Below are 56,497 nucleotides of genomic sequence, written 5' to 3' on the forward strand. Positions count from 1 at the left end.
CGACGATGCCGAGGACTTCGCCCTCGTGGAGCGTCAACGAGTTGTCGTCGACGGCTTTGACCGCCCCTTCGGCGGTCTTGAAGTGCGTACTGAGGCCGTCGACTTCGAGGAGCGGCGGCGTCATTCGACCACCTCGTCGTAGTCCCCGCCGTAGAGGAGAACTTCACGCAGCCCCATACCGAGGAGATTGAACCCCAACACGGCGATGGCAATGGCGATAGTCGGGAAGACGATTGGCCACGGCGTTACGAGGATGTACTCCTGTGCGGCGTTGGCCATCGCTCCCCACGACGGTTTCGGTGGCTGGATGCCGAGGCCGAGGAAACTCAGCGTCGCCACGTCGATGAGCGCGTACGCCACGTCAGTCGTCCCGAGGACGACAATTGGCGGGACGGCATTCGGGAGGATGTGCTTCAGCATGACGCGCTTGCTGTCGTAGCCGAGGCCCTCGGCGGCCTGCACGTAGGTCTCTTCCCGAATCGACAGCGCGGACGACCGGACCGTCCGCGACATCATCGGGATGTAGACGATGCCGATGGCCAGCATCGCGTTCCAGATGTTGATGCCGAACGTGGTGACGATGACCATCGCTAGCAGGAGCGGTGGGATCGACACCAGCACGTCGAGTCCGCGCATCACCGTCTCGTCGACCCGACCCTTGTAGTAGCCGGCGATGAGGCCGAGACTCACCCCGATGAGCGTTTCGAGGGTGACGACCACCAGCGCGATGGCGAGGGCGTACCGCGTCCCGAAGATGATTCGAGAGAGGATGTCCCGCCCGGTGTTGTCCGTTCCCAGCGGGTGGTCTGCGCTGGGGGGTGCGAGAGTGCTGTCGAGGTCCTGTGCGCTCGGATCGTACGGCGCGAGGAACGGGGCGAAGATGGCCACGAACACGAGCCCGAGGACTATCAGGAAGCCTGCGGTGGCCAGGTGGTTCGACCGGATGATACGCCAGCCTCTGGCGGCGCCGGCGAGGACACGCGAGCGTCCGGTCTTTCTGGACGCCGAGAAGTCCGCCGATTCCTGACTCATCGTCCAGCCTCCGTGAACTGCGAGTCGACTGTGGTGCTCCAGTGGCTCATGTCAGTTCTGCCCTCCGATGACGACCCGTGGGTCGATCTTGGTGTATAGTACGTCGACGACGATGTTCGAGACGACGAACACCACCGCCGTGATTATGGTCCCCGCCAACACGACGGGGGCGTCCTGTGCTTCGACGGCGTGAATAATCAAGCGGCCGAGTCCGCCCATTCCGAACACGTACTCGACCACCATCGAGTAGACGATGAGGAAGCCGATCCACAGCCCCGACACCGTCAGGACGGGTGCGAGAGCGTTGATTGCCGCGTGTTTGATGACGATTTTCCGCTTCGGCAGCCCCATCGCGGTACAGGTTTCCATGTAATCTTTCTCCAGTACGTCCCGCATTCCTGCGCGCATCATCCGGAACATGAGCGCGCCGATCATCGCTCCGAGCAGGAGCGAGGGAACGAAGATGTGACTGAGCCGCCCGACGACACCGGTTCCGGCGCCGCCGGAGGGCAACACGTTCAGGTGGAACGAGAAGACGAGAATCGCCAGCACGCCGCTGACGAACACCGGGACGCTGACGCCGACGATGGCGCCGACGGTCAGCACCAGGTCCAGCTTCGAGCCGTGTTTGTAGCCCGCGAGGATGCCCGTCGGGATGGACAGGATCGTCGCCAGCACCATACTCAGCCCGACGATCTGTGCCGTGATCGCCCAGCGGTCGGCGATGAGCGTCGCCACGGGGCGCTGCTGGGCGAACGAGTAGCCCAGATCACCGGTAAGGATGTCTTTCAGCCACAGTCCGTACTGCACGTACCACGGTTCGTTGAGGTTGTACTGCTCGATAACCGTGCGACGCATCTCCTCGGTGACGACGCCGCCGGACAGCAGTATGTCGGCCGGCGACCCCGGGGCGAGTTGCAACAGGGCGAAGACGAGGAACGTTACCGCCCAGACGATGAACACGCCGAACCCGAGGCGTTTGAGCAGGTATCCAACCGTTTGTCCCGATACCATTGTCAGTCCGCGATATACATGTCACGCAGGAACGTGCTGAAGTACGTGACGAACGCCGGAATCTGGCCCGCGTAACCCTCGAACTTCGTGTTGAACGCCTTCGTGGTGTCCGGGTGGAAGATCCAGACGCCGGGGGCTTCGTCGACGACGATTTGGTTGACCTGCTTGGCGTACTGGGCGCGCTGCTCGGTGTCGAGTGTCGTCTTGAACTGCTGGAGGAGTTGGTCCACCTTCTCGTTCTGGTAGCCGAACCAGTTGTTGCTCGGTGGGAGCTGTTCGGAGTCGAACAGCGGTCGGATGATCGCGTCCGGCGAGGGGAAGTCGGAAGCCCACAGCGTCATCTGCAGTCCGGGCCGTTTGCTGAAGTCCTCCTCGCCCCAGATGGTGTCGACGTACGTCGACTGCGACACCTTCTTGACGTTCACTTTGATACCGACTTCGCTGAGGTACTGCTGGATGGCGATGGCTGGCTTCTGGCGCACCGTGTCCTTCGGCGTCATCAGCGTCGTCTCGAACCGAGGACTCCCGGTGAAGCCGGCGTCGTCGAGCATCGACTTCGCCTTCTCCGGGTCGTACGGGAAGCCGTTGTACTCTAGATCCTCGGGCTTGACGTGCCCCATCATCCCTTCCGGGAGCATGCTGTAGGCGTGGGAGCCGTACTTGCCGACGGTGCTCTCGGTGATGGCCTTCGTGTCGATCGCGTAACTCGCCGCCCGTCGCACGTCGGTGTTGCTGAACGGCCCCTCCATGCAGTTGAACACGAGATGGCTCGTCTGGAAGGACGTCACCGTGTGGAGTTCGACGTTGTCGATCTGATCGAGGACCGACAGCTGGTCGATGGGAATGTCGTTCGTCCCGCCGTAGTTTCCGTTTTTCATCCCGGTGATACGCGAGGTTCCGTTGGGGACGATTTGGAACGTCGCCTCGTCGAGGTATGGGAGTTCGCCGTCCCAGTAGTCGTCGTGGCGGGTGATTCGCACGTAGTTTCCGCTCTTCCACTGGTCGAGTTTGAACGGTCCGGCACCGACGGGCTCCTGCGCGAGGTCCGTCCCTTTCTCATCGATTTGGGATTTCGGTGCGACGGACCACGCCGTCGTCGCCGGGACGTATTTGAAGGATGCGTCCGGCTCGGCCATGTTTACCCGGACGGTGTACTCGTCGACCTTCTCGAAGTTGTCGACGGCGCCGAACATCCACGCGAGCGGGGACTTCGCCTCGTCCCGGAGGGTGAGCTTCGCGCTCGCGATGACGTCGTCTGCGGTCATTTCGCTTCCGTCGTGGAAGGTCACACCTTCACGAAGTTCGTACACGTACGTCGTGTCGTCCGTGGCTTCCCAGCTCTTGGCGAGCGCCGGCTGAAGCTCCATATCCGGTTCGCTGTACTCGAGCAGGCTGTCCCAAATCTGTGTCGTGAGGTTGTTGGTGACTGTGTCGTAGGACTGCCAGTACGAGAGGTTCGTGGGCGACCCACCGAGCGCGAACGTCATGCTCCCGCCATGCTTGCCGTCCCCTGACCCGCCGTTTCCGGATTCGGAGCCACCGCTATCGCCGCCGGTACAACCGGCCAGTACCGACGTACCGGCTGCTACCGACATCGCTTTCAGAACTTGTCGCCGCCGCTGGGCTGATTCCTCGGGACCTTTGTCAGGCATTGTCATATTCCAACATCAATTGTCGAAATATATAGCTTGGGGTGGGGGATAAATTTCGCATACATGATTTGATATCACGATATACACAACCATCTTGAAGCCTTATCGGACATTAGTTAAAAATGATCGAACATAAAAGACGAATGTTGGAAAATTATTGATAGGAGAGAACTAGTCTTTCCTCTGTCAAATATTTAAATTTGTTGGCGGAATCGCCCTCTCCCTTCGGCCCCCTTCTTTATACCGGGGCAAAAATTTTTGTGCAATCGTTGTAATTTCCGGCTGTTATGAAGACGTTGGCTAGAGAAGAGTCGGGTGTCTTCGAATTCGGCAGGGACATGGAGCCGGCTCTTCACGTCGAGCAGGGAGAATCGTTCAAGATAGAAGTTTGGGATTCGTTCAAAGAGGAGTTGTTCGAACACGGCATGGGCGAGTTCGACGAGTCGGACGTGCCGACGATGAACACGCCGCCGCCGGGATTCGACGCCAATCCCGTGAGCGGGCCGGTGTACGTCGAGGGCGTCGAAGCCGGAGACACCCTCGCCGTCCACGTCGAGGAGATCGTGCCAGAACGGGGGTACACCACGACCCTCGAGGAGTCCGGCAACCTCGCCGGAAAGGAAGGGTGGGAAGACTGCAAGGTGAACCGCGCTCACGAAGTCACGCTCGAACCGGGACCCAGCGGGACGCCGGCCGACGGAACGGCACGGCTGGAACTCGACGGCCGCGAGTGGGAGTGGGAGCTCAACCCCCACATCGGGACGATTGCGACGGCACCGGGACGAACGGTGCAGGACCCGCTCACCACGCAGGGGCCGTGGGGCGGTAATATGGACGTCCGTGACCTCTGTGAAGGGAGTACCGTCTGTCTCAGCACGTTCACCGACGGCGGCCAACTGTTCGTCGGCGACGTCCACGCATCACAGAGCGACTCTGAGTACACCGGCTTCGCCGTCGAGACGCGAGCCGAGGTGACGCTGCGCGTGGAAGTCGTCGACCACGAGGTCCCTGGCGTCTTCCGTATCGAGAACGACGACTCGATCATCCACGTCGACTCCGCGAGAAACGCCAGCGACCCGCGGTTCGCCCTCGACAACTGTTTCGAAGCCATGATGAACGAACTGATAGACGAACACGGGTTCAGCGAGCGGGAGGCGTACATCCAGATGAGCGTCAATCCGAACGTCACCGTCCGGACCTACCAGTTCGTCCAGCCAGGCTACTTCACGTTCGGCGTCAAACTGGACAAGGAACTGCTGGAGCAAGTGTCCGAGTAGTTCGGACGGCGACAATCCTTCGGCCGACGCTCATTCGGACAGTTGCGGATACGACTGCGCGCCGCCCGTGGAGTTGCGACCAACCAGCGTCGCGACGGCCTGCGTCCGCCCCTCGTCGTCGAGTCGCGTCCGCTCCTCGTAGTGGAGGATCGTCAGACCGAGACAGGCGTGGAGCAGGTGGTTCGACGGGTAGCGGTAGCGGTCGCTCGACGGGCCGATGTCGATGTCGTCGCTCGACCGGAGGTGATGCTCGTAGACGAGGACGCCGTCGGGTGCCAGTGCTGCCGTGATGTCGGGGATTCGATCCAGCGCGGCGAAGAAACTCACCGTGATCACGTCGTACGCGTCGCGTTCGAACTCGAAGTCGTCGATGTCGGACCGAATCCAGTTCACGTCGACGCCCTCGCGGTCGGCCGCCTGTGCGGCCCGGTCGATGGCCTCGTCGGACACGTCGACGGCGTCCACGTCGTAGCCCTCCCCGGCCAGAAAGCGCGCGTTCCGGCCGGTGCCCGTGGCCACGTCGAGTGCCCGGCCCGTCGGCAGGGTGTCGATCCGCCGCCGGAGTTCGGGGATTGGGTCGTCCGGTAACTCGAACTCCTCGTCGGTGCTGTACTTCTCGTTCCAGCGTTCGCGGTCGTCGGTCACGAACGGACGAAGGGTCGCCGTCGGGTTAATACTGACAGCTGTAAGTCGGGTGACTCCGCCGATATCGACACACCCATTCCCGTCGGCGGAAAACGGGCAGGTGTGTCCCTCCATCGGTACCGCAATGCCGGGCTGTTCGTCCTCCTCGGGGTCCTTTTCGGCAGTTCGTTCGTGGCGATCAAGGCCGGACTCGACGCCCTGCCGCCGGTCTTCTTCGCAGCCCTCCGGTTCGACGTGGCGGCGCCCATCCTCCTCGTCTACGCGGCGTGGCGCCACGACGACTGGATTCCGCGGCACCGTGCCGACGTGGCCGGCCTCGTCGTCGGCGCCGTGACCATCGTCGCCGCCAACAACGGCCTCCTCTTTCTCGGCCAGCGGACGATCACGCCCGCCGCCGCGTCCGTGATGTACGGGCTCAACCCCATCCTCTCGCCGGCCTTCGCCTTCCTGTTGCTCGGTCAGCGCCTCGACGTGCGGGGTATCGTGGGCATCCTCCTCGGTCTCGTCGGCGTCGTCATCATCGTCCAGCCGTCACCCGAGACGATCACGTCCGGGTCGACCATCGGGCAGTTGTACGTCCTCGCCGCGGCGGCGGTCATCGCCGTCGGGAGTGTCCTCATGCGGCGAATCGACGCCACCATCGAAAGCATCCCGCTGACCGCGTGGGCGATGGCGCTCGGCGCCCTCCTCCTCCACACTTGGAGCCTCGCCATCGGCGAGAGCGCGGCCGGGACGGCGGTCACCCCCACGGTCGCACTTGCGGTCCTCGCCGTCGCCATCCCCTCCACCGCGGCCGCCTACCCCATCTACTTCACGCTCATCCGTCGGATCGGTCCCGTCCGCACGAACCTCGTCGCCTACGTCGTCCCCATCGTCGCCGCGCTCACGGGGTGGCTCCTTCTCGACGAACCGGTGACGCTCGCTACCGCCGCGGGCTTCTGTGTCGTCGTCGCCGGTGTCGCGCTCCTCGAACGCCGCATCGTCGCCACCGAACTGGCGCGATTCACGGGGTGACGAATCGAGCGCGACGGAGACGGCCGGATCTGGACTATTTTCCGGCACAAAATTGATAGAAGGATTTAATTTGTTCGATGACATATTATGGGTCGCTCGGAGTGGTATCGAGACCGATTCGTCTCCATCGATGCCGGCACGCAGAGCCGTTTCGTTTTCTCGTATCCGAGCAGCGTGCGACATGCCACCCTACGACCCCTCGCGTGGAACGGCCACGTCGGGGTGTCGTACGTCGACGCCGCGAAATCTGCTACATTCAACATTGTTTTTAATGATATACACGTGCTAGACACCGGGCCCCGTCACTCCGGAAGCGCGCCCCGCTTTTCGGGATCCCCGCCGACAACAGGTCTCTGCCGCGGGAGTCGGCGAGTCAGGGGGGCTCATCTCCCCTTTCGCGGCATCACTTCGGCCTGTCTTTCCCAGTGGTGGCTCTTTCGACGGCGAGAGCCGGTTCAAACATGGCGTTCGCTACTCGTGGGAGTTCACAGCAGAACGGCGGTTCAAATCCCGCCGTAGCTTCCGCTGCTCACGTTGTTCGCAGCAGAAAGCCGGTGGAGGGCTACCAAGAATTTCTCATCCAGCCCAGGGATAAAGGGAGGTGTCGGTGCGTGACGTGGTGCGATTCGTGCGGCTCAAAGAGCGACGAGTGCTACCGCTGTAGCGAGTGCGGCCACGACCTCGCCGGGAAAGGCAGTGCGCCCGGCCGCGGGCAAGGAGGTGACCGATGAGCGACGCCGAGTCCGCCGACGAGTCGACTATCCAGACCGGTGCCGCTGAACGCGCGGACCGCGCCGCTGACGTAACCGAGGTCAACTGGCACGACGTATGGGCCATCGCGAAGGCTGCGCCAGGCGAGCCGCTCTCGCCGACGCAGGCGTCGCTGTGTGTCCAAGTGAGCGACCAGTGCCCGCCCGAGACTGACGAGCCCGCACGCGAGTATCTCGGGCGCGCAGTCGAGAAGGGCCAGCTGAAGCCAGTCTCGAGTGTCGGTGGGGCCGACCTGTTCGTCACGGGGGAGAGTGCATGAGCGCCGACAACGTGCTCACCGAGGACGACCGGCAGCTCTTGGACCACATCGACGGCCAGATCGACGACGCCGATGACGCCACGGAGTTCGAGGAGATCGCTCGGGAGCTACGGGATACATTCGCCCGCCATCGCGCCGAGTTCCGCCAGTTCCAACACGAAGTGACCGACCGCCTTGAACGCCTCGAGGACGGTGTCGAGCGCGACACGGCCGAGGAGGACGTGCCCGTCATCGACCGCTACGCGCGGATGAGCGAAGCAGAACGCGAGGACGTACTCTCGACGGCTGAGCACATCGCGGTAACGCTACACGACAACTGGCGCGACATCGCGTGGAAGCTCGGGGACGCAAACAACCGCAAGGTCGGCGTCGACACGAAGACGAAGGCGAACGCGAAGTACAACCCGTCGCGGCTCAAGCACCGGCTGAAACAACACATGGATCGCGACCTGCAGTCCACGGAGATCTACCGCGGGCTGCAACGGCTCGCGAAGCTCAGCGGCGGCGAGGAACACGTCGACGCAGAGACCAGCCGCGTCCAGATCGCCGGCGGCCGCTACGAGTACCGCGAGCGCCGCACCGCGGACAACAAAGAGACGCGCCGTGTCCTCTGGAGGCGCACAGAATGACGCAAACCCTCTTACACTGTTGTAAGCGATGTACCCCGAAACCGTGTAAGAGAATTCGCGGTTTCGCCGGGAGGGACGGCAAACCGCCACCTCCGACGTATTCCCGGAAATAATTAGAGAAACGGTTGTTGATGCGCAAGGCGCATCAACGCTTACACTCTCTCTTTTCGTTAGTGTTGGCGCCGCGCCGCTTGTTTGCCAGAAGGAGGGAACGTGACTGACGGCGCGCCGGCTGAAAGTGCTTACAACAGTGTAAGAGAGTTTGAGTAGGGTCGACGACATCTGCGGTCTCCTTGAGGAGACCACCGACTACGTGGCTCGTGCAGCTGATCGCCGTGCCGACGTAACTGGTCTCGTCGCGTCCGACTCGATTCCATCGACGATCTCGGCTGATGGTTCTCTCAAACTACTTCCGGTCACAGACACAATGTATGCATATGAGCACGTCAATTCATGTCTCTGATGAGACAAAAGAGAAATTGGCGAGGCTGAAGCGTGAAGATGAGAGTTGGGACGAGTTTCTCGACCGACTAGCGAACGAGGGATCTGGGATGAAGGCCGGCGTCTGGAACGGTACCGACAAAGCCGAAAAGGCGCACGAGGCAATCAAGCGGTCTCGTGGAAATCGTTGAGTTCGTCGATAAACGATCGGCCTTAGTTACGTCCAGCATCTGTATTTACGAAGTTCTCGGCCGGTGAGATGGATCTCATCGGTGCACGTGAAAATGCCTCCGACGCTGACTTCGAGACAGAAGGCCTCAGAAAATTACTCTCTGTCCGAAAATTCGGTCCGTAGGAGTCCCTCAGAGTCTGGTGTCTGTGCGTGGCAGATCGCATGGCTACTTGCAACCAGTCCAATTTTACGAACGAGGAAGTGATCCGAGCAGTCCGAACTTAGCGCTATGAGATTGATTCTATCCCACCCCCGTCGAAAGAGGAGAGTGCTTAGGTGAGACGTCGAAGCAGGAGCAGTGCGATCAACGCCAGTGCGATGATTCCGACGAGGTAACGGGGGTCCTGCGTGAGTTCGTCCAATCTCGTGTTCCGTACCTGGTTTTCGACCGCCGGCCCATCCGAAGACGAGTCCATCGAGGCGGCTTCGTCGGATTGGTCGGTGCCGATGCTCCCGCTCTCTCCGTTACCGTCTCCGAGGACGGTCAGGCTCGTGGTTTCGGTCCCGACGGTGTAACTGTCGCCTCGCTCGTCGCCGAGCGCCGCCACCGTCAGGTCGAGACCGGTCGACCCCGTTCCGTCGGCCCTGAGCGTTACCCTGGCGATGGTCACGGTTCCGGTGTCCGCGGTATCCATCAGCGCCGCGACCATCGTCACCGACGAGCCGTCCGCCGCACGTTCCACTCGACTGGTTCTGTCCGACGGATTGCCCAGCAGTTCGACATCGGTGATGCTTGCTATACTCGGGTTCGTGAGCGCGACTGTGACATTGTACGCACCGACGCCGCTGTCGGCGTCGTTGACGACGACGTCGACCGTCGTGGTTTCGGAGACGCTGACGTCGTCGGCCGACGACAACCGCACTGTCGTGGCTCCTGCCGCACCGACCGTCGCGACAGCGACGACGAGCGTCACCAGGACGACGGCCGCGAGTCGCCGCCCGTGTACCGTCAGCAGGTCGCGAACTGTGTGTCCGTTCATGTATCGTGTGGTGGGTTCGTTCGGGGGTTCGAGCGCGAACGAGAGAGAAAGAGCGGAGCCGACCTAGTTGATCAGCTCGAAGAAGAGCGCCTGGACGTCGACGATGTTGACGCTGCCGTCGTTGTTGAAGTCGAACTTGTCCGGGTTGTTCTGGATCGCGTCGTCGTTCAGGTTGGCGAACATCGCCTGCACGTCGACGATGTTGAAGTTCCCGTCACCGTTGATGTCCTCGTACTGGGAGTCGCTATCGGGGTCGCTCACCGGGTTCACGAAGTTCCCGACGACGACTTCCGTGACGGTGAGCGACGCGCCGGTGGTGCCGGTGACGGCGTAGTTGTTGCCGTCCTCGTCACCGAGCGCGGCGACCGAGGTAGAGAGGTCGGCCGATCCGTCGTCCACTCCCTCGACAGTGATCGTCGCGACGGTCACGCTTCCGGTGTCGGCGGTGTTCATCAACGCGGCGTCGATGGTGACCGACGAGCCGTCCGGAGCGATAGTAACCTGGGAGGTCTGTTCCGCCGGGTTGCCCTGCAACTCGACGTCGGTGATCTCCGCGACGCTCGCGTCGTCCAGCGAGACCGTCGCCGTGTACGCGCCGACGCCACCGTTCGCGTCGTCGACCACGAGGTCGAACGTGGTCGTCTGGTCGACGGTGATCTCGCTACTGCTCGGCTGGATGCTCACCGACGTCGACTTCGCGGTGACGTCGAGCGACGCCCCGCTGGTGCCGGCCACCGTGTAGCTGGTGCCCTGTTCGTTGCCGAGCGCCGAAACCGACGGCGTGAGACCGGTCGAGCCGGCGGCTCCGCCCTGCACCGTAATCGTCGCGATGGCCACGCTCCCGGTGTCGGCGGTGTTCATCAACGCGGCGTCGATGGTGACCGACGAGCCGTCCGGAGCGATGGCCACGTTCGTCGTCTGTCCGGCCGGACTTCCCTTCAGGTCGACGTCGCTGATCTGGGCGATACTCGCGTCGTCCAGCGAGACCGTCGCGGAGTACGCGCCGACGCCGCCGTTCGCGTCGTCGACCACGAGGTCGAACGTGGTCGTGCCGCCGACGAACGTCTGGCTACTCGCCGGCTGTATGCTCACCGACGTCTCCATGTCGGGCGAGGGTTCCGCCTCGGAGACGGTGACGGTCTGTGTGGCCGTCGCCGTCTCGCTGTCGTTGTCGGTGACGGTGAGTTCGACCGTGTAGGTGCCCGCGCTGTCGTAGGTGTGCGAGGGCGTGGCGCCGGTCGCGTTCGACCCGTCGCCGAAGTCCCACTCGTAGCTCGCGATCGAACCGTCGGGGTCGCTCGACGCCGAAGCGTCGAAGCTCACCGACTCGCCGGTCGTCGGATCGGACGGCGAGTAGGTGAACGACGCGCTCGGCGCCGCGTTGTCGGGCGCCGTCTGGACGGTTATCGTCGTGGTCGTGGTGTCGGTTATCTGGCCGCTCGTGTTCGGATCGATACCGGAGCCCTCGGTGGTGACCGTGTAGTCGCCGGCAGTCGCGTCGCTTGGCACCTCCACGTCGTAGGTCACCTCGTACGTGCCGTTGGTGAGCCAGATGACTTCGAGCACGTTCGCGGTTCCGGAGGTCGGGTTCGGTGCGCCCCCGTCCGCGTCGGTGATCGAGCCTTGCCAGCCCGTCGGGAGGAAGGCCTGCATCCCCTGTCCGTTGATGTCGGACCCGGAGATGGTCGTCGTAATCGTCACCGTGTCACCGGGTGCTGCCGTCGTCGTCGACGGCGAATTCGATACCGAGACGCTCTGTGCCGCGGCCGTCCCCACCGGCGCGTAGCCGAACGCCGAGAGGACGACCGTCAGCGCGACGAGCGTCACAACCGTTTGTCTGATTCTAGTCTGAGTCGTTGTCATCGATGGTCTCTGTTGGTGTCGTGTTTCGTGTCGTTGGTCGTCTGGCTGTGCAGTCCACGTCGGAACGGTCCTCGGGTCGGTCACTCGCCCCCGCTCCCACCGAAACGACTGGCTCGTCACCGGGACGACCGGGCGTCACCGGACGAAGCCGAAGTGTATCGAACGGAACCGTATCCGGGCCGTCATCGGCCGTTCCGCGTCCCCCGACTGCGCCACTACTGGCGACGTGGGCGACCGACTGAATCGCCCGCGAACCGGCGACGGTGGGGACTGAGGTGGTCATGGCGCTGTGCTGTGGCCGATGCTCAGCTACTCCCCTCCGATTCGACGATTTCGATGGCGTTGACCTGCGGATTCTCGACCGTTCCCTGGTCGAAGGTCACCGTGATGTTCCCGTCCCCGTCGTCGGTAACGGTGAAGTTCTTCATCGTTCCCGTCTGATGGCCGACGTCGGCGACCGGGTCGTAGTTGGTCAGCACCTGCGTCCCCTCGATGGAGACGTTGAACTGCCGGTCGCCGGGGTCGCTGGTCCCAGAGAACTGGTTCCCGAGGTAGAGTCGCACCTTGACCTCCTGACCGCTGGTCACCGAGAATTCCCAGGTAGAGTTCCCGTAGCGCTCGCAGTCGTAGACCGCGTCGGGCGTCGACGAGGGAACGTCGGCAGTCGTCGACGTGATGGAGCCGTCGCAGTAGTTACCCGAGGACGACGGCGCGACCGAGACAAGGTACGGCGAACTCGTATCCGTCACGCCGGTCCAGTCGGGACCGTCGTCGATGGCAGAGAGCGCCGTACTCTCGCCCGCGTTCACGCGGTGCAGCACCTGCGCCTCCGTCGTCGCGCTCGAATTGTAGTCGAGGACGACCGTGTTCGAGGTTTCCCCAGTGTTCCCATCGCCGTCCTCGGCGGCGGCGACGAAGTAGTTCAGGTTCGACTCGGAGAGCGTCACCGACGTGGTTGCCTGGCCGTTCGAGTCGAGCGTGACGCTCTGGTAGCTCACCGCCTCGGCAGTGTCCGCCTCGAAGTCGTCGAGGTCGTAGCCGACGGACGGGGGTTCGCTGGCCTCGACGTGGATGAGCTGGACTGTCGCGTCCGCCGGCCCGCTGAGGGTCAGCGTCTGTGACGCCGACCCGACGGTCGCCGCCTCATGGGCGGGGAAGTCCGTCGACTGGAGGCCCACGCCGTCGACGCCGAGCGTCGGCGCGGCGGAGATAGTCGTGTCCCCGGTCGCCTGTGCGCCGCCGGCGCTCCCGTCGCCGAACAGGTCCGTCGCCTGGGTCGAGCCGTCGGCGTAGCCGAACGTGACGGCACTGCCGGAGAGTTCGAGACCGGAGACCGACCCCGCATCGCCTGTCGTGGACGCGCCCTTGATCGCCGTCGGGTCGATGTCGACCGAGAACGTGACCGTCTCGCCGGATTCGAAGTCGTCGAACTCGACGGCCATCGCGTCGTAGCCATCGGAGTCGTTCACGCCGTTGTGGGGCTGGCTGAACACGTCGCCGTCGGCCGTGCTGACGACGCCCGCGCCGTCGCCTGACTCGCTGTCGATCACGAGCCCCTTCGCCGTGGTGTCACCCGCTGTTCCCTCGGGATCGAACACCGCGTCCGGGATCAGGCTCTCGCTCAGGTCGATCGTCACCGACGAGAGCTGTTGGTCGCCGGTGTTCGTCACCTCGAAGGAGCCGCTGCCGAAGGTACTCGCGCCGAGTCCGCCGTTCTCGGTAACGGCGATCTCGGCGGATTTGGCGCCGCTACCGCCGCCACCGTTGCCGTCGAGTTGTTCGACCTTGATGGCGCTGATCTTGGCGTTGTCGTTGACGACGCTGAAGTCGACGTTCAGCGTGCCGTCGGTCACCTCGACCGTGTAAGTCTTCTCCGTCGCGGTGGCCGGACCGACCTCGGAGAAGATGTCGTACGACGTGACGACCGTCTGGCCCTCGATCGACGCGTCGAACAGCCGGTCGTTCTCGTTGGTGCCGTCGGACGGACCGGAGGAGTCCGGCGAGTCCGCCGATGCGACACCCTGGTAGATTTCGGCGAACTGCAGGGTGACCTCGTAGGTGCCGTTGTCAACCGGGATGTCGTAGCTGAACGAACCGCCGTAGCGTTCGGTCTGGTACAGCGTGTCGTCGTCCGTGCCGGCGACCTCACCGCTGAAGCTGTAGGTGCTTCCGGTGTCGAAGTTCGTGTCGGCCTGGTAGGTGGTGCCGTCACCGGCGGTGTACTGCGATCCACCGGCGTTGGTCGCGAACACGACCGTGCCGTTCTGGTCGGGTTCGTCGACGTACACCGCGAACTCTTCGGTGGCCGTCGCCGTGCCGTCGCTGGCCGTGACCGTCACCGTGTGCGTGCCGATAGTGCCGGATCCGGGCGCGAGGCTGACGGTGCCGCTGCCGTCACCGCCGTCCGTGATCGAGACGAAGCTCGGGCCGCTAACCGAGAGGCTCAGCGCGTCGCCGTCACCGTCGGACGCGTTCACCTCGACCGTCGTCGAGCCGCCCTCGGAGACCCCCTGGTCAGTGATGCTCTCGACCGTGGGCGCCGTGTTGTCGCCGCCGCCGCCCGCTTCGAGTTCCAGAACGACCACGTTCGAGGTGAGCCCCGCGTCCGCGTTCGGCTCGCCCTGAACCGCCGTGAAGTAGTTGAGGCCGGCGTTGTTGTCTCCGTCCGACGTGGTGTTCGTCAGCGTGACCGGGATGGTCGCCTCGCCGTTGGCGTCGAGCGTCGCCGTGTAGTACTCGACGTCCTCGGCGTCGTTGGCCTCGTAGGCCTCGATATCGTATCCCGGTTCGCCGTCACCGTCGGCGTCCGGGACGTTCGTGAGCGTCAGTTCGCCCTCCGCGCGGACGAGCGTAACCGTCTCGCCGGGCTGGCCGGTGACCGTAATGGTCTGGCTGGCCGACGTGACGGTCGCCGCGCTATGACGGGCGTCGAGGACGCCCGAATCGAGCGTGACGCCCTGAGCTCCGATGGTCGGCGCGGACGCCTCGTCCGCGGTGACGTTGGCGGTGGAGCCGCCAGCACTGCCGTCACCCATCAACTGCGTCGTCTGCGTTGTGCCGTCCTCGTAGGTAACCGTCACCGTCGAGCCGGCGAGTTCGAGCCCCGAGACGGGGCCGGCCTCCTGCGAGCCGACCGTCGCACCCTTGATGCTCGTCGGGTCGTTATCCGCCCAGAAGGTGGCCGTCTCGCCGGTGTTGAAGTCGCCGAACTCGACAGTCATCACGTCGTAGCCGTCCGAGTCGTTCACGCCGTTGTGCGGCTGCGAGAACGCGTCTCCCGTCCCCGGTTGAGTGAGGATGTTCGTACCGCCGTCGCTGACGATGTTGAGGCCCTCACCGGTCGGGTCGCCCGCTGTCCCCGCGGGGTCGAACACCATGTCCGGGTAGGACGCGCTACTCAGGTCGAACGACACCGCAGTGATGTTCTTCTCGTCGGTGTTCGTCACCTGATAGGAGCCCTGTCCGTAGGTCGTCGCTTCGAGCCCCGAGTCGGGCGTGATCTCGACGAGCGCCGACCCGGTTGCGCCGGTATCGCCGTCGCCAATGGTCGCGCCGGTCTGCCAGAGGTTGACGATCTGCTGGATCTTCTGGAAGTCGATGGTCTGCCCGCCCGTGTTGGGCACCTCGGTGCCGGTCTGCCACCAGTTGATGGCCGTCTGCACTTCGGCGAATTCGATCTGCGAGTCGTTGCCGGTCTCGTCCGCCTGCGCAACGGCCTCGTTGATCGTCACGTTACCGTCGCCGGCGTCGGTGTCCTGCACAGTCACGTTGACCGTGTCGGTGGACGTGTTCTGCCCGTCGGAGACGTCGACCTCGAACGTGTATGTCGTGTTACCGTTCACGTCCGGTGCGGTGAACGACACCTGCTCGGCGTCGAAGGTATCGAGGAGATCCGAGGGGGTGCCGGCCGTCTGTGTCCAGGTGTATCCGAGGTTGGCATCGTCGCCGTCCGGATCGGTGGACCCGCTGGCGTCGAGCGTGACCGTCGTTCCCTCGTCGACCGTCTGGTCCGCGCCCGCGTCGGCAACCGGTGGCTGGTTGTCCGGCGACGTGACGTACTCGACGTTCAGGTTCGTCCACGTCGCGTCGAAGGTCGACCCCGACTGGTAGGACGTCGAGATGACGCCGATGGCGAGGCCGGTGCCGTCGGACGAGTTCAGCCAGGACGCCGGAACGGCTCCGGTGCCGACCTCGCTCAACTGTCCTCCGTCGGTGGCGTACGCGGCGGTGACCGCAACCTCGTCCTGTCCGTTGTTCGGTGCCGGGTCAGTGGTCGGGTCGACCGTTAGCTGGAGGTCCGTGTTCGTGGCCGGGCCCGTGACGTTCGAATCGTCGGGTTGCGCGATATTCTGGAAGCTCCCGCCGGTCTCCTTGGCGAACTGGGTTCCGCCGGTGCCGCCGTTCGCGGAGACGATGAGCTTCGCGTAGTTGTCCTGGTCGCCGTTACCGATGTAGATCCCCATTCCCTGGTAGTTCGAAGGGTTCTCGGGGTAGCCGTTGACCGTCGTGGAGACCGTGAACGGCTCGTCCGGGGCGTCGACGCCGAACTGGAACGCGTACTGCTGGTCGTTGTTCACCGCGTCACCCGTCGGCACGTTCTCGACCGTCAGAACCTGCGCCGCGCCCCCGACCGTCATCTGGCCGGGGTCGTAGAGGTCCTGGTAGTCCGACCCGTTCGTCATCAGTCCCGTCCAGACCTGACTATTCGAGCCGAACAGGTTCGTCTCGGAGAACTCTCCCTGAACCGGGAGCGTCGTCGTCGTCCCGTCGTCCGGGTCGACGGCGAACGGGTCGGACGTGTCGGGCTGACCGTCGTTGTCGTCGTCCGGATCGTTGACGTTCGAGGTGCCGTCACCGTCGAAGTCGGCCGGCGTCGACGCGGCAGAACACGGGTCGGTGCCCGCGTCTATCTCGTCGGCGTTGTCGTAGCCGTCACCGTCCTCGTCCAGCGACGGGTCGTCGGCGCCGGAACACGTCTCGCCGGTGCCGCCGTCGTAGTCGTTCGGCTCGAACACCGTGATGTCGCCGCGAGCGGTCCAGACGGTCCCCGGGAAGGGCCCCTCGTCACCCTGTGCGGCGATGCCGAGCGCGCTCCCGGGCGTGAAGAAGTTGTTCTCCTGGTTCGTCACGCCCGTGCCGGTGGCGTTGAGTTCGACCCGCTCGACGTTGCTGCCGCCCTCGACGACCAGCAGGTCACCCTGCATCGCGCCGCCGAAGTTGGAGGCGGTGTACTCGTCGATGCCACCGGTCCACCCGAAGGTGTCGCCGATGGAGTTGTCCTCGGTGGGGTCCTGGTAGTCACACTCGATCGGATTCACCAGCGACGCGGGCACGGGGCTGTTCGACGAGTTGATGTCGAAGATGACGTTCCCGTTCTCGTCGTAGATGTCCGCGCCGGTCGGGTTGGCCCGGATGGGCGCGCCGTGTCCGCCGTAGCTTCCCTGCGTCGCGATGTGGAGTTGATCGCCGGTGCCGTAGCTCCCGTCCTCGTTGGGTGCGTTGGTACACACGCCCGAGGGCCCCTCGTTGACTGGCTGGCCGCCCCAGCCGCCGTTGGGGCCGTTGTCGATGACGTAGAGCTGGTCGTCCTCGGAGAGGATGAGGTCGTAGGGGTTCCGGTAGCCCGACGAGTACACCTGCACCGGGCCGTCGGCAATCCACTTGGCCTGGTTGATGCCGTCGTTCCCGCCGAACGGCAGGTCGTCGCCGTCCGTGGCGTCGTCGTTCTGGATCGTCGGGATGGCGTACAGGAAGTCGACGCTCGGGTAGTTGCTGTTGTAACTCTGGAGGTTCTTCTCCTGGTAGTTGTTGTCGATCTGTGCGAGGTCTATCGAGAGCGTCGCGCCCGAGAGCGCGTACTCCGGGGTGTGGCCGAAGTTATCGCCGGGGGCGCCCTTGTTGGTGTGGCCTCCTTGCGCGACGTACAACGTGTTCTCGTCGTCACTCAGGTCGAGGCCGTTCGTGGCGTGGTTCTCCTCGGAGCGCGGGAGGCCCAGCACCATCACCGTGTGGTCGACACTCGCCAGCGACCCGTCGCTGTTCCAGTCGAACGTCAACCGGGAGATAGCCCCCGAGTTCGTGTCGGTGTCGTCGTCGTCCGTCCCGACGTCGATGGTCGGGTCACTGGAGGAGACGTACACCACGGGTTGGGTGGCGGTCCCGCCGACCGTCAGCCCGGTCACTTGCCGGCTGGTTTCGCCAGCGACGTAGTTCCCGTTGTCGTCGTGGTTCGGGATATCCTTGATCGCGCCGATCTGCACCTGGTTGGTGACGCTGTAGGAGTTTTCGCCGTTCCGGGTGATGTTCAGCACGTAGATGTCGCCGTCCTGCTGGGCGACGTAGAGCCGGCCGTCGGGGCCGAACTCCAGTGCCGTGAGCGAGCCCTGTCCGAAGTTCTGCAGGTCGCTCGACCCGAAGCCGACCGGGGTGTCGCTCGTACCCTCGCCGGTCAGGTCGATCGTGAGCGGCGAGTTGGCGCCGCTGTGTGTAACTTCGAGCGTGGCCGCGTGTGCCTGCGCCTCGGTCGGCGAGTACGTCACCTGCAGATCGCTCGACTCACCGGGTGCGATCGTCGTGCTCCCGGAGAAGTTGTGCGAGAACTGTCCTGAATCCGTTCCCGTGATGGCGACATCACTGACGGTGATGTCCGGGTGCGAGGTGTTGCTCGCGTTCCCGAGGTTCGTCAGCGTCACCGTCTCGGTGGCGGTGTTGCCGGTGACGACGGTGCCAAAGTCCGCGCTCGACGGGGCACCGAGAGTGTCGGGTTCGGCTGACGTCGAGACGATTTCGATGGCGTTGATCTGCGGATTCTCGGTCACGTGACCGAAGTCGATGTCGATCGTTCCGTCGCTCGTGACGGTGAACGACTCCATCGCGGCCGTGTCGTCGCCGTAGGTCTCGACGATGTCGAAGTCGTCGAGGACGGTCTGGCCTTCGATGCTGACGTCGAAGACCCTATCACCGACGCTGTCGGTGCCACTGTATCCGTCGTAGAAGTACAGCCGCACCTCGACTTGCTGCCCGTCAGGCACGTCGAACTCGTACTGCATCTCCTCGCCGCCGCTCGGATCCCATCGCTCTGTCTCCCAGATTTGACTGGGTGTCCCGGCTGGGACCGAGCTGTGTATCGTACTCGGTTGGCCGTGGGAGGACGTCTGGTCCTCTCCGGCGACTTGGTAGTTCTGGAGCGTGTCCCACTGAGCACCGTCCACAGTGAAACTCCCGCCCGCGTTCGCGCGATACAATGGTGTCTCGGCGGCACTCGCGACATTGGTGCCGATGGCGACCGTGCCCGCGAACACTGATGTCACCATAAACACCGAAATAAGTACCGCTGTCAGTCGATTTCGATTGTCCGGCAAGTGCATTCACCTACTATGGGAAAGGACCACACACCCTCCGGACGTAGTTATTAGCTCAGTGATATGTGGTATCGATTCGGTGTGAATCGGAATCGTTTCGATACCGGCCAGTATCGGTTCGATATCCGGTTCCGCTCGCCCGGTATCGAACCAGTACGAGGACGAACCGGGCAGTATCGTTCGCGTATCGGCAGTTTTCCCATCAGTTCGTCTCTCGGCTCTACGTCACCCGATTAACAGCCACTTAGTGCCGTTCTGGTCGCTGGCGGCTGGCTCCAACACGGGACGAACCACGGCCTACTTCGTCAACACGTAGCCTACGGCGAGGAGGCTGAGACCGAACCCGACGCCCTGTACGAAGCCGACAGCTGGCACCAACGTCCGCACGGAGAACCAGCTGCCGAGAAACAGTCCGATTCCGAACGCGGACAAAGCCACGTACAGGACATTCGAGGTGCGAGACTGCTCGTCCGCCCCGTTCAGACGCTGCTGGATTTCGGATCCCTGGTCGGTGATTTCGATTCTATCCCATCCGTTCTCCGACCGAATCAGCCCCGCCCGTTCCATCAGCGGGAGGTGATTCTGGTAGAGGCCGGTGTATACGCTCTTACGCTGGTCGTAGGAGATTTCGCCGACCGACTGGTCGTTCTCCAGACTGGCGACCCGCTCCGCCAGCGTTCCGATGTCGATAGGCTCCTCCTGCTGGGTCAAGAGCTCGAGGACGAAGCGCCGTCGCTCGTTGCCGAGTACCTGATAGACGATGTCCGAGAGGGGCGAGTCCACCTCGGCACTCGCCCGTTCGGATCGAGTCATCGGTCGGGTCCCGGTCGGACGCATCCCGGCGACCACTCTGCGAATCGGCGAGCCGTCCGACTGCGCCCAGCGCTCGGCCACACGTCGAGTCGGCCGATTCGGCACCCGCTGTAGTGACCGGCGTCCGTGGATTCCCTTGGTTGATCCCCTGTCTCCCCAAACAGGCTCGACCGCCCCAATGGTCGTCCCAGCACCCCCCGTGATGGCACCTGATTCACGACGAGACTCTGCCACTGGCGAGTGTCGTCGTTCGTCGATATTGCCCCTTGTCGACCAATCATGCCAAATCATCAATATTTCTGAGGCCTGATTACCCTATCTACTACCCATCTCCGCATCGTCTGCAAATCGCTGCGTGAAACACGGTGTGCACACGGAGTGAGTGCGGGAGGCGGTGTTGCATACAGTGGTCTATTTGACAGAAATTGGTGATTACATCACACTGTGCACGTGACTATCTAGGTGATCGTTCGCGAGTTTTCCTACCAAGCTGTCATTTAATTGGACAATATTGATACCCTCGGAATGTGTGGGGGTTACACACATGGTTGACTCTCGGGAGTTAATGGAACTCGCTCTCACGCACGAGGGGGTTCTGAACTCTCTGCTCTCCGAACCGAAAACGAAACCTGAACTCGTAGCGGAATGTGATGTCTCACGAACGACAATCGACCGATGGGTCAATCAACTTCAGGCGACGATGCTCATGCACCGTCCGGGAAAGCGGTTCGAACTAACACTATTCGGACAAATATACGTATTGAAATTCAACCGCATTCGACAGCAGTTGTCTCACTTGGTCAAACTGCGCGAGCCGCTACAGCAGCTGTCGGACGAGATCGACATCGACCCCGAGGTGCTGGAAGGGGCGAACATTTCGTTCTACGAGGGATTGGCCCCAGAGCTCGCCGAGAAGCTGTTGACTCGCCCCGGCCGGGTTCGTCTGATCGCCCCGCGTATTACCTGTGTCTTCTCCGTCCTCTTCTTCCAAACCCCTGATCCGGACCTGGAATTCGAGATTCTCATTGCGGAAGAGGTGGCCTCTCAGCTCGACACCTACCTCACGAACCAACAACTGTCGTTGCTCTCGATAGCCTCCGTCCGCATCTACGAGATGTACGATTCATCCCCGTTCTGCCTCGCACTCGTCGAACGCGATGAAAGGCAAGTGGTGTACTTCATTTTCGAGGGATCACAGACCGGCGTGGGTGTCATCGAAAGCGGGGCCAAGGAAGCCCTCGCGTGGGGGGAAGAACTCTACGACGAATACCGCGACCGAGCCACCGAACACGAATGGCACTCTCCAAGCCAGCCGTTCGGAGCCCTTCCGAATCGGGAGCAGTGTATCATCCTCGTTGAATTGATGGCCGGAAACGTCCAACACGAAACCGACGTGATGCGGCGAGTAACTTCCGACGAGGCGGACAACTCGTGTCGTAGCGAGTCACTCTGTGCGTTGGACAAGGCGGATTACATCGAGTGGAACCGCGAAACGGGAGCCATTTCGACTGGGCCGAACTTCGACGACATTCGACCGATACTCGAGTTGATGATGAACAATCCCGAGAAATTCCCGTCAGATTGGTAGCGACGCGGACAGGGGCGAGCCCACCGAGATCCTCCAACACGTGCGAATCTCCGTTTCGATTCCCGAGGTAGATCCGCCACTGCTCGCTCCCATCCTCCGGTGCGAGCCCATGAATCCCGTAACTGGACTGTAGGTAGACCGTGTCAGGGGTAGACAACGGGAGCAGCGAGAACCGATCTGACGAAGTCCGGGCCCAGTGAGAAACCGGTCGGGAACGATCTCATCAAGTCGCTCGTGGAGATTCACTCGCCATCGGCCTCGATATCATTCAGTATCGACTCGATCCGATCGGTGAGGTCGACCGTCGTCGGCTGGGGATCCTTGGACAAGATGTGGTCGATGTGTCAAGCACGAGTACCCAGGGCAGCCAACGTCCCGGTTGCGGCGAGGATTGCCTCGCGATGCTCGGTGTCGTCGAGCGTCTCGGCGTGGCTGTTGATGACGTCGAGTTGGTTTCGGAGATTGTGGCGGAGGATTCGATTGAGGATCTCGAGTCGGGTGAGGAACTGTTGCAGATCGTAGTGCATCGTCGCAACCGACTCGTGCCCTATATTCAGCACGGTTTTGAGAAAATACCACCTACCAAGGATTCAACGACGCCGTTTATTCCGGAATCTCGTACCAGCAGAAGTCAGTCGCACCACACTCAGGACAGATTTCCGTCTCGGGAGTAACTGTCATTCCGCATTGACGGCATTCGACTGCAACGGTCGGCCCGGAATCACTGAGTAGTCGAGTAAGTACTGTCCGAATGCTCATCGTCGGGAATGGGGGTGCGAGTGAATTAGGTTTGGCGACGACACTCGTCACAGGTACTGTTCCACACAAAGTTTACACCAGACGATAGCGCTACAGCAAGTTGGAAGGGAACCTGTCACACGCTCTCTTCCTTCCCCTGATGACCGACGAGACTCCGAACCACGGGCGATGTCCGGAGTGTGATGAGGATATTTCTACCACACATATCTTGGTTGAATATGAGAAAGACGATGGGACGACTGGAATCTGGGCAGAGTGCCCGGTTTGCGATGATGTCGTAAGTCCGAGGTGAGTATTCAGGACGACGTTGCGACAGCAGAGTCAAGTGTTCTGCTCTATTATCCTGCCGAGAGGCTAATTAATGGAAATCTCTGAAGAACTCGAATGTCTGTTTTCAGCTTCGATTGCGGAACAGGACGGCTCGTATATCATCGATATCCCGGAACGAGAACTGCAACTGGGCGATCTCCAGCAGGGAAAAACGTACCGAGTGGCAATTGTCTCCTCTCCATCGAGAGATGAATCGGAGCCAACCGAACAAGCAGAGCCGGAGTCACAGCAAGAGCGCGAGCCGCCGGTACCACCTGTTGAGGAAGGAGAGACCCGGACAGTCGAGATTGAGGATATTGGCGACCAGGGCGACGGTCTCACTCGGGTTGAACGCGGCTTCGTCGTGATCATCCCGGATACCGAACAGGGGGAGCGAGTCAAGATTAAGATTACAGATGTGCGACAGAACGTTGCCTTCGCTGACGTAATCGAACGATTGAGCTACTACGAATAGTTCGCCGCATTCCGCTGCTGGAAGGGTGAAGGCGTGCTTTTTTGGCTCTGTTGAAACCCTCAACAGCTGGTAGGAACCGCGTGCTGAATACAGAGGATTGAATCATCGATGTACTCATTGCTTTGGTGATCGGCAGGAGGGCCAGTTTCGACGATAGAATCGACGGCTAGGGAAAGTTTGTTGTATTCCGTGAGTGGTGTTTACAATCCACGGATATAGAATATGGGTATGAGTCACGGTACTGCATTGCGGGTGTTATCGTGGAATGTCCAAGGTGCAGTTCCACCGAACGGAAGTATCGAGCGAATCCAGAATCAAGTAACATATCTTGAGGATAGCGCGGGTCTGCCGGATATTGTGTTGTTGAATGAGGTGACGACAATTCAGCGTGAGCGTTGGCGAGACTTCTTAACAGAAATTGGATATGGAGAGATCGTTGATACGTTAGAGTGGGCGGCAGAACTGCGTGAAAGCACTGTCCCACCCCATCAAGATTACAACCACGTGAACGGTAATCTGATAGCTGTCCACGAAACGAGTCCTGCAAGCGATCTTGAACGGATGCCTGCGAGCATCCGATATGGGCCATGGGAGGGTTCAGATTTGAAGGACTGGGATACAAACGTCCCTGAGAAGATCCTGAACGCCAACGTTTCACTCGGGGATACGACACTTGAGTTGTGGAATGTGCGGGCGGTGCCGGGCAGTATGCACGGCGAGGAGAAAATCAAGATTCTGGAAAATGCGTACAATCGAATCAGGAAAGGGAGCGGCATGCCCTGTATTTTGGCGGGCGATTTCAATAGTCCGAATCGAGAGTTGGCAGATGGGACGATCATTCCTTGGCGGTACGAGGACAAAGGGGAGATCGCCGAACGGTGGGTAGAGGCTGAAATGAATATTCTACGCGGGTTAGAGGACCAGGGGATGGTAGATGTATTCCGGGAACAACACGGTTACGGCGATTTGGATATTCTGGACGTGAGTCACGCTACCCAAACGGAGGAACCGTTAGCGGTGGCACCAGCGGAGGTTGAAGGAAAGCGATTTGACCATATGATAGCTTCAACCGACCTCAATCCACAGGAGTGTTGGTACGAACATGAGGGCTTCAGTTGTAGTGACCATGCCCCTCTCATTGCGGAGTTCAGTCCGTAATCTGGAATCTCTTCGGTGACCGACTCGCACCCTGTATTCAGCATGAATGCTGAAATCTATCACCGATCGAGGATTTCGAGAATGGCTCTAGGATAACATCTGTCCTTCGCCGACCAAACTGCCGTCGACGATCAATCAGACTGCGCGCCCAACGCCTCAACCCCACCATCCCCGAGCCACTGCTGAAACGCCGCGGGCGGCTGGGACAACTCAACATCTTCGGGCGGCCGCACTACCTCGAATAGCGTCTCGGAGTCGTCTTGCCGGGGTAGCATGACGATCGGATCACCGGGCTCCAGCCCAGCGGCTTCCAATTGCCCTTTCGGTAGTGTCGTCGTGGGCGTCCCACTCCGATCTTGGATAGTGTAGATCTGGGCGTGTTGGAGTAGGTAGTAAATCTCGGCCTAGGAGTGGCCATCGATCACCGCGCTCCACCCTCGCCGTTCGGGCGCCGCCTCACCACCACGGTCCGAATCCAGATCCTCGGTCGCCATACCCACTCGTCGCCGCTACGCCCACATAAGCAATCCTACGTGTGCAGACATGTCCACGCGTAGCCACGGGTGGCCACGTATAGCCTTCCTGACAGATTATGTAAGCGAGCGCACGGTAGGCGGATGTACCGCCCCAGCGGTCGGGGCGAGTACCCCTACCTCTACGGGAGGAAACAGTAGTGAAATCGGAAGACACAGACGCCGACGCGAGTCCGCGGTGGACTCGCGAGTGGCACAACGTGCGAGGACGCACCGATGAGTAAGGGCCGTGGCTGGCATGGTGACTCCGAGGGACATCGCGAGGCCGGAAAGCGGGCCCACGAGACTCTCCTGCAGACGACCGCTCGTCGTCTGAAAGAACGCCTCCCTATCTTCGGAGGTGGTAAATGAACTCGAACGGCGAGGTGGCCGTCAAGCGAGACGGCCACGTTCACGCGGTTGCGGCGCCGGAACTGTCCGGCCCGATCAGCGTCGACGTCGACGCCGAACACGTTCAACTACCCCCAGGGACGCACGTTTCTTTTCAGGATCTCGACGAGCCTGACCACGCCGGGACAGCCGACAATCTCACGGCCGAAACGGATGGTGGCGCCGTCCCGACGCGGTCCGAAATCGAGATGCGTGGCGGCCTTGCGCTCGGCGAAGAGGCATCGGCGTACTGCATGGCGTTCACCGTCCTGGGGTTGCTCGTCGCCGGCTACACGTGGGGCAACGGCCAGGCCATCGTCTCTCTCTTCGTGGCGCTGGCATCTGTCGCCCTCGGCTGGTTCGCGTCTGGATCGTTCTGGCGGTGGCGGGGGGCTGGCGAGTGACGACTGCCTCGAAGGATGCGAAACTCGTCGCGATCGCGGTGGCGATGGGCTTCGGGGCGCTGGTGTTCACGCTCATCGAAATCTTCGCCCCGGAGACGGGGCTGCTCGAGACGATGGCACCGGCGATGCTCCCGATTTCGATCGTCATGATCGCGGACTTGGTTGGCTTCGCCGACAGTCCGACGCTCGGCGATCCGGAGGAGGTCCCAGAATGACCCACTCGACCGGCATCGCCGTCTCCGAGGCCTTTGCCGAGTACCTCGATGAACTCCGGCGGACGGCCCACTTCCCGCGCTGTGCATCGCTTCGCACCCAAGGCTCGCCCGGCCTGAATCCGGGCTTCACCCTTTCATGAACACTAACAGACTGACAGCAGCGCTGCTCGCGATGCTCGTCCTCGTCTCGGCGGTCGCCGGGACGGCGGGCGTCGCCCTGGCACAGTCCTCCGCGGGGGCTCCGATGCCGGAGACTTCGGCGGAGTACACGAACGAGAACTACAACATGTCCTGGTCGTCGCCACTCACCTACGAGAACGACCAGGGCGAAACCGTAACCCTCGACGCGCGCGTCAACGAGTCGGCGGACAACCCGTACTCGTTCGTCGCGACCGACGTTGAGTTCGAGGATGCGGGCGCGTTCCCGCACGACAAGTCGGGCGTCTCCGCGCTCGACGCCTCGGAGTGGTCGACCTCTGGCGCTTCGATCTCGGCGACCGACGCCGACCGTGGCCAGCTGAACATCGCCACGGACGGCTCGGTCACGGCGGGCACGACGACCACGGCCACCTTCGACAACTTCTCGATCACCTCGGATGTCCAGAAGAAGCATCTCGCCATCGCGGCGGACGTGAACACGCTGGACGCCGGTGCCACCGTCGAGATTCGTGCGATGGACTCTGACGGCGACTACGTCGCGGCGACGGTCAACGCCTCGTCTGCGGAGTCCCAGAACCTCCTGGCCAACCAGACGGGCGAGGGCTTCGTCCTCCAGCGCCAGATGGGCAAGATGTCGGTGATGGGCTCGGGCGACGGGACCATGACCGAAATCCAGAGCGTCGAGGTCGTCGTGATGGATGGTGACGCCGATGTCACGGTCTCGATGCTGAACCTCGACAAGATGTCGAAGTACACGTACGGTGTCGAGAAGGCCGACACCGACGACGATGACGACCTCGAAGAAGAGGACATCCACGAGGTCGACTCCCCCGGTGCGATTTCGATCCACGCGCTCTCATCGATGGGCGACACGTTCAGCGAGGCAACGATCAACGGCCTCACGACGGACATCGTCAAGTCGACGAGCACGCTCGACGGCGAGGATGTCGAGTACGAGTTCAACCGGACTGAGGACCGACCGGGCTACTACGGCACGGCGACGGTCTACATCCCGTCCGGTCTCCCTGCTGCCTACGACATCTCGTTCAGCAACGCAGTGACCGAGGAAGAGCAGGTGTTCCTCGAGGACCGCTACCTCGAAGTGGCCTACGCTGAGGGCGTCGGCGACACGAACCCGAAGGACGTGGATTCTTGGACGGACATCACGTCGTCGTACTCCGAGCAGGATGCGAACGTCACCATCGACGACACGATCCAGCCGGGCCAGACGAGCTACGTCAAGTACCGCCTCCAACTCCAGCAGAGCGAGTACAACGCCGCGCAGAGCTTCCTGAGTAACCTCGGCTCCGGCGGCGGTGGCGGCATGGGTCCGGGCGGCACTGGTGGCGGCATCTTCAGCTGGATCAACGGCCTCTACGCGAGTATCGTCGCGGCAGTCGGCGGCCTCTTCGCCCGCGCCAAGGGCGTGGTCTAACATGTCCAGTTCCGACAGCGGTGTCGGCAAGTGGACGAGCCGGCTCCAGCAGATCGCGAGCGTCAACGAGGGCAGCTGGACGAACGTCGTCCCGAAGACGCTCCTCTTGCCGTTCATCGCGTTCCTGACCTCGGTCGCGGACGCGATCGGCGCCATTCTGGGCATCCCGATCAACATCGCGGATGCGACCGCCGAGGCCGGCGTGTTCGCTGATGCGGACGTTGTGTCTGAGGAGCTTTTCGTGGCGATAGTGCCCGTACTCCTCACGCCGGAGCTTCAGTTCGTCGCTGAAATCAAGCAGCAACGACCGGTCCTCGGGGCCGCCACCGCGATCACCTGCCCGGAGTCTCGAACGGAGTGTATCGACAGCCTGCTTCGGATCCGGCATGAACGATCCCAAACAGCGTGGGATGTTAAAGGAATGAGTCGAAGCCGGTGGAGGGATTTGAACCCTCGGCCTATTCCTTACGAAGGAATCGCTCTGCCAGCTGAGCTACACCGGCGCGCACTCAATCGTACTGCCATGGTTCAAATAAGGGTTCCGAAACGCCCCTACCGCGACAGCCGTACGTCGAGGCAGACGTTGAGTTCGTGGGGGGCGTACGAGCGCACGACGTGCCGGGTCAGCACGTCCACGTCGTACCCCGCTGCAGCGGCCCGAATCGCCCGCTCGCCCGGCCCGAACGGGTCGTCCTCGTGCTGGATGTCGTAGTAGTGGAGGACACAGTCGTCGCTCGCGAGCGTGACGGCGGCGTCGAGAAAGTCGTCGGCGCTGTGGGGGAGGTTCATCACGATGCGGTCGGCCCACCCGTCGTAGTCGACGGCCACGTCGCGCACGTCATCCTCGATGGCCGTCACGCGGTCCGCGACGCCGTTTCGCCGGGCGTTCTCCCGCAGATACTCGACGGCGGCGGGGTTGAGGTCGACGCCGACGACGGTCGCACCGCGTGCGGCCATCGGGATCACGAACGGGCCGACGCCGGCGAACATGTCCACGGCCTGTTCGCCCGCCTCGACCTGCTCCGTGACGCGGTGGCGCTCGGTCGCCAGACGGGGAGAGAAGTACACCCGCGAGAGGTCGAGCAGATACTCGAAGCCGTACTCGCGGTGGACGGTCTCGGTAACGGGACGATCGTCCGCCGCGTCGTCGGCAGTGGCGACGACCGTCCAGTCGCGCACCCGGAGGTCGCCTTTCACCTTCGAGGCCCGGTCGATCACGGCCCGGACGGGCAGGTCGGAGTCGAGGATGGCCTCGGCAATCTCGTGCGCTCGCTCGGAGTCGTCCTCGTCGAGGATCGCCACGTCGCCGAGGCGTTCGTAGGAGGGATCGAAGCCGAGTAGGTCGGCGGGCGTCTGCTGGCGGTCGTACGCGGGCACGTCCCGGTAGACCACCTCGTACGACTCGCCCGCCGCGTCGGGATCGGTCACGGGGAGGTAGAGCGTCCCGTCCGCGACGACGATTTCGTACTCGTCGTCGAGGAGGCCCGCCGCGGCGAGATCCTGTCGCGTTCGCTCGCCTGCCTCGCGGGACACGCGCACGCAGGGCCGGTCCATACTGGCGACTCGCTGTCCGGGGGAGTAAGGGCTACGGTCGGGGATCGGTCTCGGCAGGGCGGCGGTCGGTCGCGACAGCCCGGCGCACCGCCGCGACGACGCCGTCCACGTCGTCGACGACGGTCCCGCGGTCGCGGAGACGAGAAACGAGCCGTCGTCCCCGTGCGCCGGCGACGTTGCGAGCGTCGACGGGCCGGCCGTCGACGACGACGACCGGCGTGTCGGTATCGAGGACGGCGTCGAGATTCGGGCAGTTCCCCGGCGCGACGGTCACGTCCGCGACGACGACGGTATCCGCCCGACGGACCCGCTCGGCCACCGCCGTGCGCGCCTCGTCGTCGACGGGTGCGTACGGCGGGACGGTCACGAGGTCGGCGTCGATAGTCCGGGCCGTCTCGGCGTCGGCGTCGTCGGTGCTCACGGCGCCGACCGAGCACTCGATGCCGACGGCGCCGAGACGGTGAAGCAGGGGCGTGGCGGCCCCGCCCCCGCCGACGACGTGGACGGTGGCCGGGGTCGTCTCCGGCGCGTCGTCCGCGAACGCGGTCACCGAGGCCGTCCCCGTGACCGGATGTGTCGTCACCGTCGCTCGCGCGCCGAACGCCGCCGCGACGGTCTCGTCGGTCAGCACCGATTCGGGTGGCCCGGCCGCGCGAATCCGGCCGTCGTGGAGGAGGCGGAGTTCGTCACAGTAGCGCGCCGCGAGGTCGAGGTCGTGGATGGCCGCGACGACGGTCCGCCCCTCGTCGACGAGGTCGGCCACGAGATCCAGCGTCCGGACCTGATGGTTCACGTCGAGGTCGGAGGTGGGTTCGTCGAGGAGGAGGACGGGCGTATCCTGTGCGAGCGCGCGGGCGAGGAAGACCCGCTGCCGTTCGCCCCCACTCACTTCGGTTACGGGGCGGTCGGCGAGGTGATCGACCGCGGCGCGGTCCATCGCCTCGTCGACGGCGTCGCGGTCGGCGGCCGTCCGGGTGCCGAACCGGCTGATGTGCGGAGTGCGCCCCATCTCGACGATCCGGCGGACGGGGAACTCGAAGGTCGACGCGGTCGACTGCGGGACCGTCGCCACCAGCCGACTCGCCGCGCGCGAATCGAGTTCGGCCACGTCCTGCCCGTCGACCCGGACCGACCCTCGATTGGGAGTGAGAACGCCGTTGATCGTCCGGAGGAGCGTCGTCTTCCCCGCGCCGTTCGGACCGACGAGGCCCACCAGCCGTCCCTCGTCGACGGTCGTCGACACCGCGTCGAGGACGGCCGTGCCGCCGAGGGTGACGGAGATTCCGTCGACCTCGATGGCGGGCGTCACGGCGCGTGCACCTCCCGCTTGCGGAGCAGGTAGAGGAAGAAGGGCGCGCCGACCGCGGCGGTGACGATGCCGACGGGAAGTTCGGCGGTGCCGGCGCGGGCGACGGTGTCGGTGGCGACGAGGAAGGCGGCGCCCGCGAGCGCGCTCGTCGGCAGGAGGATGCGGTGGTCCGGGCCGACGAGCAGGCGCATAACGTGGGGGACGACGAGGCCGACGAAGCCGATGACGCCCGCGACGGCGACGGCAGCCGCGGTCAACAGGCTCGACACGGTGAGCAGGAGGCGTTTGGTCCGTTCGACCTCGATGCCGAGCGAGTGGGCGTCCTCCTCGCCGAGCAAGAGGACGTTGAGGTCGCGCGCGTACGCGAGAAGGCCGAGAAAGCCGGGGACGACGACCGCGGCGGCGATGGTCGCTTCCGTCCACGTGCTGTGGTGGAGGTGGCCCATCAGCCAGTAGATCGCCTCCCGGAGGTCGCGCCCCGCGCTGACGAGCATAAAGGAGACGGCCGCGCCGAGAAACGTCTGGACCGCGATCCCCGCGAGCAACAGGGTCTGGACGGGGGTCCGTCCGCCCTCCGACGCGAGGACGTAGACGCCGAAGGCGGCGACCAGCGCGCCGACGAAGGCGGCGATAGGGAGCGCGACCGGAACGGCGACTGGCGCGACGATGGCCGCGACGGCACCCGTCGCCGCCCCGGCGGAGACGCCGACGATGGAGGGATCGGCCATCGGGTTCCGGAAGAAGCCCTGCATCACCGTCCCTGCCGACGCGAGCGCGAAGCCGACGACCGCGCCGAGGACGATCCGCGGAAGGCGAATCGACATGACGATCGTCCGGTGGCTCTCCGGGGCGTTCGCCGTACTGCCGAGAACCGCTGCGAGCGCGATCTCCGCGACACTCCTGGCACCGATCTCGACGGGTCCGATCGTGGCGCTGGCGAGCGTCACGGCCACGAGCGCACCGAGTAGCCCGCCGACCCACGCGCCCGTGCGGACGCTCGTTCTCATGGGTTACAGCCGCGCTTGCAGTAGGTAAATATTTGTTGCATACCGCCACAGAATCGACCAGTGCGACTCGTCTCGGCGGTCCTCGTGTTTACCCTCGTCGTGGCGCTCGGCGTCGGAGCGACGGCCCCGACGGCCACGGCGGCCGATTCGTCGGACTCACTTGCCCAGCGAACTGCCGGCGACTGTTCGTTCCCAGTGACGCGGACCGACGCCACCGGGACCGCCGTGACGCTCTCCGAGCGCCCGGAGCGGATCGCTACCCTCAGTCCGAGCGCCGCGCAGACGCTCTGGGAGATCGGCGCTCGCGACCGTGTCGTCGGCGTCTCCGAGTTCGCGGGCTACCTCGACGGCGCCGCGTCTCTGCCCGTCGTCAACACGGCCAGCGGCGGCATCCAGTCCGAACGGCTGGTAGCGCTCGATCCCGACCTCGTGATCGCGCCCGGGACGATCTCGAACGAGACGGTCGCGACGCTCCGCGACCAGGGCCTGACCGTCTACGCTATGGACTCCCCGGCGACCATCGAGGGCGTCGCCGACGCGACGACGCGTCTCGGCCGCCTCACCGGCGAGTGTGCCGGCGCCGCCGAGACGAACGCCTGGATGCGCGCGAACGTCGCCGCCGTCCGCGAAGCCGTCGACGACGACCCCCGCCCGACCGCACTCTACGTCTTCTCCGACGGCTGGACGGTCGGTGCGGACACGTTCATCAGCGACGTGATGACGGCCGCGGGGACGCGCAACGCCGTTGCCGGCGTGGTGTCGGGTTACGCGCGGGTCAGTCCGGAAGTCGTCCGGGAGCGCGATCCCGCGTGGATCGTCTACAACTCCCGCGACGGCATCCCCGACGCGGCCGCGTATCGGGGGACGAAGGCGGTGCAGGAGAACCGGACCGTCGAGGTGAACGTGAACTACCTCAACCAGCCGGCGCCCCGGAGCATCGTCCGCACCGTCCGAACCATCGCCACCGCGATCCACCCCGCTGCCGTCGACGAGTCGAGTTACGTGCCGCGGTCGGCCGTCGAGTCGGCGAACGCGACTGCGACGGCCACCGCCACGCCGACGCCGACGGACCGCGCGACGACCGGCGGCGGCCCGGGGTTCGGCGTCGGCACTGCCCTCGTCGGAGTCCTGTTCGCTCTCCTCGTCGCCCGCGGACGCCGTCGCTGACGCCGCCGCTATCCAAAACCGTATTACGGCCGGCCCGCCGCGTAGGCGTATGGTAGAGAACGTCATCTGGCCCGCCTATCTCGACGCGTCGAAGACGCGTGCGGAGGGGCGGCGCGTCCCTCGCGATCAGGCGGTCGATGAGCCGACCGTCGACGAAATCGCCGAGGCCGTCCAGCAGGTCGGCTACGATGCGGTCATCGAACGCGACAAGACCTACTCCCGGGAGTTCGAACCCCGTGGACGGGTGCTGGTGCAGGGCGCCGACGACGCGACGAAAAACGACCTCGTGCAGGCCGTCGCGGCCTACGTGGGGATTCTCCGGGACTGATCTCGTGTACCGTCTCGGCACCGTCACCCGGACCGCACAGGGATTGGCTATCGTCCGCTGTGACGAGGGCGCGGACGCGCCCGACATCGGCCTGACCGCGGTCGACGAGTCGCTCTCGGGCGTCGGCCGCGTCGTCGACGTGTTCGGTCCCGTGGACCGCCCGTATCTCGCCGTCTCGCCGGCCGACCGCGTTCGCCTCCCCGACCTCCTCGGGACGAAACTCTACGCGCGATGAGTGGACGGATGCCGCAACCCCCAAACCGCCCGCCGTCTAACGGACGACTACCATGAACGCGCGCGAGGTTCGCGGCGTCGCCGTCGCCGCGTTGCTCTTCTTGCTCATCCAGGTCGGCGCACTCGCGATGGTCGGTCCCTTCGAGACGGCGGGCTATCAGGCCGTCGAGGACCCCTCCGATCCGACCAACAGCCTCGTCTACATCGGTGCCATCCTCGTCGCCACGGCGCTGATGCTCGCGGCGTTCAAGTACGCCTTCGAGCAGGCGGTCAAGGCCGTCGTCGTCGGCTCCAGCGCCCTCGTCTCGTGGTACGTCTTCGCCGTCGTCGCCCCGCCACTGGTCACGGTCGCGTCGGTCAACCTCGTCGCCGTCGCGCTCTCGGTGGGCGTCGCCATCGCCCTCCTGCTGTATCCGGAGTGGTACGTCATCGACGCCGCGGGAGTGGTGATGGGTATCGGCGCCGGCGCCCTCTTCGGCATCAGTTTCGGCCTGCTCCCGGCCGTCGTCCTCCTCTCCGTGCTGGCCGTCTACGACGCCATCAGCGTCTACGGCACCGAACACATGCTCAGCCTCGCGGAAGGCGTGATGGAACTGCGCATCCCCGTCATCCTCGTCGTCCCGCTCTCCTTCTCGTACTCCCTGCTGGCGGACGACTTCTCGGGGGCGAGTGGGGTACACGAGGACGAAGACGAGTCCGAGAACGCCGGCGACGACGCCCCCGACACTCCCACCCCAGCGACCGACGGTGAAGGGGAAAGCGACGACCCGGATTCGGACACGGTGGCCAACCGCGACGCCTTCTTCATCGGCCTCGGCGACGCCGTCATGCCGACCGTCATGGTCGCCAGCGCCGCCTTCTTCTCGCCGGCGGCGTCGCTCGGCGTCGCTGTCCTTCCCGCGCTCAACCTCCCCGCACTGCTGTCGATGATCGGGACGTTCCTCGGCCTCGGCATCCTGCTCTGGGCCGTGATGAAAGGCCGCGCGCACGCCGGCCTTCCGCTCCTGAACGGCGGCGCTATCGGCGGCTACCTCCTCGGGTCGGCCCTCGCGGGCATTCCCCTGATCCGGGCGCTGGGGCTGGCGCCGTACCTCTAGTCCGCCTTCGCTTCCGCGCCTGCCCGCACCTTCACGGCCATCCCCGCCTCGAAGTCACGCATGGCGTCCGCGGCGAGTTCCGCCCGCCCGACCGCGAGTACGTCGCCGTCGGTGTGGACCACCGCCACCTCGTCGTTCGGGCGCACGTCGTCGTCGACGGCCTGCACGAACTTCGCGAAGACGTTCTTCCCGTCACGGACGAAGGGTTCGCTCTCGGAGCCAACGACGACACGGGCCGCCGGTTTGGGAAGCGTCGCGACCAGTCGGCGGCCACCTTCGAGGCCGAGCGTGAAGCGGCCGTCCGTCCCGTAGGAGACGAGACGCCCTGCCTCGGCGCGCACCTGTCGCGGCCGTCCGCTCGTCGAGTGGGTGACCTCGAACTCCTCTGTCGGCGGAAAGAGTGCCGCTCCCGCGCCGGCACCGAACTGGTAGTCGGCCACCGTCCGGAGGCGGGCGAGTTCGTCGTCCATGGGCACCGTCACCCGGCCACGCTCAAAAGGCTTCCCAGTGTGGTGTCACTCCGATTCGAGCCCCTCGGTCAGCCAGTCGGGGGCTGCGTGCGTATCGAGCGTCTCCACGACGTCGAGGACCTTGTGCCGGAAGGCCCGGAGCGCCGCCTCGCCGGTCGGCGTCAGCGTGATCGGGTCGGACCGACCGACACTGTCGTCGTCGATGGTGACGTACTCGCGGGTTTCGAGTTCGGCCAACGCGCGCTCCCGGAAGGTGCGGTACGCGCCCTTCTGCTGGCTGGGGCCGATGTCACCGAAGCCGGTCACCTGCCCGGCGGGCACGTCCGCGCTCCGAACGATCCGTTCGGCGAACGGAATCGCCCCGTCGAGTTCGGCCTGCAGCCGGATCGCCTCGTCGATCAGGTCGCGTTTCTTGGGCGTGTACACGTCCGTATCGAGCGTGGCGATGATCGCCATCGTCGCCACCTCGTCGCGCGAGGGCGACTCGATGGGGTAGTCGGGGACGACGGACACCTCGTTCTCGCGGTCCGTGACCGTCTCCATGTCGGCCGTCGGCACGTGGTACGCCTCGGCGTCCGTATCGTCGTCCATACAGGCGAGCGCGGCGCCGATGGTCGCGAGTCGACTCCCGGTCGAGACGTTCACCCGCACCGTGTCGTCCGGGGCGTGACGGTCCGCGAGCGTCGTCACCAGCCCCAGTATCGCGTACACCGTCCCGTGGTCGACCGACTCGACCGCGGTCTCGACCCCCTCGGACGCGAGTCGCTCGACGACCGTCTCGGCCCGCGCTACCGACGACTCCGCCTCGTCGGCCAGGAGGTACACGCGGTCGGCGGCCATCTTGCGCACCGGCGAGACCATCCGCTCGATATCCTCCCCCACCGGTACGATGTGAACGCGCTTGGCAAACATCCGTACCGTCCGATAGGATGGTGGGGTAGTAATTCTATGGCCGTTACAATCGTTACTGGCGCTCGTCGTGGGGCTGTGGTTCTCGCGTCCAGTCGAGCGGACCGCCACCGCAACGCTTAGACGCCGACCGGCCGGACGAGCCACTATGGCACACCGACTCGGCGAGAGCGACTGGGGTGACTGGCTCCCGACGGCCGTGGCCGACGCCGACCCCGACGGCGTCGCAGTCTGGTATCTGGGGTGTAACGGCTTCGTCCTCAAGGGTCGCGATGGGACGACACTCTTCATCGACCCCTACTGTGGTCTCGGCGATCCACCGCGGACGCTCCGGATGCTCCCGGTACCCTTCGACCCGTCGGACGTGCAGGACGCGGACGCGATTCTCGCCACGCACGAACACTCAGATCACGTCCACGGCCCGACGCAGGCGCCCATCCTCGCGGCGACCGGCGCCGACTACTACGCCCCCGACGCCAGCATGGCGATCGTCGAGCGACAGGGATGGATCGACGAGTGGAGCGCCGTCGCCGAACAGTTCGTCACCGTCTCGGAGGACGAGACGTTCGACATCGGGGAGTTCACGATCCACGTCGTTCCCGTGAACGACCCCGACGCCGACCACCCCGTCGGGTACGTGATCGAACACGACGCGGGCACCGTCTTCCACGGCGGTGACACGCGCCACGCCGACTCCTTCACCGGCCTCGCCGACCGGTTCGACATCGACCTCGGCGTCCTCGCGTTCGGGTCGGCCGGGCGCATTCCGGACAAGCAGACCCGCGAGCCGAAACGGACGCAGTGGTACGCCGACGAGAACGAGGTGATCCGCGCGGCGAACGCGCTCGAACTCGATCGTCTGATCCCGAGTCACTGGGACATCTGGAAGGGATTGAACGCCGATCCGACCGTTCTCCACCACCACGCCCGGAGTTTCGACTACCCCGAACGACTGGAGATCGTCGAGATCGGGGATCGCGTCGATCTGTAGGTCGCCGGGACTGCGCGATTCTCTCCTGCCGGTTGTTTTATGCTCCCACTCGGAACAGTATGGCGCATGGCGGAGGACCCAGACCCCGACATCCCGGTATCCGTGACGACGGGCGAGGTGCGCGTGGGGAAGGCGTTCGAGGCCGACCGGTTTCCGGTCCCGGCCATCGCCTTCGAGATCGAATCGCTGGCCGACGAGCCGATCCGAATCCAGCTCGTCGACGACATCCCCGAGTCGTTCCCGATGGAGGGCGTAGGTTTCCATCCCGATTACGAGGGCGACAACTGGACCGCGTACCGCGACAACCGCGTCGCCTACGAGCGGGCGCTCGAACCCGGCGAGTCCGTACTCACCGTCTACGGCATCCGTATCGACGACCCCGAAGAGGCCGAGGACTTCCTCAACGACCCCGAGATCGAACTGATCGAACACGGCGAGGCCGCGGAGGCCGGCGACGTACTCGGCCGGGAGACGACGCAGGTCGTTCGCGACGCCCTCTCGGGCGAGGAATCCGACGATCTCGGGGAACTCAGATCCGGATCCGGCCCACTCCTCGACGCGCCCGAACCGCGCGACCGGGTCGCGGACCCCGTTCGCGTCACCGGGGACCGGGACGAGAGCGTGGTGGCCATCGCTATCGACGAGGAAGCCGAAGCGGAGGACGAGGAAGCCGAAGCGGAGGACGAGGGCGACGACACCGTGCCGTCCACAGTGGCCGCCGAGACGCTCGATCCGCGGTCGACTGACGACGACGCGGAGGCGGCCGAGGATGCGCAGGCCGAATCGGAGGTGGAGGCGGACGACGATGCCGACGAGACGCCGGCACCCGCCGTCACCACAACGACCGAATCGGTCGCCGCCACCCTCGCCGCCGAGATCCGGGCCGGTACGGTCGACGACGACGATCTGGCCGTCCTGCAGGAGGCGTTCGAGGGGGAGGTCCCGACGAGCGTCGACGTGCGGGTGGGGCGACTCCAGTCGCAGATCGAGGATCTGCTCGCCTACCGCGACGCCCTCGCGGACTTCCTCGACGAGAACGGGACTGCCGAGGAAGTGGTGGGCGAGGTGAGCGAGGACCTGCGCGACCTGACCGACCGGGTCGAGTCGCTCGAAGACGCGCTAGCTGAGGCCGACGACGACCGGGCGGCGATTCGGGAGGAGGTGTCGGCCGTGACCGACCGCGTCGACGACGTGGCCGACCGGGTCGAGACGGTCGCGGACGACCTCGACGAACTGGAGACGACCGCCGAGACCCTCGAAGAACGCCTCGACTCGGTCGAAGAACTCGAATCGGACATCGAGGACATCGAGACGGAACTGGACGAACTCCGTTCGTTCCGCGACCGCCTGAGTAGCGCTTTCGGCACTGGCGACGAGTAGCGTAGTCAGGGTCCTCGCGCCGCGCGAGCCTCCGCCGCGCCGAAAGCGCAATCGGTAAAGCCCGCGCCCGTGTGCATTCGACAATGACCGAGACGGTCCGGGTCGCCGTCCCGCGGAAGGGACGCCCGCTGGAGGCAGTTCTCGAACGCTTCGCGGCCGTCGCCGGGGCCGACGCCCTCGCGGACGACGTCTCCTCGACGCTTCGGTACGAGAAAGCGATCACCAAAGGGAAGACGACCCCCGAGCGCGACGTGTACGAACGGCTGGCGGCCTACAGCGACCTCTCGGACCCGCATCGACCGGAGTACACGCTCCTCCGCGACGACCGCGAGGGCAAGCCTCGTCGGATCGTCTTCGACAGCGTCTCTGTCACGATCGACGGAGAGGGACCACGTCCCTCAGGCAGTCGGCCGTCGGCCGACGACGGGGTGACGGTCGAACTGATCGGCCGGGAGGAACCCTTCCGCGCCCTCCGCACCCACGAGTTCGGTCTCGGCTTCGACAGCGCCGACCTCGTGTTGGAGGAAGTCGTCACGCTGGGCGAGACGGGTGTCGAGTCCATCGCCGACGTGAACGCCCGGATCGATCCGCGCGATACGGACGTGCGGGTCGTCAGCGGCCTCGGCGACACCGTGTATCACACGCTCCTAGCGACGCCAGAGGTGCTCCCGCCCGGTGCGGAGCTAGACCGCGAGTTCGTCACCGACTACGAGGGGCCGCTGTGTATCTCACCGCGGTACGAACGGCTCGTCGAGGCCGTTCTCGGCACACGGGCCATCGAAACCGTCGAGTTCGTCTATCCCGATCCGGCGGTAGAGGAGGAGGCCGCCATCGCGGACGCCGGATTGGGCGTCTACCTCACGATGACGGGGTCGACGGCGCGGGAACACGGTCTCGTCGTCGGTGACGATCTGTTCCCGAGCGAGACGGTGTTGATGGAGAACGTCGCGGAGGCGGGGCCGGCCGCGGAACGACTGAAGTCGGCGCTGACTGGAGCGGATCTGGAGACGGCGATCCGACCCTAGGCGGCGCGCGCCGCGTCCGGATCGGTTCCGGCTTCCAGCAGTTCGGTGTAGCGGTTGCGGACGGTCACTTCGGACACGTCGCTCACGGAGCACACCTCCTTCTGCGTGATTTTCTCGCCTTCCAGGATCGAGGCGGCGTAGAGCGCCGCCGCCGCGAGGCCGACGGGACTTTTCCCGCTGTGGACGCCGCTCTCCATGCCCTCTTCGAGGAGGTTGCGGGCGCGGGTCGTCGTGTCGCCGTCGAGTTCGAGGTCGGACGCGAACCGCGGGAGATATTCGAGCGGGTTGGCGGGTTCGATGGCGAGGCCGAGTTCGCGGACGATGTAGCGGTAGGCCCGCGAGAACTCCTTGCGGTCGACGCGGCTGACGGGTTCGAACTCGTCGAGACTCCGCGGCACCGACGCCTGCCGGGCGGCGGCGTACAGGGAGGCCGTCGCCATCGCCTCGATGGATCGACCACGGAGGAGGTCGTCCTCGAGTGCCCGGCGGTAGACGACGCTCGCGGTCTCGCGGACGTTCTCGGGGAGGCCGAGCGCCGACGACATCCGGTCGATCTCGCCAAGCGCCTGCTTCAGGTTGCGCTCCTGCGCGTTCTTCGAGCGGAAGCGCTCGTCCCAGGTCCGGAGGCGCTGGAGTTTCCGACGCTTGCTCCCGTCGATGGTTCGGCCTTTGGCGTCGCGGTCCTGCCAGTCGATGACCGACGAGAGACCGTCGTCGTGGAGGAGTTTCGTCGTCGGGGCGCCGACCCGGCTCTTCTCGGCGCGCTCGTTCGAGTCGAAGGCGCGCCACTCGGGGCCGTGGTCGATTTCGTCCGCCTCGACGACGAGACCACACGCCTCACACACCGTCTCGCCGCGTGCTTCGTCGACGACGAGCGCCGAATCACACTCCGGACAGACGCGTTCGTCGGTCTCCGTCCGTGTCTCGGTCGTCGTACGCTGTTCCCCACCGGTCTCTCGGAGGGTTTCGGACTGCTGACTCATGATTGGGTGTCGCGGCGCGTGGCCGCAGTTTTCCTCTGGCTCACACCTATGATTGGTAGTATCTTAATAGTTTCCACTATGTTTTGATTCCAATAGAAACAGCATATGTGTCGAGACCTCATAGCACACGGCGGTCGACCCGACTCTTTTTGGTGGTGTCAACCTTACCCAGGAGCGACACGGGAGACACGCGTGACGAACAACATCACACCGGACACTGGAACGGACTCGCTCGTCGAGGAGGTCGTCAGTACGCTCCGGACGTTCGAGCTCACCGAGTACGAGGCGAAATGTTTCGTGGCCCTGACGCGCCTGCGCGAGGGCACGGCGAAAGAGGTGAGCGACGTCGCGGACGTGCCGCGGGCGCGCATCTACGACAGCATGGACGCGCTCCAGGATCGGGGGCTGGTGAGCGTTCAGGAGTCCAAACCACGCCGGTTCCGGGCCGTCTCCCCCCGCGAAGCGGTCGACCTCCTCGAACGTGAGTGTCGGAGCCGACTGGATCGCCTCGGTACCGTCCTCCCCCGGCTGGGCTCACCGGAGCGGTCGACCGGCGCCGGCGAAGTCTGGACGATGGAGGGCGAGGCCGCCGTCTCGGAACGCCTCGCCACGCTCGTCATCGACGCCGACGACGAGGTGTTGTTCGCCGTCGCCACCGAGGCGCTCCTCGGTGACGACCTGATCGACGCGCTGGCCGATGCGACCGACCGCGGCGTCGACGTGGTGATCGGCTCGCCCGCCGAGCCGATCCGGGAGCGCCTGCAGGAGGCAGTCCCCGACGCCGACGTGGTCGAGACGTGGACGTGGTGGGAGTCTCATCCCATTCAGCCCGGCGCCGTCACGAGCGTTTGCATGGTCGACGGCGACGCCCTCCTCGTCAGCGCCGACGCCGCGACCGACCTCCCCGGCGTCCGCAAACACCGCGCCATCTGGACCGACAGCGCCGAGGCACCGGTCGTCGGCCTGATGCGGCCACTCCTCTCGACGGCGATCCGCAGTGGCGATTAGGGAAAAGAACCGTCCTCGACCGCGTCGCGGTACGCTGCCACCGCGTCCTCGATTTCTCTCCGCACGTCCCCGAACTGCTCGGCAAAGGGCGGAACCGACTCCGAGAGTCCGATCACGTCCGTCAGCACGAGTACCTGTCCGTCGGTCTCCGGGCCGGCACCGATACCGATCACCGGGATGTCGAGAGCAGCGGTCACCTCGGCGGCCAACTCGTCGGGAACGTGTTCGAGGACGAGCGAGAACGCCCCCGCGGACTCGTGTTTCGCGGCGAGATCACGGATCTCCGCCGCCGCCTCCTCGGTCGTCCCCTGTCGCGCGTAGCCGCCGATCTGGTTGCGCCGCTGGGGCGTCAGTCCGAGATGCGCCATCACCGGAATCCCGAGGTCCACGAGGCGTTCGGTCAGGTCGACCGTATGTGGTCCGGATTCGATTTTGACCGCGTTGGCCCCCGCTTCCTTGATCAGGCGCCCCGCGTTCTCGATGCCCACACCCTTCGTCGTCCCGTAACTCAGGAAGGGCATGTCGGCGACGACGAGGGCGTCGTCCACCGCCCGGGCGACTGCGCCGGTGTGACTGGCCACTTCTTCCATCGTCACCGGGAGCGTCGACTCGTAGCCGAGCACCGCGTTGCCCATGCTGTCGCCGACGAGGATCAGGTCGATGCCCGCCTCGTCGACGATGGCCGCCGTCGGCGCGTCGTACGCCGTCAGCATCGTCAGCGGTTCGTCGCCCTCCGGTGCCCGCTGAATCTCCTGTACCGTTGGCATCGTCCGTGGATCGGTCGCCGGGGAATTAACGCTACTCCCTTTCACCCGGACACGACTCGGCCCTTTGGTTCCTGACTGTACGCCGCACGCCGATCTACTCGTGTTCGGGCGTACTGACGCCGGCGCCCGTCTCCCAGCCCCGGATCAGCGCCGCGAGCGTGCGGTTGATCGGCGCAGACGCGCCGGTCGCTCTGGCTCGATCTACCACGTAACCGTTGATGGCGTCGATCTCGGTGCGACGGCCGCGCGTCACGTCCCGGTGCATCGACGATCGATTGCGTGCCGTCTCGCGTGCGACGGTCGCGACGGCGTCTTTCGCCGTCTCGTCGGCGAGGTCGACGCCGTCCGCCCGCGCGACCGTCGCCGTCTCGACCGCCGCCGCCCGCGCGAGGTCCGCGAGCGGTCCCGGCTCGGCCAGCGCACCGTTTGCGACCCGCGCGAGCGCCGTGACGGGATTGATCGCGGCGTTGATCGCCAGTTTCTCCCAGAGTCGACGCCGCATATCGGCCGCCACCTCGGTCGGCAGGTCGGCCGCACGAAACGCCGCCGCCACGCGCTCGGCCGCCTCCGCGTCGTCCGCGGGTCGCCACGGGCCGAGCGTGATCGTTCCCCGCCCGGTCCACTCGACGTGCCCCGGATCGGCCAGTCGCGCGCCGCAGGTCGCCGTCCCCGCGAGGACGGGCGCGTCGACGTGGGCGGCGAGTACGTCCTCGTTCCCCATCCCGTTCTGGAGGGATAGCACGGCGTCGTAGTCGCCGTTCGCGAGGACCGTCGCCGCCGTCTCGGTGTCGTAGGCTTTCACCGCCACGACGGCGAGGTCGGCGCTCGCACCCGTGGCGTCGGTCGTCGCCGCTGGGGACACGTCGAGCGTCTCGACGCCGGTGATTCGGAGGCCGTCGCGCCGCACCGCCGCGATATGGGGGTCACGCCCGACGAGCGTCACGTCGTGCGTGCGTGCGAGGAGGCCGCCGACGAGGCTGCCGAGACTCCCGGCGCCGAAGACGAGAATATCCATTCCCTGCTTACGTCCCCTCTTCGAACGGCTGAACGACGACGAATCCCTCGTCTCCCGTGAATTCGAGCTGGTAGGTTTCCTCCGAGGACTGCCCCACCAGATCGCTCAGACTCCGGTTTACGTCGGCGCTGGGCGAGAGCGACCCGCTCCACGCGACGGTGGCACTCGGGTCGGTACGGACCGGCGGGCGCAGGACGACCGGGTCGCCGTGAGTGGTGATCGCCACGTCGCCCGGACCGGTGAGGTAGACGTTGGTCAGGCCGCCGGCCGACGATCCGGCGAGGCTGTCGATCGTGCCGATCTCGTAGTCGACGGAGGATGCGAACGCGAGGACGTCGTTCCCGTTGACGGAGACGGACTCCCCGTCCGCGAGGTTGATGATTCCCACCTCCTTGCCCTGATCGGCGAGGTAGAGCCGTCCCGTCCCCTGGGCTTCCATCACGTCCGTCCCTTCGCTCGTCGCCTTGCTCTTCAGAAATCCGGTCACGCCTCCCTCCGCGGAGGCCTTGCCGGAGAACGTCACGTCGCCGCTGTAGGCGACCATCGACCCCGCGAGGGCCGTTACCGACCCGTCGAGGTCGATCGAGAGAAGTTTGCGATTCTGTAGCTGGAAGGTGTCTCCCTCTTGGGTCGGTTCGTTCGCTGTGGCGAAATCTTCGAGTGTCATCGTCGGTCCGAGCCGCGTGCGGCGACTCGTCTCGCCTTTCCCCACATGGTGTCAAATGAGTGTTGGTCGGATCCCCCGTCTCCGGCAGATTTTGCTATCATTGGAGATAATCGGACCGGTGCATTTATATTAGTTGACGGGAACTCACAGCTATGTCAGCGACGGGCGACGAGAACACGACGGTGACGACGGCCCCGCATCAGTACGATATCGACTGGGATCGGCGCGAACCGGTCAGCTTCGCGGTGCAGGCGGCGCTCGGTGAACTCGAAGACTGCTCGCCGACGGATCTGGCGCCGCTCGCGGATTACGTCGATCCGGACGCGCTCGAAGCCTTCTTCAGCGGGCCGCCGGCCGAGGTGGCGACCCGAAGCCTCACGTTCGACTACGAGGGGTACACGATTCACGTCGACGGCAGCGGTCAGGTTCGCATCGACTGACTGCTACTCTTTTCACCGTCCGTCGTTCTCGGGCGTGTACGGGCCTGAAACCGCGACACGCCGACGGCTGGAGTGGCGACTCGGATATTCACAACATATATACTTCCCTCTGGCTACCATTCTTACGTATCCAGCCGAGAGTTACACCGACGGGCGGTCCTCGTCGCCGGTTCTCACCGCCACAGCACGCCTCCATCCATGCCAGCTACACACCGATCACTCCTCCTCGTTGGACTCGTTGTTCTCGCTACAGTCGCCGCGACGGGTATCGTCGCCGGCCAGTCCTCGTCAGGCACTGTCATCGGTCGCCCCGACATCGAGGTGTTCACCTCGACGACCGAGGTCGAACCCGGGACCGAGACCGACCTCGACCTCGTCATCTCGAACGACGGCCAGTTGCGTCGCGGCGGTCCGGCGGAACACGAGAGTCGCGTCACCACCGCCCGCGGCCTCGCGGTCGAAGTCGAGGACGGCGAGACCCCGTTCGAGATCAACACCGGTCGCGTGGCCGTCGGTGAGGTCCCGCGTGGGACGACCCCGGTCGACCCCATCTCGATCACCGTCCCCGAGGATGTCGATCCGGGTCGGTATCGCATCCCCGTGACGGTCTCTTACAGTTACACCGTCAGCGTCGAGTACAACTCGGTCGGTTCCCCCGAGTACAACGACCTCACGCGCGAGACGACGCAGTATATCACCGTCCGGGTTCGCAATCAGGCACAGTTCGATGTCGTCGATACGACGACGACGAGCCAGATCGGTGACACCGGAAACGTGTCGGTGACGCTCCAGAACGACGGGACGCGGCCGGCCCGCGACGCGAGCGTCGTCCTCGACTCGCCGACCGACGAACTCACCTTCGGGAGCGGCTCGGCCAGTTCGACCGGCTACGTCGGTACGTGGGAGCCGGGCACGAACGCGACGGTCGAGTACACCGTCTCCTTCGACGACGACGCGGCACTTCGGAACTACAGCCTCACGGCGACCGTCGAGTACGAGGACACGGACGGCATCGCTCGCACCTCCGAACCGCTCGCAGTCGGCCTCCGACCCGTCCCCGAACAGACCTTCGCGCTCCGTGAGACGAACGCCACGCTCCGCGTGGGCGAGGAAGGAACGTTCGCCGGGACTGTGGTCAATCGCGGCCCCGACACTACCCGTCAGCCCGTCGTCGTCTTCCAGTCGACGAACCCGAACGTCGACGTCGAGTCCAACGAGTACGCCCTCGATACGCTCGATCCGGGCGAGGCGGGCGCGTTCGAGTTCGACGTGGCGATCAGCGACGGCGCGAGCGCCACCACCCAGCAGTTCAACGTCACGGTGCGCTACCGCAACGAACGCGACGACGTGCGCCGGAGCGACTCGCTCAACGAACGGGTGGTGTTCGAACCGCAGCGTGACCGCTTCCGCGTCGAGGCGATCAATCGGACCGTCGTCGCGGGGCAGACGACGACACTCGAACTCCGCGTGACCAACGAGGGCGACGAGCCACTCCGCGACGTGGAGGCCAAGGCGTTCGTTCAGGACCCCCTCAGTAGCGACGACGACGAGGGACTCGTCTCTACGCTTGCACCCGGCGAATCCGCAACCGTCCTCGTCAGTCTGAGTGTGGGTGGCTCGGCGGTGGCGCAAAAGACCTACCCCGTCTCCGTCGACTTCCAGTACGAACTCCCGGACGGCGACACGGAGGTGTCGGAGACGTACCGTGTCCCAGTCACGGTCGAACCACAGGAGCGGCGCGGATTCAGCCTCCCCTTCCTGCCCATCACGCTCGGAGCGCTGGCCGTGGTGGGTGTCGGGTTGTTCGTCTGGCTTCGACGGGATCGGAATAGTGGCGGGCTCTGACACCCCTTCGAACGAGTATCACTCTTGAGAACCCGGCGCCCGCATTTATTATGGGGTGGCGCAAAGCCCGTCGCAATGACCGAACCGACCACGGAGCCCGATTCGGCGGCCGACGACGCGGCCGACCTCGACGAGGAGATGGTTGCGACCCTCGAGAACATCGACACGTCCGACGTGTCGTCCGTCGCGTCCGCTGCCGAGGACGCTCAGGATACCGAGGCGGCGTCGCCGTTCGACGCCGCCGTGGACGACGACCCGGCCGACGACGAGTCGGAGACGGAGGACGACGAGACGATCTCCGTACTGGAGTTCGTTCTGGCCGACGAGCGCTACTGTCTCGACATCACCTTCATCGAGCAGATCGTCGAGCGCGGGACGGTCACGCGGATTCCGAACGCGCCCGACTTCGTCGAGGGCGTCATCGACCTCCGCGGGGATATTACGACGGTCATCGATCCGAAGGAGACGCTGGCGGCGGACGACGCGGAGGACGGCGAACTGATCATCGTCTTCGACTCGACGCGGATGGACGACGAGTGGAGTGTCGGGTGGGCCGTCGACGGCGTCCGTCGCGTCTCGACCGTGTCGCTGTCGGAGGTCAAGGAGTCGCCAGTCGACGAACCGTGGATCAACGGCGTGGTCAAGCGGGACGACGACGGCGAGTTCGTCATCTGGACCGAGCCGGGCGAACTCATGCGCACCGACGGCGGCGACGAACCGTAGCCGACCTTATCGTCGTCGGAGCAGTTCGGGCAGTCGCACGCGGTCGAGGCCGTCCTCGGGGACGACCGTCGGTTCGGGACGGGACATCATCTCCGGGCGGCCGGTTCGGGATGGCGGGCCGCCGTCGTCATCGCTGATTTCGAGATCGGCCGTCTCGACGACCAGTTCCTCCCAGACGGCCGTCGATTCCTCGGCCGTCCGGCCCGACGCTTTGCGCCGTCCTTCTTCGTAGGAGAGTTCGATCAGGCTCCGTTCGTAGGTCGTATCGGCGGCTTCGCGGACTCGTTCGTACTCCTCGCGATTCGGTTCACCGAGGCTCCGAGCGACGCCGAGTGCGAACGCGCGTTCGAGCGCGCCTTCCTTGTCCAGGTCGTCCCAGTCGGTGTCGAACTCGGATTCGTACATCTATGCCTCTAATTTCCGTTCGGGCCGGATGTGCAGACCGTCGTCGTCGAACTCGACGGGGTGGATGTTGCTGTCGATGTCCGTTCCGCGCATCTTGATGATCTGGACGCCGCGGTGCATGCCGTCGCTCTCCATGTAGTTGTGCATGAAGATGACGCCGTGGGCGAGGTAGTGTTCGTCGGCGTAGGACGTGGGGTCGGTCATCTCGGAGATGAGGAGCGTCGTCGCGTCGACCCGTTTGAGCGAGGTGAGAAACTGGACGAAGGCCTCGTGGTTGTCGGGGTAGAAGTACTGGAGGATCATCGTCGAGTCGATGACGAGGCGGTCGATTTCCCGGGAGTTGATGAACCCGACCAGTCGGTTCGTCATGTTCTTGACGCCGGACGAGAAGTCGTTGCCGCCGGGGCCTTTCAGGAGTCGTTTCGCGTTCGAGTCGAAGACGTTTCGAAACTGGAATTTCCCCGACTGCGCCGCCTTCTCGAAGCCGAAGTCGTAGGCGCTCATGTCGTGGGTCAACTCCGCTTCGGTCTCGTGCATGCTCAGAAAGAGGCACTTCTCCCCCACCCGGGCTCCCTCGGTGACGAACTGCGAGGAGAACGTTGTCTTCCCGCTTCCCGGTGGTCCGCTGAGAATGTACAACCGATTCCGGAGGAGTCCCCCGTCGACGAGTTCGTCGAAACCGTCCACACCGGTGGAAAGCCTCATTGCTCGGAACTCGGCGGTCCGAATCAAATAGGTTGCGCCCGGGTTCTCAGGCATGAAAATCGGGGCACGCCGACTTACGTTCGACAGTACGAGCGGCGTCCGTTGCACGCCATCACCGCGTTGCGAATTTATTTCAGGCAGTCCACGCAACTATGTGTCGTAATGACCGAGTTGACACGAACTGGGATCGAGGGGCTCGATTCGATCCTCGGTGGCGGGATCGTCGATAACGCGACCGTACTGATCAGCGGGAACCCGGGGACCGGAAAGAGTATTCTCGGCCTCCAGTACATCTACAACGGCGTACAGGAGTTCGACGAGAAGGGTATCTATCTCTCTTTCGAGGAGAACGCGGAAGACATCGCGCAGGCTGCCGAATCCATCGGGTTCGAGAACTGGCGCGAACTGGTCGAGAACGACGATATCCTCGTCTACGACAAGCAGCGCCTTCTCCGGCACAACGACTTCAACGACACGCTGGAACTGTTGCTGGACGAGTTCGAGGAGATGGAGTACGAGCGGCTCGTCCTCGACTCGCTGACGATGTTCGAACTGTTCTTCGCGGACGAACAGGAGAAGCGGACTTATCTCCTCAAGTTCTCCGACATCCTGAAAGCCAACGGCCTCACGTCGCTGCTCATCGCCGAGCAGTCCGCCGTGTTCCCGGAACAGGACATCGGTTTGGAGAACTTCCTCACCGACGGGAACATCTACCTCATCCAGACACCCACCGAGTCGGGCGTCAACCGGTACATCTGGGTCGCCAAGATGCGCAAGCAGGATATCGAGACGGACATCTTTCCGATGGACATCACCGACGGGGGGATCACGGTCCACGAACGCGCGGCCGGCTTCTCGATGATGGGCCGTCGCGACGACCCCTTCCCCGGGGAATAGCGTTCCGCCGGCTACGCGGGACTCACCGACTGCATCGAGGGTTCGTCCGACAGGCTACTACTCCGACAGCGTCCGCCAGGCCTCGTCGAGCCGGTTCTTGATCCGCCGCCGCTCTTCGACTTCGACGGATACGTCCCCCTCGCTGAAACTCACGACGACCTCCTCGATGTTTCGACGGTAGACGTTGACTCGCCGCCGCTCGTCGGACAACACTCGATCGTGGTGCTCGAGCAGGTTAGCCTCCTGCAGTTCCTCTATCCGACGGTAACAGGTGGCGATCGGTACGTCGAGTTCGTCGCTGAGTTCCTGGGCCGAGCGCGGTTCGTGAGCGAAACTCAGTATTTGCGGGTTGTACTCGTTGCCCAGAACCCGCAGCATCTCGATCCCGTCCATTCGTTATCAGTTTAGATATAGGGGAACACCATAAAATGTACCGTCGGACGCGTGCATGACATGGTCGGACGTGACACCAACCACGACTCCGATCCCGGGGGTATCAGCACTGAGAATATCACGATCAGATTTATAACTCGGTGCGGCAACTTCACTCACGAAACTCAATGCTCGTCGTCGAATACCTCTACCTCGCCGCGACTGGTGTCTTGGTCCTGTCCGGATTGACGATGGTCGGCATGGCGATCAAGGCGTACCTCCAGACAACTCGCCGTGCGATGATCCACGTCTCGCTCGGCTTCGGTCTCATCGCTGCCGCCGCAATTGCGACCGCGATCAGCGCGTTCGTCACCGACTTCGAAGGGGTTCGCTCGCTCCTCTTGGTCAACAACGGGCTCTCGTCGCTCGGCTTCATCCTCGTCGTCTACAGCCTCATTATCTACGACTGATAGTCGGGGTTGCGCGGAATTTGGGGGTTTCGACGGCCTGAAACCTGAATTTTCACGAGTGATATTTTGGTACGTAGCTTTATTACTGTTTTCGAGAACGATACGAGCAGAGCCCGCGGGCACCACGACCCCGGGTTGTACAATCAACGATGTTCGAAGAACGAACTGACAGGGGTCAGGTCGGTATTGGGACGCTCATCGTGTTCATCGCGATGGTCCTGGTCGCGGCGATCGCGGCTGGCGTTCTCATCAATACGGCCGGCTTCCTCCAAACGCAGTCAGAACAGACGGGTCAACAGAGCAGCGCGCAGGTAACTGATCGGCTCGAACCGGTCTCCAAAACCGGCAACGTCTCGTACTACAACAGCTCGAGCGACATCACGCTGACCGAGAGCCAGGCGAACGCCTCCATGGACAACACGTCGCTGGCGGTCAACGAGGTGTCGCTGGTCGTCCAGAAGTCGCCGGGCGCGAGCGACATCAACATGAGCGCGACGACGTTCGAACTGATCGCGCCGAACGGCACCGATCGCTTCGCGTTCACCAACGGCACCGCGATCAACCGAACCGGCGCGACCGGTCCGGACGATCGGACGCGAGCGCTCCAGGACAACGACAACTCGCTTGACGAAAGCCGTGGATCGGGACTGATCCTGAACAGCCGCACCGACCGGCTGGTCGTGACGATCAACATGACCGCGCTCGCGCAAAAGGACGCGTTCACCAACGGACCGCTGTACTCCGGCGAGACGGCGACGCTCCGCATCAACACCGAGAGCGGTGCCACGAGCATCATCCGAATTCAGGTGCCACAGTCGCTCTCCGGCGAGCAGTCGGTCGAACTCTAAATTCGACCACCCGACTCCACCGAATCTTTATGTTTTCACCCGCGAAAGTGGAAACACTGCCTAGCGCATGCCATCCGACTCAGACGACTCCGTCTCGGAACGCGGCAAGGTTCTCACCGAGGAGGAGTTAGACCTCACCAGACACGACAACGTCTCCGAACTCGACGACGGCCGATACGTCGTCTCGACCGGTGGCTCGACGAGCGACGAGGCCACCGAGGCGCGAGAGCAGGCCCGCGAGGCCCGCGACGCTCTCGACCCAGTATCCGATGATGCCGACGCCGAGGATGACGAACCGCAGATCTCCGAGATGGATGTCAACGCCTGGCTCGAAGACCACTTTCGAGAGATCGACGCTCAGTACGGGTTCCACGCCACGGCGAAGTTCGACGATGGCGTTAGCCGCCACCAGGTCGTCTCGAACGACGTGGTTACCAGCTTCGAGTCGCTGCTGATCTGGTACGCCCAGCACGTCGGCGGCGGGACGCCGGTCGAAGATGTCCTCGGCATCCTGCTCGCCGAGTCGAGCGTCTCCGTTCGCTACCCGGTTCGGACGCTCGCCGGCTTGCTCAAGCGGTACGATCTCGACCGTGACGACTCTATCGGTGATCTCCTCGAGGCCGTCTCCGACGAACAGGCCGTCGAACTGGCCGAGGATTGAGGCTGCCGGTCGACCCGCCAACATCGGCAGTCTCTCACGGCTGGCCTGACCGCCTGCCCGCATCCGTATCAACGTTGAGAATCGCGCCCGAGTCTTTATTTATTGAGTCGCGAATCTTCGCCACAGATGCCACCGCAAGTACTACTCGTCGACGACTCGGATTTCATGCGCAACCTCTTGCGCGAGATTCTCGAAGAGAACTTCGAGATCGTCGGGGAAGCCGAAAACGGCGTCGAAGCCGTCGAACTCTACCGGGAACACGATCCAGACCTGGTGATGATGGACATCGTGATGCCGATCCGTGACGGGATCGAAGCGACGAGCGAGATCACTGGCAGCGACCCCGACGCGAACGTCATCATGTGTACCAGCGTTGGGCAGGAGGAAAAGATGAAAAACGCCGTGAAAGCCGGTGCGGACGGCTACATCACGAAACCGTTCCAGAAACCGAACGTGCTCGAAGCCATCGACGACGTCGTGGCCTGACAATGCGGGTCGATATCCAGTCGCTCGGCACCTACAACCGCCTCGCACAGGAGGGGGCGGAACACGCCGCAGCGTCGCTGACGCAGATGACGGGCATCGAGACGTACGTCGACGTGACCAACGTCACGCTGATGTCGAAACGCGACGTGGAGGACGTGTTCGGCGGGACGGAGTTCGTCGGCATCCAGATCGGTCTCGGCGGCGGGTTGTCGGGCGAGACGGCGCTGGCGTTCGACCGCAGTAGCGCCGCGAGCATCGTCGACGTCCTCGTCCCTGGCGCGACCGCCGGCGACGACGACTCGTTCGACGAGATGGCCCGGAGTGGCGTCAAGGAGATCGGCAACATCATGATGGGCGGGTTCGTCGACGGCTGGGCCGACTATCTGGCCACGAGCGTCGACATGACACCGCCGACGTACGTCGAACGCGACGGGACCGACGTACTCCCCAACGGTGCGCTGGAACGCGCCGAGGAGGACCACGTCTTCGTCTTCGAGAGCCAGATGACGGCGGTCGACGAACAGATCGACGCCTACATCTACATGCTGCCGGAGTACGGCGCCTTCTCGGAGATGCTGGAAGCCAGCGACGACCACGAGGACGCCATCCCGATGGACAAGTTGACCGTCTTCGACGAGATGACTCGACAGGGCGCCGAACGCGCCGCCGAGAACGTCTCGTCGATGACGGGCATCGAGACTGACGTGGACGTGAGCCGACTCAGTTTCGTCCCCATCGAGGACGTGCCGAACACAGCCCGGGACGAGGTGTATCTCGGGACCGTCATGGAGTTCAAGGGGACGCCGGGCGGCTACCTCGCCATCCTGTTCGACGAGCCGTCCGCGCGGACCATCGTCGACGCGACGGTGCCGATGGAACTCGACGACCCTCTCGGCGACATGGGTGAAAGCGCGATTCAGGAGATGGGCAACATCATGACCAGCGGGTTCATCGACGGGTGGGCGAACGTGCTGCAGACGAGCATCGACCACACCCCGCCCGAACTGGTCCACGATCTCGGGACGGCCATCCTCAGTCCCATCGCGGGACGGCTCGGCCAGTCACAGGAGTACGCCTTCCTGATGGATTCGACGGTCGTCACGCCGGAGGGTGAGTTCAACTGCGAGATCTACGCGATCCCCGACGAGCAGAAACTCAAGCAAGCGCTCGACTCCCTGCTGGTCGAGCGGAGCGATCAACTCGAAGCGAACCGAGAATCGCTCTTCTAACATGAAGACGTACGGCGAGAAGCCGGCGTCTGCGCGGACGCGTCAGCGGGTCGGGATCGCCGATTTCGCGGTGACGACCAACGGGGCCATCCTGACGACCAGCGGCCTCGGCTCGTGTCTCGGCGTCTGCCTCCACGACGACCGGGCAGGGGTCGCTGGACTCATCCACGTCATGCTGCCGACCGCGCCCGACGATGCACCGAACGCCGCGAAGTACGCCGACACGGGTATCGACGCCGTGTTGCAGACGATGTGTGCCGAGGGCGCCGCCGTCGACGACGTCAGGGCGAAACTGGCCGGCGGGAGCGCCATGTTCGAGTTCGACAGTCAGGACGAACCGATCGGCGAGCGCAACGTCGCGGTGGCCCGGACGATGCTTGATCGACGGGGCGTCCCTATCGACGCCGAGGACGTTGGTGGCAATGCGGGCCGCTCGATCCGCTTTCACGGCGACACGGGCGCGCTCCTGATCAAGTCCGCCGGGGACGAACGACGATTGTGACCCCGATTTGCCCGTAAACGGCCGTGTTAGGCGTCAGACGGCCGTCATACAAGTATCAAAATTGATAACTGAAGGACAACGATTAAAGTACGGGAGGTCCATCAGAAACACGATAGAATGGGTTCGACGGGACGTCGGTCGACGGGAGGGACCGGATGGAACTCCTAGAGCGCTTCCTCGGTGGTGACGACGACGATGACGGCGGGAGCGGCGGCTCCGGTGGCGACGACGACATGTTCTTCGAGGACGGCGACGACGACCTCGACGACTTCGGCGGCGACGACTTCGGGGACGACGGCCTCGGATTCGACGACGGCGACGACGGTAGTGCCGCGACCGCCGAACTCGAAGGACGGATCGACGAACTCGAAAACGAGGTCGCCAGCCTCTCTTCGACGGTGAGTACGATCCGAAGCGAGAACGAGGAGATCAGCAACACCGTCGAGGACGTCGAGGAGAACGTCCGCAAACTGCTCGACATCTACGAGATGGTCACCCGCGGCGTCAACCCTTTCGTCGACGACGTGCAGGCCGGGGGCGGCGGCTTCGACGGCGGCGGCGGCCTCGGCCTGTTCGACGACAGCGGCGACGAGGAGGAGGACGACGATCTGGACGACGACATCGCCGGCGCCGAGGCCGAGGACTTCTTCGACGACGACTTCCTGGACGACGGCGACGAGGACGACGACTTCGGCGACTTCGACGAACCCAGCGCCAGCGTTTCGACTACCGAGGATACCATGGCCGATGATTCCGACGACTCCGACGACTCCGGCAAATCGTTCGAGGAACTGAAAAACGAGTACGAGAGCGGCGACGCCGAGTGGGCAGAGGAGGACGACGACTCCGGTGACGCCACCAACGGCGACGCGCTCGACGACGAGCTAGCCGACGACGGGATGGACGATGCTCTCGACGGCATGGACGACGACGGCAGTGACTTCGGGATGGACGACGACTTCGGCGGGATGGACGATGCGTTCGACGGCATGGACGACGACGGCAGTGACTTCGGGATGGACGACGACCTGGACGGGATGGGCGACGACGACGAGGCTGGTGGTGTGGGCGCTGCCGATCCCGATCCCGATCCCGATCCCGATCCAACCCCCGAACCGGAACCAGAACCGGAACCCGAACCGGAGGCCGTGGCCGACGGGTCGGCCGCACAGCCCACGCCAGACACGGACGAAACCGGCGCCGGCGACCTGCAGTTCGCCGCCAACACGCTGATGCAGGGCTCGGGTGCGACGACGACGAAACCCTACCTCGAGACGGTTCCGTCCGGCTACGTGGGTGACCTGCTCGTCATGGAGTGGCTCGAATACCTCGTCGAACAGGGCGACGTGGAGGACGCGGCCCGCGCGGTCGAGTTCTACCGTCGCATCCAGTGGGTCGGCGAGGAAGCCGCGGACGAACTCCGCGACTTCCTGGTGGGCTTCGGTGAGCTCGACGCGGATCGGGAGGTGACCGGTGCCCCGTCGACGCTCACCATCGACCACCACGTCGCCAGCCTCCGCTACATCAGCCGACTGACCGGATCCACCGCCGATTCGGTCGTCTTCGAGTGCTGGAGCGGCGGCGGAGGTGTTCCCTTTGGGCTTTAGCGTCAGCGGATCGGCGGCCATCGTCTTCGTCGGCATCTTCCTCGCCTTCTCGACGGCGTACACGGCGTCGGCCAACGGGTTCGAACGCGTCTCGGACGCCAACTCGGCGGTCGACGAGGAGGCGCTCGAACGCCAGAACACCGCGCTCTCCGTCGCGAACGCCACGTACGACGCCAGCAACGACACGCTCGTCGTCGACGTGGTCAACGAGGGGACGACCACCCTCTCGGTCAACGCGACGGATCTCCTAGTGGACAACACCTACCGCGACGACTACGCAGTGCGGCGTGTCGCTGGCGACAACTCGACCGACCTGTGGCTCCCCGGCGAGCGCCTCCACCTCGAAGTGTCGACCTCGACGCAGCCGAACCGCGTCAAAATCGTCTCCGGCCCCGGCGTGGCCGTCACGGAGGTGCTCTGAATGGCGAGCGTCTCGGCCTCACATCTGATCCTGTTCATCGCGAGTCTGGTCATCGCCGCGGGTGTCGCCGGGACGTTCACACAGGGCGTCTCGCGGCTCAGCCAGGGCATCGACGATCAGAGCCTCGAAGTCGCCGACGAGGTACGGACCGACATCGAGGTGATCAGCGACTCCGGCAGTCCCGTCTACAACAACTCCTCGAAGACGGTGACGCTGCTGGTGAAAAACACCGGCACGTCGACGATTCCAGCGGACTCGCGGTTCATCGAAATCTTACTCGACGGACAGTATCGGACGAACGTCACGGTCACCGTCGTCGACGGCGAGCAGTGGCGGCCGAACAACGTCGTCCGTATCGTGATCAGCAACACCGACCTGTCGGCCGGCGGTGACCACCGCGCGAAACTCATCGTGAACGGTGACGAGGAGGTGTTCAGATTCCGAACATGAGTCAGGCTGGATCCAACTTGCTGTCGCTCGGACTGAAAGATCACGACCGTCTCAACAAGGAACTCGGTGGCGGCGTTCCCCGCGGGAGTATCGTCCTCGCCGAGGGCGATTACGGGGCGGGCAAGAGCGCCATGTCCCAGCGGTTCACCTACGGCTTCTGCGAGGAGGGCCACACCGTCACGTACCTCTCGACGGAGTTGACGACCCGTGGGTTCATCGACCAGATGCACTCGCTGTCGTACGACATGGTCGACCATCTGCTAGACGAGAACGTTCTGTTCCTCCACGCCGACTTCGACACCGGTGGGGCACTCTCGGACGAGGGGGAGGGCGAACGCAAGGAACTCCTCAAGCGCCTGATGAACGCGGACGTGATGTGGAACTCGGAGGTGATCGTGATCGACACGTTCGACGCCATCCTCCGCAACGACCCGAAGTTCGAGGCGCTGGTCCGCCAGAACGAGGAGCGACAGGCCGCCCTCGAGATCATCGGCTTCTTCCGCGACGTGATCTCGCAGGGCAAGATCATCGTCTTGACCGTCGACCCCTCGACGGTCGACGAGGAGGCCATCGGCCCCTTCCGCTCCATCGCCGACGTGTTCCTCGAACTCGAGATGGTCGAAGTCGGCAACGACGTGCGCCGCCAGATTTCGGTCAAGCGGTTCGCGGGCATGGGACAGCAGGTCGGAGACACCATCGGCTACTCCGTCCGTTCGGGGACGGGGATCGTCATCGAAAGTCGTAGTGTCGCATAATGACAGAACTCGGAACCGCCACCCCCTCGGACGAACTCAAGCAGATCGCGGCCAACCGGCCACATCTCCGCGATCATCTCAAGAAGTTCAAGCAGATCACCGGCGAGTTCCCCATGCTCATCGACGAACCCACGAGCGAGTACGAAACGAGCCGACCGAACGTCCTCTACCCCATCGGCGGCCCGATCTACTGTCACATCTACGGCGACCTCGGGCAGGATATGAAGTACTACGCCATCGAGCCGTCGCTCTCGGGCGACGAGCAGAGCCTGTTCTCGAAGATCCGGGACGAACTGCTCGACCGAAGCGTCAGCAAGGCCGTCCCCGAAGAGGAGTCGGAGTACGACGACCGCATCGAGGAACTCCTCGAGGAGACGACGACC

General features: G+C 64.3%; 58 protein-coding genes and 1 tRNA gene (2 of these 59 running past the window's edge). 36 read left to right on the plus strand and 23 right to left on the minus strand.

Annotated features, from left to right (window positions below; genetic code table 11):
* The 4 genes in view from DU502_RS07655 to DU502_RS07670 are tightly spaced (at most 51 nt apart) and all read right to left on the minus strand, a layout consistent with a single transcriptional unit that may run on beyond the window.
* A protein-coding gene (locus DU502_RS07655; protein ID WP_121918801.1) for an ABC transporter ATP-binding protein crosses the window boundary here: on the minus strand, positions 1–124 show its 5' end (the start). It extends 953 nt beyond the left edge of the window; 124 of the gene's 1,077 nt are visible here — the first part of the coding sequence; the start codon lies at positions 122–124; its stop codon lies off the left edge, out of view.
* Positions 121–1,032: an ABC transporter permease gene (locus DU502_RS07660; RefSeq protein WP_121918802.1), complete on the minus strand. Its 912-nt coding sequence runs from the start codon at positions 1,030–1,032 to the stop codon at positions 121–123. Before DU502_RS07660 ends, DU502_RS07655 begins: the two co-directional genes overlap by 4 nt.
* 51 nt (positions 1,033–1,083) lie before the next feature.
* A complete protein-coding gene (locus tag DU502_RS07665; RefSeq protein ID WP_121918803.1) occupies positions 1,084–2,046 on the minus strand; it encodes an ABC transporter permease in 963 nt (320 codons plus the stop codon).
* Between the two features lie 2 nt (positions 2,047–2,048).
* Positions 2,049–3,698, minus strand: coding sequence for an ABC transporter substrate-binding protein (locus DU502_RS07670; RefSeq protein ID WP_166033653.1), 1,650 nt, complete (start codon positions 3,696–3,698; stop codon positions 2,049–2,051).
* A 287-nt stretch (positions 3,699–3,985) separates the two neighbouring features.
* Between DU502_RS07670 and DU502_RS07675 the strand changes: the two genes are divergently transcribed.
* On the plus strand, positions 3,986–4,975 hold the full coding sequence (locus DU502_RS07675) for an acetamidase/formamidase family protein (protein ID WP_121918805.1): 990 nt from the start codon (positions 3,986–3,988) through the stop codon (positions 4,973–4,975).
* A 30-nt stretch (positions 4,976–5,005) separates the two neighbouring features.
* Here DU502_RS07675 and DU502_RS07680 read toward each other — a convergent pair whose 3' ends face one another.
* Positions 5,006–5,620 carry a class I SAM-dependent methyltransferase gene (locus DU502_RS07680; protein ID WP_277872133.1) on the minus strand — a complete coding sequence of 205 codons (615 nt, stop codon included), beginning with the start codon at positions 5,618–5,620 and terminating at the stop codon, positions 5,006–5,008.
* A 102-nt stretch (positions 5,621–5,722) separates the two neighbouring features.
* On the opposite strand from DU502_RS07680, the gene DU502_RS07685 reads away from it, so the two are divergent.
* The 4 genes from DU502_RS07685 to DU502_RS07700 all read left to right on the plus strand — a co-directional run bounded on the left by DU502_RS07685 (position 5,723) and on the right by DU502_RS07700 (position 8,925).
* Positions 5,723–6,634: a DMT family transporter gene (locus DU502_RS07685; protein WP_199722640.1), complete on the plus strand. Its 912-nt coding sequence runs from the start codon at positions 5,723–5,725 to the stop codon at positions 6,632–6,634.
* Between the two features lie 727 nt (positions 6,635–7,361).
* Positions 7,362–7,664: a hypothetical protein gene (locus tag DU502_RS07690; RefSeq protein WP_121918808.1), complete on the plus strand. Its 303-nt coding sequence runs from the start codon at positions 7,362–7,364 to the stop codon at positions 7,662–7,664.
* Positions 7,661–8,293, plus strand: coding sequence for a hypothetical protein (locus DU502_RS07695; protein WP_121918809.1), 633 nt, complete (start codon positions 7,661–7,663; stop codon positions 8,291–8,293). Before DU502_RS07690 ends, DU502_RS07695 begins: the two co-directional genes overlap by 4 nt.
* A 437-nt stretch (positions 8,294–8,730) precedes the next feature.
* Positions 8,731–8,925: a DUF7557 family protein gene (locus tag DU502_RS07700; protein ID WP_121918810.1), complete on the plus strand. Its 195-nt coding sequence runs from the start codon at positions 8,731–8,733 to the stop codon at positions 8,923–8,925.
* Between the two features lie 313 nt (positions 8,926–9,238).
* On the opposite strand, the gene DU502_RS07705 is transcribed toward DU502_RS07700, so the two are convergent.
* The 4 genes from DU502_RS07705 to DU502_RS07720 all read right to left on the minus strand — a co-directional run bounded on the left by DU502_RS07705 (position 9,239) and on the right by DU502_RS07720 (position 19,983).
* Entirely contained in the window at positions 9,239–9,946 is a 708-nt protein-coding gene (locus DU502_RS07705; protein ID WP_121918811.1) for a hypothetical protein, read from the minus strand.
* A 63-nt stretch (positions 9,947–10,009) separates the two neighbouring features.
* Positions 10,010–11,809: a PKD domain-containing protein gene (locus DU502_RS07710; RefSeq protein WP_158601107.1), complete on the minus strand. Its 1,800-nt coding sequence runs from the start codon at positions 11,807–11,809 to the stop codon at positions 10,010–10,012.
* Positions 11,810–12,114: 305 nt separating this feature from the next.
* Positions 12,115–19,176, minus strand: a complete 7,062-nt coding sequence (locus DU502_RS07715) for a malectin domain-containing carbohydrate-binding protein (protein WP_121918812.1) — start codon at positions 19,174–19,176, stop codon at positions 12,115–12,117.
* A gap of 291 nt (positions 19,177–19,467) precedes the next feature.
* Positions 19,468–19,983, minus strand: a complete 516-nt coding sequence (locus tag DU502_RS07720; RefSeq protein WP_124897044.1) for a DUF7344 domain-containing protein — start codon at positions 19,981–19,983, stop codon at positions 19,468–19,470.
* 565 nt (positions 19,984–20,548) lie between these two features.
* Here DU502_RS07720 and DU502_RS07725 point away from each other — a divergent pair.
* Entirely contained in the window at positions 20,549–21,571 is a 1,023-nt protein-coding gene (locus DU502_RS07725) for a helix-turn-helix transcriptional regulator (RefSeq protein WP_124897045.1), read from the plus strand.
* 344 nt (positions 21,572–21,915) lie between these two features.
* On the opposite strand, the gene DU502_RS07730 is transcribed toward DU502_RS07725, so the two are convergent.
* Complete coding sequence (locus DU502_RS07730; RefSeq protein ID WP_121918815.1) at positions 21,916–22,098, minus strand: hypothetical protein; 183 nt, start codon at positions 22,096–22,098, stop codon at positions 21,916–21,918.
* A gap of 371 nt (positions 22,099–22,469) precedes the next feature.
* Here DU502_RS07730 and DU502_RS19180 point away from each other — a divergent pair, with 371 nt between their 5' ends.
* The 7 genes from DU502_RS19180 (at position 22,470) to DU502_RS07755 (ending at position 27,387) form a co-directional block, all read left to right on the plus strand.
* Positions 22,470–22,622, plus strand: coding sequence for a DUF7837 family putative zinc-binding protein (locus DU502_RS19180; RefSeq protein WP_449271749.1), 153 nt, complete (start codon positions 22,470–22,472; stop codon positions 22,620–22,622).
* Between the two features lie 69 nt (positions 22,623–22,691).
* Entirely contained in the window at positions 22,692–23,114 is a 423-nt protein-coding gene (locus DU502_RS07735) for a TRAM domain-containing protein (protein ID WP_121918817.1), read from the plus strand.
* Positions 23,115–23,342: 228 nt separating this feature from the next.
* Positions 23,343–24,272 carry an endonuclease/exonuclease/phosphatase family protein gene (locus tag DU502_RS07740; protein WP_241966745.1) on the plus strand — a complete coding sequence of 310 codons (930 nt, stop codon included), beginning with the start codon at positions 23,343–23,345 and terminating at the stop codon, positions 24,270–24,272.
* Positions 24,273–25,152: 880 nt separating this feature from the next.
* Positions 25,153–25,578: a hypothetical protein gene (locus DU502_RS07745; protein ID WP_121918819.1), complete on the plus strand. Its 426-nt coding sequence runs from the start codon at positions 25,153–25,155 to the stop codon at positions 25,576–25,578.
* Complete coding sequence (locus DU502_RS07750; protein ID WP_121918820.1) at positions 25,575–25,793, plus strand: hypothetical protein; 219 nt, start codon at positions 25,575–25,577, stop codon at positions 25,791–25,793. The genes DU502_RS07745 and DU502_RS07750 overlap by 4 nt, the downstream gene beginning before the upstream one ends.
* Positions 25,790–25,933 carry a hypothetical protein gene (locus DU502_RS18215; protein WP_158601109.1) on the plus strand — a complete coding sequence of 48 codons (144 nt, stop codon included), beginning with the start codon at positions 25,790–25,792 and terminating at the stop codon, positions 25,931–25,933. The genes DU502_RS07750 and DU502_RS18215 overlap by 4 nt, the downstream gene beginning before the upstream one ends.
* On the plus strand, positions 25,930–27,387 hold the full coding sequence (locus DU502_RS07755) for a hypothetical protein (protein WP_124897046.1): 1,458 nt from the start codon (positions 25,930–25,932) through the stop codon (positions 27,385–27,387). Before DU502_RS18215 ends, DU502_RS07755 begins: the two co-directional genes overlap by 4 nt.
* A gap of 430 nt (positions 27,388–27,817) precedes the next feature.
* Here DU502_RS07755 and DU502_RS07765 read toward each other — a convergent pair.
* The 4 genes from DU502_RS07765 to btuC all read right to left on the minus strand — a co-directional run bounded on the left by DU502_RS07765 (position 27,818) and on the right by btuC (position 31,257).
* Positions 27,818–27,890 (minus strand) — tRNA-Thr (locus tag DU502_RS07765).
* 49 nt (positions 27,891–27,939) lie between these two features.
* Positions 27,940–28,941 (minus strand): class I SAM-dependent methyltransferase, encoded by a 1,002-nt coding sequence (locus tag DU502_RS07770; protein ID WP_121918822.1) that lies wholly within the window; start codon positions 28,939–28,941, stop codon positions 27,940–27,942.
* A gap of 31 nt (positions 28,942–28,972) precedes the next feature.
* Complete coding sequence (locus DU502_RS07775) at positions 28,973–30,250, minus strand: ATP-binding cassette domain-containing protein (protein ID WP_121918823.1); 1,278 nt, start codon at positions 30,248–30,250, stop codon at positions 28,973–28,975.
* Positions 30,247–31,257, minus strand: a complete 1,011-nt coding sequence (gene btuC / locus DU502_RS07780; RefSeq protein ID WP_121918824.1) for a vitamin B12 ABC transporter permease BtuC — start codon at positions 31,255–31,257, stop codon at positions 30,247–30,249. Before btuC ends, DU502_RS07775 begins: the two co-directional genes overlap by 4 nt.
* Before the next feature lie 60 nt (positions 31,258–31,317).
* Here btuC and DU502_RS07785 point away from each other — a divergent pair, with 60 nt between their 5' ends.
* The 4 genes from DU502_RS07785 to DU502_RS07800 are packed head-to-tail and all read left to right on the plus strand — an operon-like array spanning position 31,318 to position 34,083.
* Complete coding sequence (locus tag DU502_RS07785; protein ID WP_158601110.1) at positions 31,318–32,424, plus strand: PGF-CTERM-anchored ABC transporter substrate-binding protein; 1,107 nt, start codon at positions 31,318–31,320, stop codon at positions 32,422–32,424.
* Positions 32,425–32,473: 49 nt separating this feature from the next.
* A complete protein-coding gene (srp19, locus tag DU502_RS07790; protein WP_121918826.1) occupies positions 32,474–32,752 on the plus strand; it encodes a signal recognition particle subunit SRP19 in 279 nt (92 codons plus the stop codon).
* Between the two features lie 4 nt (positions 32,753–32,756).
* Positions 32,757–32,987: an H/ACA ribonucleoprotein complex subunit GAR1 gene (locus tag DU502_RS07795; protein WP_121918827.1), complete on the plus strand. Its 231-nt coding sequence runs from the start codon at positions 32,757–32,759 to the stop codon at positions 32,985–32,987.
* Positions 32,988–33,039: 52 nt separating this feature from the next.
* The gene (locus DU502_RS07800) at positions 33,040–34,083 is read left to right on the plus strand and encodes a presenilin family intramembrane aspartyl protease PSH (protein WP_121918828.1); all 1,044 of its coding nucleotides are present in this window, start codon (positions 33,040–33,042) and stop codon (positions 34,081–34,083) included.
* Here DU502_RS07800 and DU502_RS07805 read toward each other — a convergent pair.
* Together DU502_RS07805 and DU502_RS07810 are read right to left on the minus strand one after the other, a co-directional pair.
* Entirely contained in the window at positions 34,080–34,553 is a 474-nt protein-coding gene (locus tag DU502_RS07805) for a PUA domain-containing protein (protein WP_121918829.1), read from the minus strand. The two genes, DU502_RS07800 and DU502_RS07805, sit on opposite strands and share 4 nt — an antisense overlap.
* A gap of 45 nt (positions 34,554–34,598) precedes the next feature.
* Positions 34,599–35,465 carry an HFX_2341 family transcriptional regulator domain-containing protein gene (locus tag DU502_RS07810; protein WP_121918830.1) on the minus strand — a complete coding sequence of 289 codons (867 nt, stop codon included), beginning with the start codon at positions 35,463–35,465 and terminating at the stop codon, positions 34,599–34,601.
* Between the two features lie 145 nt (positions 35,466–35,610).
* Here DU502_RS07810 and DU502_RS07815 point away from each other — a divergent pair, with 145 nt between their 5' ends.
* The 3 genes from DU502_RS07815 (at position 35,611) to DU502_RS07825 (ending at position 38,858) form a co-directional block, all read left to right on the plus strand.
* On the plus strand, positions 35,611–36,453 hold the full coding sequence (locus tag DU502_RS07815; protein ID WP_121918831.1) for an MBL fold metallo-hydrolase: 843 nt from the start codon (positions 35,611–35,613) through the stop codon (positions 36,451–36,453).
* Positions 36,454–36,519: 66 nt separating this feature from the next.
* Positions 36,520–37,833, plus strand: coding sequence for a hypothetical protein (locus tag DU502_RS07820; protein ID WP_121918832.1), 1,314 nt, complete (start codon positions 36,520–36,522; stop codon positions 37,831–37,833).
* 83 nt (positions 37,834–37,916) lie between these two features.
* A complete protein-coding gene (locus DU502_RS07825) occupies positions 37,917–38,858 on the plus strand; it encodes a hypothetical protein (RefSeq protein ID WP_121918833.1) in 942 nt (313 codons plus the stop codon).
* Here DU502_RS07825 and DU502_RS07830 read toward each other — a convergent pair.
* Positions 38,855–39,841, minus strand: coding sequence for a transcription initiation factor IIB (locus DU502_RS07830; RefSeq protein ID WP_121918834.1), 987 nt, complete (start codon positions 39,839–39,841; stop codon positions 38,855–38,857). The genes DU502_RS07825 and DU502_RS07830 overlap by 4 nt on opposite strands.
* Positions 39,842–40,033: 192 nt before the next feature.
* Here DU502_RS07830 and DU502_RS07835 point away from each other — a divergent pair, with 192 nt between their 5' ends.
* Complete coding sequence (locus tag DU502_RS07835) at positions 40,034–40,849, plus strand: TrmB family transcriptional regulator (RefSeq protein ID WP_199722641.1); 816 nt, start codon at positions 40,034–40,036, stop codon at positions 40,847–40,849.
* Here the strand turns inward: DU502_RS07835 and panB are convergent.
* From panB to DU502_RS07850, 3 genes are all read right to left on the minus strand, one after another.
* Positions 40,846–41,616 (minus strand): 3-methyl-2-oxobutanoate hydroxymethyltransferase, encoded by a 771-nt coding sequence (gene panB, locus DU502_RS07840; RefSeq protein WP_121918836.1) that lies wholly within the window; start codon positions 41,614–41,616, stop codon positions 40,846–40,848. The two genes, DU502_RS07835 and panB, sit on opposite strands and share 4 nt — an antisense overlap.
* 94 nt (positions 41,617–41,710) lie before the next feature.
* On the minus strand, positions 41,711–42,631 hold the full coding sequence (locus DU502_RS07845) for a ketopantoate reductase family protein (RefSeq protein ID WP_121918837.1): 921 nt from the start codon (positions 42,629–42,631) through the stop codon (positions 41,711–41,713).
* Between the two features lie 7 nt (positions 42,632–42,638).
* Entirely contained in the window at positions 42,639–43,298 is a 660-nt protein-coding gene (locus tag DU502_RS07850; protein ID WP_121919457.1) for an AIM24 family protein, read from the minus strand.
* 152 nt (positions 43,299–43,450) lie between these two features.
* On the opposite strand from DU502_RS07850, the gene DU502_RS07855 reads away from it, so the two are divergent.
* From DU502_RS07855 to DU502_RS07865, 3 genes are all read left to right on the plus strand, one after another.
* On the plus strand, positions 43,451–43,738 hold the full coding sequence (locus tag DU502_RS07855; RefSeq protein WP_121918838.1) for a HalOD1 output domain-containing protein: 288 nt from the start codon (positions 43,451–43,453) through the stop codon (positions 43,736–43,738).
* Positions 43,739–43,936: 198 nt separating this feature from the next.
* A complete protein-coding gene (locus tag DU502_RS07860) occupies positions 43,937–45,583 on the plus strand; it encodes a COG1361 S-layer family protein (protein ID WP_241966746.1) in 1,647 nt (548 codons plus the stop codon).
* A 75-nt stretch (positions 45,584–45,658) separates the two neighbouring features.
* On the plus strand, positions 45,659–46,306 hold the full coding sequence (locus DU502_RS07865) for a chemotaxis protein CheW (protein WP_121918839.1): 648 nt from the start codon (positions 45,659–45,661) through the stop codon (positions 46,304–46,306).
* Positions 46,307–46,312: 6 nt separating this feature from the next.
* Here the strand turns inward: DU502_RS07865 and DU502_RS07870 are convergent, their stop codons facing one another.
* Together DU502_RS07870 and DU502_RS07875 are read right to left on the minus strand one after the other, a co-directional pair.
* Positions 46,313–46,711, minus strand: coding sequence for a hypothetical protein (locus DU502_RS07870; RefSeq protein WP_121918840.1), 399 nt, complete (start codon positions 46,709–46,711; stop codon positions 46,313–46,315).
* On the minus strand, positions 46,712–47,416 hold the full coding sequence (locus tag DU502_RS07875; protein WP_121918841.1) for an RAD55 family ATPase: 705 nt from the start codon (positions 47,414–47,416) through the stop codon (positions 46,712–46,714).
* A gap of 162 nt (positions 47,417–47,578) precedes the next feature.
* Between DU502_RS07875 and DU502_RS07880 the strand changes: the two genes are divergently transcribed.
* Positions 47,579–48,313, plus strand: coding sequence for an RAD55 family ATPase (locus DU502_RS07880; RefSeq protein WP_121918842.1), 735 nt, complete (start codon positions 47,579–47,581; stop codon positions 48,311–48,313).
* A gap of 57 nt (positions 48,314–48,370) precedes the next feature.
* Here the strand turns inward: DU502_RS07880 and DU502_RS07885 are convergent, their stop codons facing one another.
* Entirely contained in the window at positions 48,371–48,706 is a 336-nt protein-coding gene (locus DU502_RS07885; RefSeq protein ID WP_121918843.1) for a winged helix-turn-helix domain-containing protein, read from the minus strand.
* Between the two features lie 167 nt (positions 48,707–48,873).
* On the opposite strand from DU502_RS07885, the gene DU502_RS07890 reads away from it, so the two are divergent.
* The 11 genes from DU502_RS07890 to DU502_RS07940 all read left to right on the plus strand — a co-directional run.
* A complete protein-coding gene (locus DU502_RS07890; protein ID WP_121918844.1) occupies positions 48,874–49,155 on the plus strand; it encodes a DUF7521 family protein in 282 nt (93 codons plus the stop codon).
* 212 nt (positions 49,156–49,367) lie between these two features.
* Positions 49,368–50,003 carry a flagellin gene (locus DU502_RS07895; protein ID WP_394338911.1) on the plus strand — a complete coding sequence of 212 codons (636 nt, stop codon included), beginning with the start codon at positions 49,368–49,370 and terminating at the stop codon, positions 50,001–50,003.
* Between the two features lie 67 nt (positions 50,004–50,070).
* Positions 50,071–50,664, plus strand: coding sequence for a DUF7500 family protein (locus DU502_RS07900; protein WP_121918846.1), 594 nt, complete (start codon positions 50,071–50,073; stop codon positions 50,662–50,664).
* A 126-nt stretch (positions 50,665–50,790) separates the two neighbouring features.
* Positions 50,791–51,150, plus strand: a complete 360-nt coding sequence (gene cheY / locus DU502_RS07905) for a chemotaxis protein CheY (protein ID WP_049936755.1) — start codon at positions 50,791–50,793, stop codon at positions 51,148–51,150.
* A gap of 2 nt (positions 51,151–51,152) precedes the next feature.
* Positions 51,153–52,379 carry a chemotaxis protein CheC gene (locus tag DU502_RS07910; RefSeq protein WP_121918847.1) on the plus strand — a complete coding sequence of 409 codons (1,227 nt, stop codon included), beginning with the start codon at positions 51,153–51,155 and terminating at the stop codon, positions 52,377–52,379.
* A 1-nt stretch (position 52,380) separates the two neighbouring features.
* Positions 52,381–52,881: a chemotaxis protein CheD gene (locus tag DU502_RS07915; protein WP_121918848.1), complete on the plus strand. Its 501-nt coding sequence runs from the start codon at positions 52,381–52,383 to the stop codon at positions 52,879–52,881.
* Between the two features lie 155 nt (positions 52,882–53,036).
* Positions 53,037–54,488 (plus strand): FlaD/FlaE family flagellar protein, encoded by a 1,452-nt coding sequence (locus DU502_RS07920; protein WP_121918849.1) that lies wholly within the window; start codon positions 53,037–53,039, stop codon positions 54,486–54,488.
* The gene (locus tag DU502_RS07925) at positions 54,469–54,909 is read left to right on the plus strand and encodes a fla cluster protein FlaF (RefSeq protein WP_394338912.1); all 441 of its coding nucleotides are present in this window, start codon (positions 54,469–54,471) and stop codon (positions 54,907–54,909) included. Before DU502_RS07920 ends, DU502_RS07925 begins: the two co-directional genes overlap by 20 nt.
* Positions 54,910–55,359: a flagellar protein G gene (locus tag DU502_RS07930; protein ID WP_121918851.1), complete on the plus strand. Its 450-nt coding sequence runs from the start codon at positions 54,910–54,912 to the stop codon at positions 55,357–55,359.
* Positions 55,356–56,114, plus strand: a complete 759-nt coding sequence (locus DU502_RS07935; protein WP_121918852.1) for an ATPase domain-containing protein — start codon at positions 55,356–55,358, stop codon at positions 56,112–56,114. The genes DU502_RS07930 and DU502_RS07935 overlap by 4 nt, the downstream gene beginning before the upstream one ends.
* Positions 56,114–56,497, plus strand: partial view of a type II/IV secretion system ATPase subunit gene (locus DU502_RS07940; protein WP_121918853.1) — the 5' end (the start) only. It continues 1,290 nt past the right edge of the window; 384 of the gene's 1,674 nt are visible here — the first part of the coding sequence; its start codon is at positions 56,114–56,116; its stop codon lies off the right edge, out of view. Before DU502_RS07935 ends, DU502_RS07940 begins: the two co-directional genes overlap by 1 nt.

Source organism: Haloplanus aerogenes, assembly GCF_003856835.1.
In the GTDB taxonomy this organism is placed as follows: Archaea; Halobacteriota; Halobacteria; order Halobacteriales; family Haloferacaceae; genus Haloplanus; species Haloplanus aerogenes.

Coding starts and splice junctions, on each gene's coding strand:
- DU502_RS07665 (WP_121918803.1), bottom strand. CDS start 2,046: ATGGTATCGGGACAAACGGTTGGATACCTGCTCAAACGCCTCGGGTTC.
- DU502_RS07770 (WP_121918822.1), bottom strand. CDS start 28,941: ATGGACCGGCCCTGCGTGCGCGTGTCCCGCGAGGCAGGCGAGCGAACG.
- DU502_RS07675 (WP_121918805.1), top strand. CDS start 3,986: ATGAAGACGTTGGCTAGAGAAGAGTCGGGTGTCTTCGAATTCGGCAGG.
- DU502_RS07880 (WP_121918842.1), top strand. CDS start 47,579: ATGACCGAGTTGACACGAACTGGGATCGAGGGGCTCGATTCGATCCTC.
- DU502_RS07825 (WP_121918833.1), top strand. CDS start 37,917: ATGACCGAGACGGTCCGGGTCGCCGTCCCGCGGAAGGGACGCCCGCTG.
- DU502_RS07725 (WP_124897045.1), top strand. CDS start 20,549: ATGGAACTCGCTCTCACGCACGAGGGGGTTCTGAACTCTCTGCTCTCC.
- DU502_RS07935 (WP_121918852.1), top strand. CDS start 55,356: ATGAGTCAGGCTGGATCCAACTTGCTGTCGCTCGGACTGAAAGATCAC.
- DU502_RS07705 (WP_121918811.1), bottom strand. CDS start 9,946: ATGAACGGACACACAGTTCGCGACCTGCTGACGGTACACGGGCGGCGA.
- DU502_RS07890 (WP_121918844.1), top strand. CDS start 48,874: ATGCTCGTCGTCGAATACCTCTACCTCGCCGCGACTGGTGTCTTGGTC.
- DU502_RS07900 (WP_121918846.1), top strand. CDS start 50,071: ATGCCATCCGACTCAGACGACTCCGTCTCGGAACGCGGCAAGGTTCTC.
- DU502_RS07730 (WP_121918815.1), bottom strand. CDS start 22,098: ATGCACTACGATCTGCAACAGTTCCTCACCCGACTCGAGATCCTCAAT.
- DU502_RS07850 (WP_121919457.1), bottom strand. CDS start 43,298: ATGACACTCGAAGATTTCGCCACAGCGAACGAACCGACCCAAGAGGGA.
- DU502_RS07915 (WP_121918848.1), top strand. CDS start 52,381: ATGAAGACGTACGGCGAGAAGCCGGCGTCTGCGCGGACGCGTCAGCGG.
- DU502_RS07755 (WP_124897046.1), top strand. CDS start 25,930: ATGAACACTAACAGACTGACAGCAGCGCTGCTCGCGATGCTCGTCCTC.
- btuC (WP_121918824.1), bottom strand. CDS start 31,257: ATGAGAACGAGCGTCCGCACGGGCGCGTGGGTCGGCGGGCTACTCGGT.
- DU502_RS07720 (WP_124897044.1), bottom strand. CDS start 19,983: ATGACTCGATCCGAACGGGCGAGTGCCGAGGTGGACTCGCCCCTCTCG.
- DU502_RS07695 (WP_121918809.1), top strand. CDS start 7,661: ATGAGCGCCGACAACGTGCTCACCGAGGACGACCGGCAGCTCTTGGAC.
- DU502_RS07815 (WP_121918831.1), top strand. CDS start 35,611: ATGGCACACCGACTCGGCGAGAGCGACTGGGGTGACTGGCTCCCGACG.
- DU502_RS18215 (WP_158601109.1), top strand. CDS start 25,790: ATGACCCACTCGACCGGCATCGCCGTCTCCGAGGCCTTTGCCGAGTAC.
- srp19 (WP_121918826.1), top strand. CDS start 32,474: ATGGTAGAGAACGTCATCTGGCCCGCCTATCTCGACGCGTCGAAGACG.
- DU502_RS07810 (WP_121918830.1), bottom strand. CDS start 35,465: ATGTTTGCCAAGCGCGTTCACATCGTACCGGTGGGGGAGGATATCGAG.
- DU502_RS07670 (WP_166033653.1), bottom strand. CDS start 3,698: ATGCCTGACAAAGGTCCCGAGGAATCAGCCCAGCGGCGGCGACAAGTT.
- DU502_RS07930 (WP_121918851.1), top strand. CDS start 54,910: ATGGCGAGCGTCTCGGCCTCACATCTGATCCTGTTCATCGCGAGTCTG.
- panB (WP_121918836.1), bottom strand. CDS start 41,616: ATGCCAACGGTACAGGAGATTCAGCGGGCACCGGAGGGCGACGAACCG.
- DU502_RS07845 (WP_121918837.1), bottom strand. CDS start 42,631: ATGGATATTCTCGTCTTCGGCGCCGGGAGTCTCGGCAGCCTCGTCGGC.
- DU502_RS07735 (WP_121918817.1), top strand. CDS start 22,692: ATGGAAATCTCTGAAGAACTCGAATGTCTGTTTTCAGCTTCGATTGCG.
- DU502_RS07830 (WP_121918834.1), bottom strand. CDS start 39,841: ATGAGTCAGCAGTCCGAAACCCTCCGAGAGACCGGTGGGGAACAGCGT.
- DU502_RS07870 (WP_121918840.1), bottom strand. CDS start 46,711: ATGTACGAATCCGAGTTCGACACCGACTGGGACGACCTGGACAAGGAA.
- DU502_RS07700 (WP_121918810.1), top strand. CDS start 8,731: ATGAGCACGTCAATTCATGTCTCTGATGAGACAAAAGAGAAATTGGCG.
- DU502_RS07660 (WP_121918802.1), bottom strand. CDS start 1,032: ATGAGTCAGGAATCGGCGGACTTCTCGGCGTCCAGAAAGACCGGACGC.
- DU502_RS07820 (WP_121918832.1), top strand. CDS start 36,520: ATGGCGGAGGACCCAGACCCCGACATCCCGGTATCCGTGACGACGGGC.
- DU502_RS07865 (WP_121918839.1), top strand. CDS start 45,659: ATGACCGAACCGACCACGGAGCCCGATTCGGCGGCCGACGACGCGGCC.
- DU502_RS07745 (WP_121918819.1), top strand. CDS start 25,153: ATGAACTCGAACGGCGAGGTGGCCGTCAAGCGAGACGGCCACGTTCAC.
- DU502_RS07715 (WP_121918812.1), bottom strand. CDS start 19,176: ATGCACTTGCCGGACAATCGAAATCGACTGACAGCGGTACTTATTTCG.
- DU502_RS07920 (WP_121918849.1), top strand. CDS start 53,037: ATGGAACTCCTAGAGCGCTTCCTCGGTGGTGACGACGACGATGACGGC.
- DU502_RS07805 (WP_121918829.1), bottom strand. CDS start 34,553: ATGGACGACGAACTCGCCCGCCTCCGGACGGTGGCCGACTACCAGTTC.
- DU502_RS07885 (WP_121918843.1), bottom strand. CDS start 48,706: ATGGACGGGATCGAGATGCTGCGGGTTCTGGGCAACGAGTACAACCCG.
- DU502_RS07855 (WP_121918838.1), top strand. CDS start 43,451: ATGTCAGCGACGGGCGACGAGAACACGACGGTGACGACGGCCCCGCAT.
- DU502_RS07875 (WP_121918841.1), bottom strand. CDS start 47,416: ATGAGGCTTTCCACCGGTGTGGACGGTTTCGACGAACTCGTCGACGGG.
- DU502_RS19180 (WP_449271749.1), top strand. CDS start 22,470: ATGACCGACGAGACTCCGAACCACGGGCGATGTCCGGAGTGTGATGAG.
- DU502_RS07800 (WP_121918828.1), top strand. CDS start 33,040: ATGAACGCGCGCGAGGTTCGCGGCGTCGCCGTCGCCGCGTTGCTCTTC.
- DU502_RS07740 (WP_241966745.1), top strand. CDS start 23,343: ATGAGTCACGGTACTGCATTGCGGGTGTTATCGTGGAATGTCCAAGGT.
- DU502_RS07860 (WP_241966746.1), top strand. CDS start 43,937: ATGCCAGCTACACACCGATCACTCCTCCTCGTTGGACTCGTTGTTCTC.
- DU502_RS07895 (WP_394338911.1), top strand. CDS start 49,368: ATGGTCCTGGTCGCGGCGATCGCGGCTGGCGTTCTCATCAATACGGCC.
- DU502_RS07690 (WP_121918808.1), top strand. CDS start 7,362: ATGAGCGACGCCGAGTCCGCCGACGAGTCGACTATCCAGACCGGTGCC.
- DU502_RS07710 (WP_158601107.1), bottom strand. CDS start 11,809: ATGACAACGACTCAGACTAGAATCAGACAAACGGTTGTGACGCTCGTC.
- DU502_RS07910 (WP_121918847.1), top strand. CDS start 51,153: ATGCGGGTCGATATCCAGTCGCTCGGCACCTACAACCGCCTCGCACAG.
- cheY (WP_049936755.1), top strand. CDS start 50,791: ATGCCACCGCAAGTACTACTCGTCGACGACTCGGATTTCATGCGCAAC.